This is a genomic window from Micromonospora reichwaldensis (assembly GCF_031845925.1).
Lineage (GTDB): Bacteria > Actinomycetota > Actinomycetes > Mycobacteriales > Micromonosporaceae > Micromonospora > Micromonospora reichwaldensis.
Map to the genome: position 1 here is coordinate 1 of NZ_JAVRFL010000036.1, position 56,906 is coordinate 56,906.

54 protein-coding genes (1 of these 54 running past the window's edge) are annotated in these 56,906 nt (G+C 72.4%); 23 read left to right on the forward strand and 31 right to left on the reverse strand.

Annotated elements, in window-relative coordinates; genetic code table 11:
* Positions 1-135: 135 nt before the first annotated feature.
* Both RM555_RS24810 and ppc read left to right on the forward strand, forming a co-directional pair.
* Complete coding sequence (locus RM555_RS24810; protein WP_311413995.1) at positions 136-1,173, forward strand: hypothetical protein; 1,038 nt, start codon at positions 136-138, stop codon at positions 1,171-1,173.
* A 128-nt stretch (positions 1,174-1,301) separates the two neighbouring features.
* Positions 1,302-4,088: a phosphoenolpyruvate carboxylase gene (gene ppc, locus RM555_RS24815; RefSeq protein WP_311413996.1), complete on the forward strand. Its 2,787-nt coding sequence runs from the start codon at positions 1,302-1,304 to the stop codon at positions 4,086-4,088.
* A 79-nt stretch (positions 4,089-4,167) separates the two neighbouring features.
* Here ppc and RM555_RS24820 read toward each other — a convergent pair whose 3' ends face one another.
* Both RM555_RS24820 and RM555_RS24825 read right to left on the reverse strand, forming a co-directional pair.
* The gene (locus tag RM555_RS24820) at positions 4,168-4,917 is read right to left on the reverse strand and encodes a hypothetical protein (RefSeq protein ID WP_311413997.1); all 750 of its coding nucleotides are present in this window, start codon (positions 4,915-4,917) and stop codon (positions 4,168-4,170) included.
* A 217-nt stretch (positions 4,918-5,134) separates the two neighbouring features.
* Positions 5,135-6,295 (reverse strand): hypothetical protein, encoded by a 1,161-nt coding sequence (locus tag RM555_RS24825; RefSeq protein WP_311413998.1) that lies wholly within the window; start codon positions 6,293-6,295, stop codon positions 5,135-5,137.
* 186 nt (positions 6,296-6,481) lie between these two features.
* On the opposite strand from RM555_RS24825, the gene RM555_RS24830 reads away from it, so the two are divergent.
* Together RM555_RS24830 and RM555_RS24835 are read left to right on the forward strand one after the other, a co-directional pair.
* Positions 6,482-7,660 (forward strand): DNA recombination protein RmuC, encoded by a 1,179-nt coding sequence (locus RM555_RS24830; RefSeq protein WP_311413999.1) that lies wholly within the window; start codon positions 6,482-6,484, stop codon positions 7,658-7,660.
* 162 nt (positions 7,661-7,822) lie between these two features.
* Positions 7,823-11,092, forward strand: a complete 3,270-nt coding sequence (locus RM555_RS24835) for a S8 family serine peptidase (protein ID WP_311414000.1) — start codon at positions 7,823-7,825, stop codon at positions 11,090-11,092.
* Positions 11,093-11,415: 323 nt separating this feature from the next.
* Here the strand turns inward: RM555_RS24835 and RM555_RS24840 are convergent, their stop codons facing one another.
* Both RM555_RS24840 and RM555_RS24845 read right to left on the reverse strand, forming a co-directional pair.
* Positions 11,416-11,871, reverse strand: coding sequence for a hypothetical protein (locus tag RM555_RS24840; protein WP_311414001.1), 456 nt, complete (start codon positions 11,869-11,871; stop codon positions 11,416-11,418).
* 42 nt (positions 11,872-11,913) lie between these two features.
* Positions 11,914-12,903, reverse strand: a complete 990-nt coding sequence (locus RM555_RS24845) for a 4-hydroxy-3-methylbut-2-enyl diphosphate reductase (RefSeq protein WP_132233380.1) — start codon at positions 12,901-12,903, stop codon at positions 11,914-11,916.
* A 186-nt stretch (positions 12,904-13,089) separates the two neighbouring features.
* On the opposite strand from RM555_RS24845, the gene xseA reads away from it, so the two are divergent.
* Positions 13,090-14,256 carry an exodeoxyribonuclease VII large subunit gene (gene xseA, locus RM555_RS24850; protein WP_311414055.1) on the forward strand — a complete coding sequence of 389 codons (1,167 nt, stop codon included), beginning with the start codon at positions 13,090-13,092 and terminating at the stop codon, positions 14,254-14,256.
* Positions 14,257-14,340: 84 nt separating this feature from the next.
* Complete coding sequence (locus tag RM555_RS24855) at positions 14,341-14,553, forward strand: exodeoxyribonuclease VII small subunit (RefSeq protein WP_132233964.1); 213 nt, start codon at positions 14,341-14,343, stop codon at positions 14,551-14,553.
* Positions 14,554-14,753: 200 nt separating this feature from the next.
* Here the strand turns inward: RM555_RS24855 and RM555_RS24860 are convergent, their stop codons facing one another.
* The 3 genes from RM555_RS24860 to RM555_RS24870 form a co-directional block, all read right to left on the reverse strand.
* On the reverse strand, positions 14,754-15,608 hold the full coding sequence (locus RM555_RS24860; RefSeq protein ID WP_311414002.1) for a hypothetical protein: 855 nt from the start codon (positions 15,606-15,608) through the stop codon (positions 14,754-14,756).
* 244 nt (positions 15,609-15,852) lie between these two features.
* Complete coding sequence (locus RM555_RS24865; protein WP_311414003.1) at positions 15,853-16,662, reverse strand: hypothetical protein; 810 nt, start codon at positions 16,660-16,662, stop codon at positions 15,853-15,855.
* A 117-nt stretch (positions 16,663-16,779) separates the two neighbouring features.
* Positions 16,780-17,493, reverse strand: coding sequence for a DUF4245 domain-containing protein (locus tag RM555_RS24870; protein WP_311414004.1), 714 nt, complete (start codon positions 17,491-17,493; stop codon positions 16,780-16,782).
* Between the two features lie 152 nt (positions 17,494-17,645).
* Here RM555_RS24870 and glpX point away from each other — a divergent pair, with 152 nt between their 5' ends.
* Together glpX and RM555_RS24880 are read left to right on the forward strand one after the other, a co-directional pair.
* Complete coding sequence (gene glpX, locus RM555_RS24875; protein ID WP_311414005.1) at positions 17,646-18,677, forward strand: class II fructose-bisphosphatase; 1,032 nt, start codon at positions 17,646-17,648, stop codon at positions 18,675-18,677.
* On the forward strand, positions 18,674-19,651 hold the full coding sequence (locus tag RM555_RS24880; RefSeq protein ID WP_311414006.1) for a DMT family transporter: 978 nt from the start codon (positions 18,674-18,676) through the stop codon (positions 19,649-19,651). Before glpX ends, RM555_RS24880 begins: the two co-directional genes overlap by 4 nt.
* Positions 19,652-19,802: 151 nt before the next feature.
* On the opposite strand, the gene RM555_RS24885 is transcribed toward RM555_RS24880, so the two are convergent.
* From RM555_RS24885 to RM555_RS24910, 6 genes are all read right to left on the reverse strand, one after another.
* Entirely contained in the window at positions 19,803-20,771 is a 969-nt protein-coding gene (locus RM555_RS24885) for an NAD(P)/FAD-dependent oxidoreductase (RefSeq protein ID WP_311414007.1), read from the reverse strand.
* A gap of 118 nt (positions 20,772-20,889) precedes the next feature.
* The gene (locus tag RM555_RS24890; protein WP_151455782.1) at positions 20,890-21,543 is read right to left on the reverse strand and encodes a rhomboid family intramembrane serine protease; all 654 of its coding nucleotides are present in this window, start codon (positions 21,541-21,543) and stop codon (positions 20,890-20,892) included.
* Between the two features lie 112 nt (positions 21,544-21,655).
* Positions 21,656-22,354, reverse strand: a complete 699-nt coding sequence (locus RM555_RS24895; RefSeq protein ID WP_311414008.1) for an aggregation-promoting factor C-terminal-like domain-containing protein — start codon at positions 22,352-22,354, stop codon at positions 21,656-21,658.
* Positions 22,355-22,631: 277 nt separating this feature from the next.
* Positions 22,632-24,047 (reverse strand): PhoH family protein, encoded by a 1,416-nt coding sequence (locus RM555_RS24900; RefSeq protein ID WP_311414009.1) that lies wholly within the window; start codon positions 24,045-24,047, stop codon positions 22,632-22,634.
* 381 nt (positions 24,048-24,428) lie between these two features.
* Positions 24,429-24,764, reverse strand: coding sequence for a hypothetical protein (locus RM555_RS24905; RefSeq protein ID WP_311414010.1), 336 nt, complete (start codon positions 24,762-24,764; stop codon positions 24,429-24,431).
* 31 nt (positions 24,765-24,795) lie between these two features.
* Entirely contained in the window at positions 24,796-25,140 is a 345-nt protein-coding gene (locus RM555_RS24910) for a hypothetical protein (protein WP_089003683.1), read from the reverse strand.
* 264 nt (positions 25,141-25,404) lie between these two features.
* On the opposite strand from RM555_RS24910, the gene RM555_RS24915 reads away from it, so the two are divergent.
* The 3 genes from RM555_RS24915 to otsB all read left to right on the forward strand — a co-directional run bounded on the left by RM555_RS24915 (position 25,405) and on the right by otsB (position 27,289).
* Positions 25,405-25,845 (forward strand): XRE family transcriptional regulator, encoded by a 441-nt coding sequence (locus tag RM555_RS24915; RefSeq protein ID WP_311414011.1) that lies wholly within the window; start codon positions 25,405-25,407, stop codon positions 25,843-25,845.
* Positions 25,846-26,007: 162 nt separating this feature from the next.
* Positions 26,008-26,361, forward strand: coding sequence for a hypothetical protein (locus tag RM555_RS24920; protein WP_311414012.1), 354 nt, complete (start codon positions 26,008-26,010; stop codon positions 26,359-26,361).
* A gap of 103 nt (positions 26,362-26,464) precedes the next feature.
* Complete coding sequence (gene otsB / locus RM555_RS24925) at positions 26,465-27,289, forward strand: trehalose-phosphatase (RefSeq protein WP_311414013.1); 825 nt, start codon at positions 26,465-26,467, stop codon at positions 27,287-27,289.
* A gap of 171 nt (positions 27,290-27,460) precedes the next feature.
* Here otsB and RM555_RS24930 read toward each other — a convergent pair whose 3' ends face one another.
* From RM555_RS24930 to RM555_RS24945, 4 genes are all read right to left on the reverse strand, one after another.
* Positions 27,461-28,231: an isoprenyl transferase gene (locus tag RM555_RS24930; RefSeq protein ID WP_311414014.1), complete on the reverse strand. Its 771-nt coding sequence runs from the start codon at positions 28,229-28,231 to the stop codon at positions 27,461-27,463.
* 31 nt (positions 28,232-28,262) lie between these two features.
* Positions 28,263-29,420: a geranylgeranyl reductase family protein gene (locus RM555_RS24935; RefSeq protein ID WP_311414015.1), complete on the reverse strand. Its 1,158-nt coding sequence runs from the start codon at positions 29,418-29,420 to the stop codon at positions 28,263-28,265.
* Positions 29,421-30,108: 688 nt separating this feature from the next.
* A complete protein-coding gene (locus tag RM555_RS24940) occupies positions 30,109-30,969 on the reverse strand; it encodes a hypothetical protein (RefSeq protein ID WP_311414016.1) in 861 nt (286 codons plus the stop codon).
* A 43-nt stretch (positions 30,970-31,012) separates the two neighbouring features.
* Positions 31,013-32,854: a phosphoenolpyruvate carboxykinase (GTP) gene (locus RM555_RS24945; RefSeq protein ID WP_311414017.1), complete on the reverse strand. Its 1,842-nt coding sequence runs from the start codon at positions 32,852-32,854 to the stop codon at positions 31,013-31,015.
* Between the two features lie 371 nt (positions 32,855-33,225).
* Here RM555_RS24945 and RM555_RS24950 point away from each other — a divergent pair, with 371 nt between their 5' ends.
* Positions 33,226-33,771, forward strand: coding sequence for a GtrA family protein (locus tag RM555_RS24950; RefSeq protein WP_311414018.1), 546 nt, complete (start codon positions 33,226-33,228; stop codon positions 33,769-33,771).
* A gap of 65 nt (positions 33,772-33,836) precedes the next feature.
* Positions 33,837-34,583 (forward strand): GtrA family protein, encoded by a 747-nt coding sequence (locus RM555_RS24955; protein WP_311414019.1) that lies wholly within the window; start codon positions 33,837-33,839, stop codon positions 34,581-34,583.
* A 101-nt stretch (positions 34,584-34,684) separates the two neighbouring features.
* Here the strand turns inward: RM555_RS24955 and RM555_RS24960 are convergent, their stop codons facing one another.
* Together RM555_RS24960 and RM555_RS24965 are read right to left on the reverse strand one after the other, a co-directional pair.
* A complete protein-coding gene (locus RM555_RS24960; RefSeq protein ID WP_311414020.1) occupies positions 34,685-35,257 on the reverse strand; it encodes a PH domain-containing protein in 573 nt (190 codons plus the stop codon).
* Positions 35,258-35,341: 84 nt separating this feature from the next.
* Entirely contained in the window at positions 35,342-36,217 is an 876-nt protein-coding gene (locus RM555_RS24965; protein ID WP_311414021.1) for a biotin--[acetyl-CoA-carboxylase] ligase, read from the reverse strand.
* 105 nt (positions 36,218-36,322) lie between these two features.
* On the opposite strand from RM555_RS24965, the gene RM555_RS24970 reads away from it, so the two are divergent.
* Entirely contained in the window at positions 36,323-37,906 is a 1,584-nt protein-coding gene (locus tag RM555_RS24970; protein WP_311414022.1) for an acyl-CoA carboxylase subunit beta, read from the forward strand.
* Between the two features lie 110 nt (positions 37,907-38,016).
* Here the strand turns inward: RM555_RS24970 and RM555_RS24975 are convergent, their stop codons facing one another.
* From RM555_RS24975 to RM555_RS24985, 3 genes are all read right to left on the reverse strand, one after another.
* Positions 38,017-38,877 carry a hypothetical protein gene (locus tag RM555_RS24975; RefSeq protein ID WP_311414023.1) on the reverse strand — a complete coding sequence of 287 codons (861 nt, stop codon included), beginning with the start codon at positions 38,875-38,877 and terminating at the stop codon, positions 38,017-38,019.
* Positions 38,870-39,370, reverse strand: a complete 501-nt coding sequence (locus RM555_RS24980) for a SigE family RNA polymerase sigma factor (protein ID WP_132233334.1) — start codon at positions 39,368-39,370, stop codon at positions 38,870-38,872. Before RM555_RS24980 ends, RM555_RS24975 begins: the two co-directional genes overlap by 8 nt.
* Before the next feature lie 69 nt (positions 39,371-39,439).
* Entirely contained in the window at positions 39,440-40,189 is a 750-nt protein-coding gene (locus RM555_RS24985; protein WP_311414024.1) for a M50 family metallopeptidase, read from the reverse strand.
* A 101-nt stretch (positions 40,190-40,290) separates the two neighbouring features.
* Here RM555_RS24985 and RM555_RS24990 point away from each other — a divergent pair, with 101 nt between their 5' ends.
* Together RM555_RS24990 and RM555_RS24995 are read left to right on the forward strand one after the other, a co-directional pair.
* Positions 40,291-40,836 carry a Uma2 family endonuclease gene (locus tag RM555_RS24990; RefSeq protein WP_311414025.1) on the forward strand — a complete coding sequence of 182 codons (546 nt, stop codon included), beginning with the start codon at positions 40,291-40,293 and terminating at the stop codon, positions 40,834-40,836.
* A gap of 164 nt (positions 40,837-41,000) precedes the next feature.
* Positions 41,001-41,753, forward strand: coding sequence for a GH25 family lysozyme (locus RM555_RS24995; RefSeq protein WP_311414026.1), 753 nt, complete (start codon positions 41,001-41,003; stop codon positions 41,751-41,753).
* Between the two features lie 98 nt (positions 41,754-41,851).
* Here RM555_RS24995 and RM555_RS25000 read toward each other — a convergent pair whose 3' ends face one another.
* Positions 41,852-42,082 carry a hypothetical protein gene (locus RM555_RS25000; protein ID WP_311414027.1) on the reverse strand — a complete coding sequence of 77 codons (231 nt, stop codon included), beginning with the start codon at positions 42,080-42,082 and terminating at the stop codon, positions 41,852-41,854.
* Between the two features lie 91 nt (positions 42,083-42,173).
* Complete coding sequence (locus RM555_RS25005; protein ID WP_311414028.1) at positions 42,174-44,108, reverse strand: serine/threonine-protein kinase; 1,935 nt, start codon at positions 44,106-44,108, stop codon at positions 42,174-42,176.
* A 92-nt stretch (positions 44,109-44,200) separates the two neighbouring features.
* Between RM555_RS25005 and RM555_RS25010 the strand changes: the two genes are divergently transcribed.
* From RM555_RS25010 to RM555_RS25020, 3 genes are all read left to right on the forward strand, one after another.
* Complete coding sequence (locus RM555_RS25010) at positions 44,201-44,410, forward strand: acyl-CoA carboxylase epsilon subunit (protein ID WP_311414029.1); 210 nt, start codon at positions 44,201-44,203, stop codon at positions 44,408-44,410.
* A gap of 143 nt (positions 44,411-44,553) precedes the next feature.
* A complete protein-coding gene (locus tag RM555_RS25015; RefSeq protein ID WP_311414030.1) occupies positions 44,554-45,033 on the forward strand; it encodes a hypothetical protein in 480 nt (159 codons plus the stop codon).
* Positions 45,030-46,430, forward strand: coding sequence for a hypothetical protein (locus RM555_RS25020; RefSeq protein ID WP_311414031.1), 1,401 nt, complete (start codon positions 45,030-45,032; stop codon positions 46,428-46,430). Before RM555_RS25015 ends, RM555_RS25020 begins: the two co-directional genes overlap by 4 nt.
* Positions 46,431-46,498: 68 nt before the next feature.
* Here RM555_RS25020 and RM555_RS25025 read toward each other — a convergent pair whose 3' ends face one another.
* On the reverse strand, positions 46,499-46,744 hold the full coding sequence (locus tag RM555_RS25025; protein WP_311414060.1) for a hypothetical protein: 246 nt from the start codon (positions 46,742-46,744) through the stop codon (positions 46,499-46,501).
* On the opposite strand from RM555_RS25025, the gene RM555_RS25030 reads away from it, so the two are divergent.
* Together RM555_RS25030 and RM555_RS25035 are read left to right on the forward strand one after the other, a co-directional pair.
* The gene (locus RM555_RS25030) at positions 46,634-47,605 is read left to right on the forward strand and encodes a S8 family serine peptidase (protein ID WP_311414056.1); all 972 of its coding nucleotides are present in this window, start codon (positions 46,634-46,636) and stop codon (positions 47,603-47,605) included. The two genes, RM555_RS25025 and RM555_RS25030, sit on opposite strands and share 111 nt — an antisense overlap.
* 88 nt (positions 47,606-47,693) lie before the next feature.
* Positions 47,694-48,350: a Maf family protein gene (locus RM555_RS25035; RefSeq protein WP_311414032.1), complete on the forward strand. Its 657-nt coding sequence runs from the start codon at positions 47,694-47,696 to the stop codon at positions 48,348-48,350.
* A 27-nt stretch (positions 48,351-48,377) separates the two neighbouring features.
* Here RM555_RS25035 and RM555_RS25040 read toward each other — a convergent pair whose 3' ends face one another.
* Positions 48,378-49,586 (reverse strand): RNA-guided endonuclease InsQ/TnpB family protein, encoded by a 1,209-nt coding sequence (locus tag RM555_RS25040; protein ID WP_311414033.1) that lies wholly within the window; start codon positions 49,584-49,586, stop codon positions 48,378-48,380.
* A gap of 154 nt (positions 49,587-49,740) precedes the next feature.
* Between RM555_RS25040 and RM555_RS25045 the strand changes: the two genes are divergently transcribed.
* Positions 49,741-50,394 carry an O-methyltransferase gene (locus RM555_RS25045; RefSeq protein ID WP_311414034.1) on the forward strand — a complete coding sequence of 218 codons (654 nt, stop codon included), beginning with the start codon at positions 49,741-49,743 and terminating at the stop codon, positions 50,392-50,394.
* Between the two features lie 204 nt (positions 50,395-50,598).
* On the opposite strand, the gene RM555_RS25050 is transcribed toward RM555_RS25045, so the two are convergent.
* The 4 genes from RM555_RS25050 to RM555_RS25065 all read right to left on the reverse strand — a co-directional run bounded on the left by RM555_RS25050 (position 50,599) and on the right by RM555_RS25065 (position 54,446).
* Positions 50,599-51,846, reverse strand: coding sequence for an MFS transporter (locus RM555_RS25050; protein ID WP_311414035.1), 1,248 nt, complete (start codon positions 51,844-51,846; stop codon positions 50,599-50,601).
* A 121-nt stretch (positions 51,847-51,967) separates the two neighbouring features.
* On the reverse strand, positions 51,968-52,723 hold the full coding sequence (locus tag RM555_RS25055; protein WP_132233312.1) for an ABC transporter permease: 756 nt from the start codon (positions 52,721-52,723) through the stop codon (positions 51,968-51,970).
* 20 nt (positions 52,724-52,743) lie between these two features.
* Positions 52,744-53,703, reverse strand: coding sequence for an ATP-binding cassette domain-containing protein (locus tag RM555_RS25060; protein ID WP_132233310.1), 960 nt, complete (start codon positions 53,701-53,703; stop codon positions 52,744-52,746).
* Between the two features lie 131 nt (positions 53,704-53,834).
* Positions 53,835-54,446 (reverse strand): PadR family transcriptional regulator, encoded by a 612-nt coding sequence (locus RM555_RS25065; protein WP_311414057.1) that lies wholly within the window; start codon positions 54,444-54,446, stop codon positions 53,835-53,837.
* Between the two features lie 146 nt (positions 54,447-54,592).
* Here RM555_RS25065 and RM555_RS25070 point away from each other — a divergent pair, with 146 nt between their 5' ends.
* Positions 54,593-56,344 carry an acetyl/propionyl/methylcrotonyl-CoA carboxylase subunit alpha gene (locus tag RM555_RS25070; protein ID WP_311414036.1) on the forward strand — a complete coding sequence of 584 codons (1,752 nt, stop codon included), beginning with the start codon at positions 54,593-54,595 and terminating at the stop codon, positions 56,342-56,344.
* 192 nt (positions 56,345-56,536) lie between these two features.
* Here RM555_RS25070 and RM555_RS25075 read toward each other — a convergent pair whose 3' ends face one another.
* Positions 56,537-56,906, reverse strand: the final stretch of a protein-coding gene (locus RM555_RS25075) for a LysR family transcriptional regulator ArgP (RefSeq protein WP_311414037.1). Its footprint extends 518 nt past the window's final position; the window shows 370 of its 888 coding nt (coding positions 519-888); the start codon falls outside the window, past its right edge — the gene reads right to left on this strand; it ends in the stop codon at positions 56,537-56,539.

Here is a 56,906-nt window from a genome sequence, read left to right on the forward strand (position 1 = left end):
TTCAACCGGCTCAAGCAGGGCCGCAGCGTCGCGACTCGTTACGACAAGACCGCCACGTCCTACCGGGCCACGGTCACCATCGCCGCGCTACTCCAATGGTTATGAACCTTTGAAGACACGGCCTAGGCTGGCGGCGTGGACCAGGAGATGCGCGACGGGCTGCCGCGTACCGCCGCGCTGCTGCTCGGCACCCTGGTGCTCGCCACCGCGTTCATCACCGCGTACGTCGGCGCGCTGCACCGTCCCACGCCCCGCGACGTGCCGGTCGGGGTGGTGCGCGGCGACCAGAAGGCACAGGCCGTCCTCGCCGCCGTACGCAACCAGAGCGACGCCCTCGACGCCGTCGAGTACGCCGACCCGCGGGCCGCCGACGACGGCCTGCTCACCCGCGAGGTGTACGGGGTGCTCGCCACCGGCGCCGAGGGCGGGCTGGTGCTGACCACCGCGAGCGCCGCCGCGCCGGCCGCTACCGACGTCGTCGTCCGGGTCCTCGACACCGCCGCCCGGCAGGCGGAGATGCCGCTGCGGGTCACCGACGAGGTGCCGGTGGCCGCGACCGATCCGCGTGGGCTCGTGCCGTTCTACCTGGCCGTCGGGTACGTGCTGGGGGGCTACCTCGCCGCCACCGTGCTCGGCCTGGGCAACGGCACCGCCCCGCGCAGCCTGCGCCGCGCCGGGCTGCGGATCGCCGCGCTGGCCGGCTACAGCCTGGTGCTCGGAACCGCCGGCGCGGTCGTGGTGGGACCCGTCCTGGACGTCTGGGACCACGACCTGGTCGGCGTCGCCGCGAGCGGGGCGCTGGCGGTCCTCGCGCCGGCGATGATCGCCTCGGCGGTGCAGGGCTGGCTGGGGCTGTTCGGCACCGGGCTGGTGATCCTGCTGCTGGTCGTGCTCGGCAACCCCGGCTCCGGCGGCATCTACGCCCCCGAGTTCCTGCCGACCTGGCTGCGCGGCATGCACCGCTGGAACGTGCCGGGGCTCGCCACCGACCTGCTCAAGTCCGTCGTCTACTTCGACCGCCGGTCGACCGGCTGGCCGATCGCCGGGCTCACCATCTGGACGTCGTCGGGCGTGGCGGGTGTGCTCAGCGCCACCCCCTTCCAGGCCCGCCGTCGCGCCGGCCGACGCCCCACACCCACCCCCACCAGCACAGATGCCCCCGCCGCCGGCTGAGATGTTAGGAAGGGCCCCTTCCTCTACCGCAGACGATTGCAAGGGTCCCCTCCTTCCCGGCGGGGGACGCGGATACGATCCAGGGAGTCGGACAGCGCTGTCCTTCGTACTCGCGTAAGGAGCGCATCGTGACCGACCAGCACGACCACGACGGCCCCGACGCCGCCCTGCGGGCCGACATCCGCCGCCTCGGCACCCTGCTCGGGCAGACCCTCGCCCGTCAGGAGGGCCGGCCGCTGCTCGACCTCGTCGAGGAGATCCGCGCCCAGGTGCGCACGGACGCGCCCACCGCCGCGCAGCGCCTCGCCGGCCTGGACGTCACCACCGGCACCAAGCTGGCCCGCGCCTTCTCCACCTACTTCCACCTGGCCAACATCACCGAGCAGGTGCACCGGGCCCGGGAGCTGCGGCGCCGCCGGGCGGTGCAGGGCGGCTGGCTGGACCAGGCGGCCAAGATGATCGCCGAGCGCGGGGTCCCCGCCGAGGAGATCGCCGCGGCGGCCCGGCGGCTGGCGGTACGGCCCGTCTTCACCGCCCACCCGACCGAGGCGGCCCGCCGGTCGATCCTGTCCAAGCTGCGCGCCATCGCCGACGAGCTGGACACCGAGACCGCGAACGCGATCCTCTACGGCGCCAGCGACGAGGGCCCGGCCAACCGCCGCCTCGCGGAACTGCTCGACCTGATGTGGCAGACCGACGAGCTGCGGCTGGACCGGCCGGACCCGACCGACGAGGCCCGTAACGCCATCTACTACCTGCGCGACCTCTACGCCGAGGCCGCCCCGCAGGTCCTCGACGACCTCGCCGACACGCTGCGCACCCTCGGTGTGGAGACCTCCCCGACCGCCCGGCCGTTGTCCTTCGGCACCTGGATCGGCGGCGACCGCGACGGCAACCCGTTCGTCACGCCGGCCGTGACCCGCGAGGTGCTGACCATCCAGCACGAGCACGGCATCGCGGCCACCGAGAAGGCGATGGACCACCTGATCGACGAGGTGTCGGTGTCCCGGCGGCTGCGCGGGGTGTCGCTCGACCTCTCCGCGAGCCTCGCCGCCGACCTGGACGCGCTGCCCGAGGTGGCGGCCCGGTTCCGCCGGGTCAACGCCGAGGAGCCCTACCGGCTCAAGGCCCGCTGCGTGAAGGCGAAGCTGGCCAACACCCGGCAGCGGCTGCGTCAGGGCACCGCGCACGTGCCCGGCCGGGACTACCGGGGCTCCGCCGAGCTGGTCGCCGACCTGGAGCTGCTGCGCGCCTCGCTGGCCCGCAACGCCGGCCAGCTCACCGCCGTGGGCCGGCTCGCCTCGACCATCCGTACGGTCTCCGCGTTCGGGCTGCACCTGGCGACCATGGACGTCCGGGAGCACGCCGAGGCGCACCACGCGGTGCTCGCCCAGCTCTACGCGGCCGTCGGCGAGGTCTCCGACTACCCGTCGCTGAGCCGGCAGGAGCGGACGAAGCTGCTCGCCGACGAGCTGACCGGGCGCCGGCCGCTCTCCACGGTGGACACGCCGCTGACCGAGGCGACCCGCAAGACGTTCGACGTGTTCGGCACCATCCGCGAGGCGCAGGACCGGTTCGGCAACGAGGTCATCGAGTCGTACATCGTCTCGATGACGCTCGGCGTGGACGACGTGCTCGCCGCCGTGGTGCTGGCGCGCGAGGCCGGCCTGATCGACGTGCACAGCGGCCGGTCCCGGATCGGCTTCGTGCCGCTGCTGGAGACCCCGGCCGAGCTGAACACGGGCGGCGAACTCCTCGACGAGCTGCTCTCGCTGCCGGCGTACCGGGCCCTGGTGGCGGCGCGCGGCGACGTGCAGGAGGTGATGCTGGGCTACTCCGACTCCAACAAGGAGGCCGGCATCACCACCAGCCAGTGGTCCATCCACCGGGCCCAGCGCGCGCTGCGCGACGTGGCGGCCCGGCACGGCGTACACCTGCGGCTCTTCCATGGTCGCGGCGGCACGGTGGGTCGCGGCGGCGGGCCCACGCACGAGGCCATCCTGGCCCAGCCGTACGGCACCCTGGACGGCGCGATCAAGGTCACCGAGCAGGGCGAGGTCATCTCCGACAAGTACTCGCTGCCGTCGCTGGCCCGGGAGAACCTGGAGCTGACCCTGGCCGCGGTGCTCCAGGCCACCCTGCTGCACACCGCGCCCCGGCAGCCCGCCGAGATGCTGGAACGCTGGGACGCCACCATGGAGCTGGTCTCCGACTCGGCCTTCCGGTCGTACCGGTCGCTGGTCGAGGACCCGGACCTGCCCGCGTACTTCTGGGCGTCGACGCCGACGGAGCTGCTCGGCGCGCTGAACATCGGCTCCCGGCCGGCGAAGCGGCCCAACACCGGGGCCGGGCTCTCCGGGCTGCGGGCGATCCCGTGGGTGTTCGGCTGGACCCAGACCCGGCAGATCGTGCCCGGTTGGTTCGGGGTCGGCTCCGGGCTGGCCGCGGCCCGCGAGGCGGGGCTGGACGACGTGCTGGCCGAGATGCACCGCAACTGGCACTTCTTCCGCACGTTCCTGTCGAACGTCGAGATGATGCTCACCAAGACCGACCTGAGCATCGCCCGCCGCTACGTCGAGACGCTGGTGCCGAAGAAGCTGCACCCGATCTTCCACAAGATCGAGCAGGAGTACGAGCTGACCAAGCAGGAGGTGCTGGCGGTGACCTCCTCGCCGGCCCTGCTGGAGAACTCCCCGGTGCTCCAGCGCACCCTGGCCGTCCGCGACACGTACCTGGAGCCGCTGCACCACCTCCAGGTCGCCCTGCTGCGCCAGTACCGGGAGTCCGGGGCGGCGGGCCGGGCGGTGGCCACGGCGCCGGGCGGCCGGCGTGCGCCGAGCGACGGTACGGCGCTGGAGCGGGCGTTGCTGACCACGGTCAACGGCATCGCCGCCGGCATGCGCAACACGGGCTGAGGTGTTAGGAAGGGCACCTTCCTATCGCTCTTTGCATAGGAAGGTGCCCTTCCTAACACCGTGACCGGCGGGCTCGGCCCTAGAAGTCGCCGCCGCCAAAGTCGCCGCCGCCGAAATCTCCGCCGCCGAAGTCCCCGCCGCCGCCGAAGTCACCGCCCTGCTCGCCGAATCCGGTGCCGTCGCCGAAGCCCTCCTGGTAGCCCGCCTCGTAGCCGTACCCGGGGTCGCCGAAGCCGGGCGAGAAGAGCGCGTCGGCGATCAGCACGCCGCCGAGGACACCCGCGCCGGCGCCCAGCGCGGTCTTCCACCACGGGGTGGAGTACCAGCCCGCCGGCACCGGCCGGCCCTGGTAGCGCCCGCCCGGGTAGTAGTAGGGGGTGTCGCGGCCGGGCTGCGGGCCGGCCTTGAAGGTCTGCCCCTGCACGTTGACCTGACGCTCCCGGGTGAGCTGCCCGGCGCCCTGCGCAGCGGCCAGCGGGGGCAGCTCGGGGCCGGGGTCGATGCCGAGCGCCACCCGGGCCGCCCGGGCGTAGGTCAGCCCCTCCAGCGCGGTCTCCCGGGCCAGGCGGTACTGCTCGACGCTGCGGGCCTGCTCCAGCTGGCTGCCGGCCGCGTTGTAACGCTCCCCGGCGTCGACCAGCGCCTGGCGCACGGCCGGATGGTCGCCGTGCAGGTTCATCACCTGGCCGCCGAGCCGCTCGTACCAGCGCTGGGCGTCGGCCCGCGCGTCGGCGAGGCGGCGCTCCGCCCGGGCGGCGCTCTCCCGACGCCACCAGACGGCCGCACCCACCAGCAGCACCACGAGGATGAGCAGCGGCAGATATCTCATGTCTGCGACGTTACCCAGGCCAGGCCAGCGCCACGCCTGCGATCGACGCAGCTCGGCGGCGCGGATCGGAGGCAGGGCCGAGCAGGTCCGAGCAGGCCCGGGCCAGGCCGAGCCGGGCCCAGCCGGGCGAGGGCAGAGGCGGGCCGGGCAGAGGCAGGGGCGGGCAGAGGCAGGGGCGGGCAGAGGCAGGGGCGGGCAGAGGCAGGGGCGGGCCGGACTAGTGTCGCCGGCCGAGGTTCCACACGACGGCGTGCACGTCGCCGCCGGTGGCGGCCAGCTGGCCGGCGACGAGCCCCCGGTCGTTGACGAAGCCCACCCGGCCGCCGGAGCGGCCGAGATCCAGCGGGCCGAGGTCGACGCTGCGGCCCCGCACCCAGGCCACCCCGTGCTTCGCGCCGCCGGCGACGGTCGCCTCGCCGACCACGGTGCCGGCGTCGTTGATCGCCATGGCCTGGCTGTACGAGCCGCCCAGGGTGCCCAGGTCGGTGACGACGCCGTGGTGCCACCGCACGGCGCGCAGGTCCGTCGGGGTCTGCGCGCTGCCGGCGACCTGCCCGCGCCCGTTGACGCCCACCGGGTAGCTGTCGGTGCCGCCGAGGGTGCCGAGGTCCGTGAAGACACCGTCGTACCACAGGAAGGCGTGCCAGCCGGAGCCGTCGACCCGCATGGTGCCGACCACCTGGCCCCGGTCGTTGATGCCGGTGGCCATGCTGGTCGCGCTGGCCGGCGGCGTCAGCCGGACCAGCCTGCCGTCGCGCCACAGCGCCGCCTCGGTGCTGGCCCCGTCCGCGCTGTTGGTGAAGCCGACGACGTCGCCGCGGTCGTTGATCGCCGCCGCGAGGGTGTCGCCACCACGACCGGGCAGGTCCGTGCTGATCCCGTTCCGCCAGCGGAACGCCTGGCCGTACTGGCCGCTGTCGTCGGTGTATCTCGCGCCGATCACCTCGCCGCGCTCGTTGACGCCGACGGCCGAGGACGGCCCGTGGACGGCGGAGAGGTCGGTCATGACCCCGTCGCGCCACCGGAACGGCCTGGTCCGCCCGTCGGCCAGGACGGTGGTGCCGACCACCATGCCCCGCTCGTTGACGGCGGCGCCGTGGCTGTCCGTGCCCAGCGTGCCGAGGTCGGTCGTGGTCCCGTCCCGCCAGACGAACGCGTGGATGCGGCCGTCGGCGGTCTGGCTGTCGCCGAGGACCAGCCCGGAGTCGGTGAGCCCGACGGGGACGCTCCAGTCGCCGCCCAGCGTCCCGAGGTCCTGCCAGCCGACGGCGCCGCCGGGCGGCACGGCGACCACCGCGCCCGGCGCGGCCAGGCCGGCGAGGAGAACTCCCGCCGCCGTCGCGACGAGTGTCCGTACGGGACGCAACCGACCAGCCATGCCGTCTCCCTCCGAGGCCCTGTCGTCACTCTGAGCCATGTCAGCGCCTCCTGTCTGCCCCGGAACGGCCCCACCCCGCCACGCCGCTCGGCACGATCGGCCACAACGTCCATCCGCGACAAAGGCGGCGGGTGCGACGAGAGCGGCACAGCGGCGCGCGGCGCGCCGGTCTGGCAAGCTCCGGGGGTGGACTTCTCGACGCTGGCCGTGGTGATCGTCTGCCTCGCCGCCGGGGGCGCGGCGGGCTGGTACGCCGCCCGGAACCGCTCGGCGACCGAGATCGCCCGGCTGGACGCCACGCTGCGGGCCACCCGGGAGGGCGAGGGGCGGCTCGAACAGTCCATGCGGGCGTTGAGCTACGAGGCCACCGCGCAGTCCCAGGAGGCGGTGGCCCGCGCCGTCGCACCGCTGCACGACACGCTGCGCCGCTACGAGCAGCGGGTCGCCGAGCTGGAGCACGACCGCGTCGACGCGTACGCCGAGCTGCGCGAGCAGGTCCGTGCGATGAGCACGGTCTCGGGCGAGCTGCGTACCGAGACGAAGCAGCTGGTGGCGGCCCTGCGGGCACCCCAGGTGCGGGGTCGCTGGGGCGAGCACCAGTTGCGCCGGATCGTCGAGGCGGCCGGCATGCTGGAGCACTGCGACTTCTCCGAGCAGGTCACCGCCGCCACCGACCACCAGGGGGTCCGTCCCGACCTGGTGGTCCGGCTGCACGGCGGCCGGTCGGTGGTGGTGGACGCCAAGGCGCCGTTCGACGCCTACCTGACGGCGATGGAGGCCCGCGACGAGCGGGGCCGCGACACCCACCTCGACGCGCACGCGAAGCACCTGCGCGCCCACGTCGACGCGCTGGCCGCCAAGACCTACTGGGCCGCGTTCGACAGCACGCCGGAGTTCGTGGTGCTCTTCGTGCCGGCCGACCCGTTCCTCGACGTCGCGCTGCAACGCGACCCGACGCTGCTGGAGCACGCGTTCGCCCGCAACGTGGTGCTGGCGACCCCGGCCACCCTGGTCGCGCTGCTGCGTACGGTCGCCTACTCGTGGCGGCAGGAGGCGCTGGCGCGCAACGCGGTCGCGGTGCACTCGCTGGCCCGGGAGCTCTACGGGCGACTGTCGACCCTGGGTGAGCACGTCGGCAAGCTCGGCTCGTCGCTCGGCGGCGCGGTGACCGCGTACAACCGGGCTGTGGGGTCGTTGGAGGCGCGCGTGCTGGTCAGCGCCCGCAAGCTCGCCGAGCTGGGGGTCTCCGACCAGGAGCTGGCCGCGCCGGCGCAGGTCGAGCTGGCACCCCGTCAGCCGCAGGCCCCGGAACTGCTCGGAAACGCCGAAGCCGGGGCGCCGACCGGTCGGTCGACACTGGACTGAAGGCCGATACCTATCATCGCCGATGTGACAATGGACGCCCACCCATGTCACGAAGTGGTCACAACGAACTCCACGGTAGTGACAGTGACCAGCGGCAGCGCGAAGGATTCGCCTCACGCGTGCCCTGCATCTGAGGGCCCTGTTCTCTGGAGGAAAGAGAACGTGAGCAAACCCCGAAACCTGAGCCGGCGGACCTCCGCCGCGCTCTTCGCGTCGGTCGTGGCGGCCAGCGCGGTGGCGGTGGCCGGTGGTGCCGCCACCGCGAGCGCCGCGCCGACCGCCGCACCCGACGCGTCCCAGGCCACCCCTGTGGAGGCGCTGGGCTCGCACGACGCCAAGCTCCTCGCCGAGGCGGAGGCGAAGAAGGCCCCGACCGTCACCCTGATCGTGGCCACCAAGAAGGGCGAGGCGAAGGACGTCGCCGCCGACCTCAAGAACCTGGGCGCGGCCGTCACCGAGCGGTACGACAGCATCGGCTACGTCCTGGCCAAGGTCCCCACCTCCAAGGTGGTCAAGGCGGCCACGCTGCCCGGCGTCTCCGCGGTCGACCTGGACGAGACCATCCAGCTGCCCGACCCGACGCCCGAGGTCGCCCCCTCCGGCAGGAAGGCGGCGAAGCAGGCCACGACGCTGACCGGCCCGGGGGCCGGCACCCCGGCCGCCAACCCCTACATGCCGACCAACGAGATCGGCGCGGTCGACTTCGTCGCCAAGAACCCCCAGTGGGACGGCCGTGGCGTCACGATCGGCATCATGGACTCCGGTGTGGACCTCGGTCACCCGGCGCTGCAGAAGACCACCACGGGCGAGCGGAAGATCGTCGACTGGGTGACCGCGACGGACCCGTTCGAGGACGCCACCTGGCGCCCGATGCTCACCGAGGTCACCGGTCCGACGTTCACCTCCGGTGGCGCGACCTGGAAGGCCCCGGCGGGCACCTACCGGTTCAACCGGTTCAGCGAGTCGATCACGGCCGCCAGCGACCCGGCGGGTGACGTCAACCGCGACGGCGACCGGACCGACACGTTCGGCATCCTCTACGACCCGGCCACCCACAACATCTGGGTGGACGTCAACCAGAACAACGACTTCACCGACGACGCCCTGATGCGGCCGTACAAGGAGAAGTTCGACGTCGGGCACTTCGGCACCGACAACCCGGCCACCCCGGTGGTCGAGCGGATCCCGTTCGTGGTCGAGTACCGCGAGGACGTGGACACCGCCCCCATCGGCGGTCCCGGCCTGGTGGACTACGTCAACATCGGCATCGTCGAGAGCACCCACGGCACCCACGTCGCCGGCATCACCGCCGCCAACGACATGCTCGGCAACGGCGCCTTCGACGGTGCCGCGCCCGGTGCCAAGCTGGTCTCCGCCCGGGCCTGCTCGTGGGGTGGTGGCTGCACCTACGCCGCCCTCACCACCGGCATGGCCGACCTGGTGATCAACCGCAAGGTCGACGTGGTCAACATGTCGATCGGCGGTCTGCCGGCGCTGAACGACGGCAACAACGCCCGCGCCGAGCTGTACAACAACCTGATCACCACCTACGGCGTGCAGATGTTCATCTCGGCCGGCAACTCCGGCCCGGGCCTGAACACCATCGGCGACCCGTCGGTGGCCGCCAACGTGGTCAGCGTCGCGGCGAGCATCAGCAAGGACACCTGGCTGGCCAACTACGGCTCCGCGGTGAAGACGAAGAACGCGCTGTTCAACTTCTCCTCCCGGGGCCCGCGTGAGGACGGCGGCATCAAGCCGAACATCGCCGCCCCCGGCTCGGCCATCTCCACCGCCCCGACCTGGCAGCCCGGCAACGCGGTCCCCGAGGCCGGCTACCCGCTGCCCCCGGGCTACGCGATGCTGAACGGCACCTCGATGGCCTCCCCGCAGGCCGCCGGCGCCGCCGCGCTGCTGCTGTCGGCCGCCAAGGCGACCGACAAGGGCGTCACCCCGGCCGCGCTGCGCCGGGCGATCTACAGCTCGGCCAAGCCGATCAAGGACGTCCCGACGTACGGCCAGGGCTACGGCATGTTCAACGTGCCGGGCGCGTGGAAGCTGCTGCGCAAGGGCGTGGAGACGCGCTCCTACACCTCCGAGGCCCCGGTCTGCACCGTCCTGTCCGGTCAGCTGGGCACCCCGAACCGGGGCACCGGCCTCTACAACCGTTGCGCCTCCACCGAGGGTGGGCAGCGGATCGGCCAGTCGAAGAGCTACCAGGTCAAGGTCACCCGTACCAGCGGGCCGGCCGGCACCGTGAAGCACAACGTGGGTCTGCGCGGCAACGACGGCACCTTCACGGCGCCGAAGACCGTCTCGCTCCCGCTGAACAAGACCGTCACCGTCCCGGTCACCGCCAAGCCCGCCACCGCCGGCGCGCACGGCGCGATCATGACGATCGACGACCCGGCCACCTCGGTGATCGACTTCGAGGTCTCCACCGTCGTCGTCGCCTCGAACGACGTGAAGAAGCCGAACTTCTCCTTCTCGGCCGAGGGCTCGGTCGACCGGAACGGCTTCACCTCGTACTTCGTGACGGTTCCGCCGGGCACGGGCGCCCTCCAGGTGAACCTGTCGGGCATCGCCACCGGTTCACAGACCCGGTTCATCGCGTTCAACCCGTACGGCGTCCCGGTGGAGAGCACCTCCAGCCTCGCCTGCTACACCAACTTCTCCGACGCCAACGCCTGCAAGCCGCAGGAGCGCGACTACCAGAACCCGATCGCCGGGGTCTGGGAGATCGAGGTGGAGTCCCGTCGGACCTCGCCGTCGCTGAACAACCCGTTCCAGCTCACGGCGCGGGTGCAGGGTGTCGCGGTCGAGCCGGCCGTGGTCGAGCTGCCGTCGGTCACCGCCGGTGCGGCGACCCCGGTAACCTGGTCGCTGACCAACACCTTCGGCCCGGTCGCGGTGACCGGTCAGGGCGGCCCGCTCTCCAGCGTCCACGCTGAGCGGCCCACCATCGCCGAGGGCACGTCGCAGGAGTACACCGTGGAGGTGCCGGCGGGCGCGACCCGCTTCACCGCCCGGATCGGCAACCCGGCCAGCGCCGCGGCCGACCTCGACCTCTACGTCTTCCGTGGCACCACGGAGGTCGGTCGGGCCGCCGACGGCGACTCCGAGGAGGCCGTGACCATCAACAACCCGCCGGCGGGCACCTACCGGGTGGTCGTCGAGGGTTACGCGGTGGACGGGGCCGGTGGCAGCACCGCCTACGACTACCGGGACTCGTTCTCCGCGGCGGCGCTGGGCAGCCTCTCGGCGCCCGCCACCCCGCTCAACCTGGCCCACGGCGCCACCGCCACCCTCACCGGTACGGTGACCGCCCAGTCCACCCCGGTCGCCGGTCGGGCGCTCTTCGGTGAGCTGTCCGTGGTGACCACCGAGGGCGCGGTCGTCGGCCGCGGTGCCGTCTCCATCGGCGCCGTGAACTGACCCGTCCCGCACCGGAACACCGGAGCCCGTCCCCACCCGGGGGCGGGCTCCGCCCGTTGCGGTGCCCTCCGCCGCGACGCAGGAGGCTCGGGCCCCCCGACGCGGCCACGGACGGACGCGCTCGCCCCTTCTGTCGCGACGCAGGGGGCTCCGGCCGCCCGACGCGGCCACGGGCCGACGTGCTCGCCCCTGGTGGGCAGGCGCACCCACGTGTGGCGGACGGCCGTCCGGTCAGCCCTGCGGATGGCATCGGTCAGCCCTCGCGGGGTTTACCGGTCAGCCCAGGCGGGCCGGTACCGGTCAGCCCTCGTGGGCGGTACCGGTCAGCCCCGGCGGGCGGTCTCGACCAGGAAGGGCGTGCCCTGCTGGCAGGTCGTGAGCAGGTCGCGCTGGACCCGGCCGGTGACCGTGACCTTGGCGCCCGGCTTCAGCAGGTCACGCGGGCCGCCGATCAGCAGGTAGTTGTCGAGCAGCAGGCAGTTGGGCTCCACCCCGGAGGTGACGGTCCCGGTCAGGGTGGTGCCGCCGGCCGGCGGCGTCTTCGTCGGCCCGCCGGTGGGCCTCGTGGGCGGGGGCAGGGCCGGCCCCGTCGGGTCCACCGGGTCGCCGGGGGTCGGCGGGACCGCGGGGCTGCTCGGATCAGGGCTGGGCGGGCTGGTCACCGGCTGCGCTCCCGTCGGGGTCGGGGTGGGGGTGTCGCCGGTACCGTCCTGCCCGCCGCAGGCGCTCAGCGCCACGCAGACGGCCAACGCGGAGACGGCGAGCCGAAGAGTCCTCATACCCTGGTCTGACGCAGCGGGACCGCCCACCGTTCCCGCCGGTCAGCCACGGGCCGCGGCGGCGGCCTTCATGTCCCGCTTGAGCTCCTGCGGCAGCGAGAAGGTCAACCGCTCGTTGGCGGTCACCACCTCATCGACGTCGGTGAAGCCACGCGCGGCGAGGTGGGCGAGGACCTCCTGGACGAGCTGGTCGGGAACGCTGGCGCCCGAGGTCAGGCCGACCGTACGCGCCCCCTCCAGCCACGCGTCGTCGATCTCGTGCGCGAAGTCGACGAGGTGACCGGCGCGCGCCCCGGCGTCCAGGGCGACCTCGACGAGGCGTACGGAGTTGGAGGAGTTGGCCGAACCGACGACGATCATCACGTCGCATTCGGGCGCGATCTCCTTGACCACGTGCTGCCGGTTGGAGGTGGCGTAGCAGATGTCGTCGCTGGGCGGCGACTGGAGCATCGGCAGCCGCTTCTTGAGCCGGGCCACCGTCTCCAGCGTCTCGTCGACCGAGAGGGTGGTCTGGGAGAGCCAGACGACCTTGTTCGGGTCGCGGACGGTGATCCGGTCGGCGTCCTCCGGACCGTCCACGAGCTGGATGTGCTCGGGGGCCTCGCCGGAGGTGCCGATGACCTCCTCGTGCCCCTCGTGGCCGATGAGCAGGATGTCGTAGTCCTCGGCGGCGAACCGCTTGGCCTCCTGGTGCACCTTGGTGACCAGCGGGCAGGTCGCGTCGATCGCCCGCAGCGAGCGGGTCCGGGCCTGCTCGTAGACCTCCGGGGCCACCCCGTGCGCGGAGAAGATGACGGTGGCGCCCTCCGGCACCTCCTCGTTCTCCTCCACGAAGATCGCGCCCTGGGCCTCCAGCGTCTGCACGACGTGCTTGTTGTGCACGATCTGCTTGCGTACGTAGATCGGGGCGCCGTAGAGCTTGAGTGCCTCCTCCACGGTCTGCACCGCGCGGTCCACGCCCGCGCAGTAGCCGCGGGGCTTGGCCAGGATCACGCGCTTGCCGGTCCGGGACGTCACTTCAGCCTGAGTCACCCGCCCATCGTACGTGCCGCCCCCGAGGGCGACACGGGCCGCGACCGCCACCACGGCACGATGCCGGCCACACGCCGCCGCGCCCCGGCCGAGCCGCGCGGGACTGTCCGGGGCGGGCCGTAGGGTGTGCGGGTGAGCACAGGCGAGGTGGGGCGGAGCACGTCCGAGGAGCCGTGGCCGGTCCGGGTGGTCAGCCAGAAGGTCGGCGCCTGGATCGCCCGGCTGGGCTGGGTGTGGGTGGACGGGCAGGTGGCGCAGATCAGCCGCCGGCCGGGCGCCAGCACCGTCTTCCTCACGCTGCGGGACCCGTCGGCCGACCTGAGCCTGACGGTCACCACCAACCGGGACGTCCTGGACGTCGGCGCCCCTGAGCTGCGCGAGGGCGCCCGGGTGGTGCTGCACGCCAAGCCGGAGTTCTACGCGGCCCGGGGCACGCTGAGCCTGCGCGCCGACGAGATCCGGCAGGTCGGCCTCGGCGAGCTGCTGGCCCGGCTGGAGAAGCTGAAGAAGCTGCTCGCGGCCGAAGGGCTGTTCGACCGGGCGCGCAAGCGCCGGCCGCCCTTCCTGCCCAACCGGGTGGGGTTGATCACGGGTCGCGCCTCGGCCGCCGAGCGGGACGTGCTGACCAACGCCCGCCGGCGCTGGCCGGCGGTGGAGTTCCGCACGGTCAACGTGGCCGTGCAGGGGCCGAGCGCGGTCCCGCAGATCGTCGACGCGCTCAAGGTGCTGGACGCCGACCCGACTGTCGACGTGATCGTCATCGCCCGGGGCGGGGGCGGCATCGAGGATCTGCTGCCCTTCTCCGACGAGGCGCTCTGCCGGGCCGTCTTCGCCTGCCGCACGCCGGTGGTCAGCGCGATCGGCCACGAGACCGACGCGCCGCTGGTCGACTACGTCGCCGACGTACGGGCCTCGACGCCGACCGACGCCGCCAAGCGCGTGGTTCCGGACCTCACCGAGGAGGTGCGCGTCATCCGGCAGGCCCGGCACCGCCTCGAACGCGCGGTGCGCAACCTCGTGGACCGCGAGTCGCACCGGCTCGACGGCCTGCGCTCCCGACCGGTGCTGGCCCGCCCGCAGGTGATGGTCGACCAGCGGCTCGCCGACCTGACCGGGCTGCGCCAGCGGGCGGGGCGCTGCCTGGACCACCGGCTCGCCGCCGCCGACGACGACCTGCGGCACACCCTGGCCCGGCTGCGCGCCCTCTCCCCCGCCGCCACCCTCGACCGGGGCTACGCGATCGTCCAGCGCGCCGACGGCCAGGTCCTGCGCGCCGCGTCCGAGGTCGGCAAGGGCGACCCGCTCCGGGTACGCCTCGCCGAGGGCGAGTTGGCGGCGACGGTCGACGGCTGAACGGAAGCGGAAACACGATGGCGGGCCGGCCGCGACGGTCGACGCTGAACGGCGACGGGATCACGATGTGGTGGGATGGCAGCGATGACTGACGAGAAGAAGGCCGAACAGCTCAGCTACGAGCAGGCCCGCGCCGAGCTGGCGTCGGTGGTCGAGCGGCTGGAGACCGGCGGCACCACGCTGGAGGAGTCACTGGCGCTCTGGGAGCGCGGCGAGAAGCTGGCCGAGACCTGCCAGCGCTGGCTGGACGGCGCCCGCGCCCGCATCGACGCCGCCCGCCAGGACCCCACCTCCTGACCTCCCCCGCCCGCCCGGACCGCCCGACCCGGCCCGGCCCGCCCGCCCGCCCGCCCGCCCGCCCGGCGATCATGGAGTTGTGGTGGGCGATACAGGGCGTTCTGCACCTTGTGTCACCCACCACAACTGCATGATCGACGCGGGCGGGGGCGCGGGCGGGGGCGGGGGCGCCCGAGGGAGGGCGCGAGGGAGGACCGGGGTTAGTTGAAGAGGTTGTAGAGCTCGGCGGGGGCCTCGACGACCTGGTCCGCCGGGGGCTTCTGGGCGGCGGTGGCGCTGCCGTAGTCCGAGTACGTGATCTTGATGTCCTGCGCCTTGGTCTGGCCGGCGGCCGGGATCTGGATGACCATCTCGCTGAGCCGGCCCTGCGGGTCGAGCTTCGCGGTGAACGGCACCGACTTCGCCTGCGCCCCGAGGGCCGTGATCACCGTCGGGTCCACCGAACCCGCCTCCGCCGCCTTCGACACGTCGATCGTGCCGGAGTACGCGCCGTCGCCGGTCTGGCGTACCTCCGTGATGCCCTGCGTCAGCACCTCGCTGCCGGCGGGGTCGACCTTGTCGAAGTCGAAGCCGAGGTTGCGGTTGCCCTTGATCCGGGTCTGGTCCAGGTGCTGGTACTTGCCGAGGTTGAGCTTCTGCACCCCCGGCACGCTGTTGGCGGTAGTGCCGCCGAGTTCGACCTTCACCCAGCTGTCCGGCTTGTAGTGGACGAGGTCGAGCTTCATGAACAGGTCGTCGGTCGGCTTGCCGATCGTCACCCGCATCTCGGCGCTCTGGGTGGGCTCGTGCACCCGTCCCTCGGCGGTCGAGCCGACGCCGGACATGGTGAACCGGAAGTTGCCGTTGCTGATCTCACGGGTGGAGGCCAGCAGCGCCTGCTTGGCGTCACCGGCCGCCGGGGCCGCGCTGCCGGAGGGCGCGGGCGTGCCGGAGGCCGAGACGGTCGGGGAGGCGGACGAGCCCGCCGTCGGGGTCCCGGAGGAGTTGCAGGCGGCCAGGCCGGGAGTGAAGAGGGCGGCGGCCACCAGGCCGGCGCTCAGGCGTCGAACAGTCATACGTGTCTCCCACATGGGTCACCCGACGCACCTGGCGGCGGCCGGAAACCGGGCGACGCACCACGTCGGCTGCGCCGCGCGAACCCCCTGAGGCCGGCTGCCGGGGCGACCGGTCCGGGTCCGCCCCACTCCTGTTCCCTGTCGCCGCGTCGCACAATCACCGGGATGTCCGGTTGCCCCGGACGGGTGACCCCGGAACGCGGAAACGGGGCGGCCGGAGCCGCCCCGTTTCCGTGTGTCGCCGTTACTTCTTGAACATCTCGTACGTCTCGGGGGACGCCTCGACCACCTTGTCCGCCGGCGGCTTCTGCGCGGCGGTGGCGTTGCCGTAGTCCGCGTACGTGACCTTGATGTCGTGCGCCTTGGTCTCACCGGCGGCCGGCACCGAGATCACCAGCTCGGTGAGCCGGCCCTCCCCGTCCAGCTTCGCGGTGAAGGGCAGCGTCTTGGCCTGCGCGCCGAGGGCCTTGACCAGGTCGGCGTCCAGGGTGGCGGCGTCGCCCGCGGCGGACACGTCGAGCTTGCCGGTGTAGCTGCCCTCAGCGGTCTTCTGCACCTCGGTGACGCTCTTGGTCAGCTTCGCGCTGCCGGCCGGGTCGACTTCCTCCATGTAGCGGCTGAGCTCGCCGGCGCCCTTGACCTTGGACTGGTCGAGGTGCTGGTACTTGCCCTTCCACTTCTCCGCGCCCGGGATCATGGCGCCCAGCTCGCCGAGGTCGAGCATCACCCAGCTGTCCGGCTCGATGTAGATCAGCTCCATGCCCATCGACATGCCGCCGGACTCGTCGTCGAACTTCATGCTGAACTGGGCGCTGTTGCTGGGCTTGTGCACCAGGCCCTTGCCGCTCAGCCCGGCACCGGCCAGCGTGAAGGTGAAGTTGCCCTTCTCGATCTCCTTGGTGGAGGCGAGCAGCGCCTCCTTGGGGTCGGCGGGCGCGGCCGACGCTGCCGAGCCCGCGGCGGTCGGCGCGGCATCGTCCGACTTGCAGGCAGTCAGGCCGGGAACGAGCAGGGTGGCGGCGAGCACGCCGACGCTCCACCGTCGAATGTTCACAGTCAGTTGTCTCTCTTCGTGAAACGGTAAGCACCTGGCGGACTTCATCCGCCGAGCAGTGAGCCGGGGCAGCGTAGCCGATCCGACCGACACCCGGGGGGCAGCTGTGGGAGCGGGCTACCGGATCGCCGAGGCCAGGTGCCGCAGTTCGTTGTCCCGGGCGTCGCCGACCACGATCACGGTCCGGTTCGGTTCGAGCAGGACCAGGGCCTGTTCGTTGCCGCGGGCGGTGTACCGCTGCCAGGAACGCCCGCCCAGGTCCGTCTGGCCCTGCGGTTGCCCCTCGGCGGTCAGCTCGGCGGGCAGCAGCCGCTCCGGAGGCACGCTGCTCTGCACCAACTGGGCGGCCCGCCCCTCCGGGGTGAGGTAGCCGAGGCGCAGGCTAGACCCGCCTTCGACGGTCTGGAAGTTCGCGCTGACCGTGCGCCAGCCGTCGCCCAGCCCCGCCGGCTCGCTGACCGGGAAGGCGTTGGCGGCCCGCGCCGATTCGAGGGCGGGCGCCGGGTCGACGGTCGTCGGCTGGTCGCCGCCGAGGAACCCCCGGTAGAAGGCGAGCAGCAGGGCGATCGGGATCAGCAGCACGAGCAGCGAGATCGCCATGTCCTTCGGCGAGCGCTCGGACTTGCGGGTGTCGACCGCGGGCGGCGGCGCAGGCCGCTCGCCCGTCTCCGCCCCGCCGTCGGGCGGGGCCGCCCCGGGGGCGCCGGCGGGTTCGACCAGCGCCGGTTCCCCTTCCGGTACGGCCCCGGCCCGGGTCGGGGCGACCGGCGGCTGGCCGTCCGGCGGCGTCGAGTCGGCGGGTACGCGATCGGCAGGCTGTGCGGCTTCCACCCCACCATCTTCGCAGCCTCCCGACCGGCCGTATCCGGGCCATCACCGCCCCGACCCCGCGCCGGGTGAGCGATCGTGTGAGGATCAGCGACAAACCCGGCAGCGGCGACGCCGCACCCTGCCGCCCCGCAACGTCGCGAGGAGGAGCCGTCATGACGAACACCAGGACGCGGATCCCACAGGATCTCGACCGCAACCTCGCCCTCGACCTGGTCCGGGTCACCGAGGCCGCGGCGATGGCCGCCGGTCGCTGGGTCGGCCGGGGCGACAAGGAGGGCGGCGACGGAGCCGCCGTCGACGCGATGCGCAAGCTGATCAACTCGATCCCCATGCGGGGCGTCGTGGTGATCGGCGAGGGTGAGAAGGACAACGCCCCGATGCTCTTCAACGGCGAGCACGTCGGCGACGGCACCGGCCCGGAGGTGGACGTCGCCGTCGACCCGGTCGACGGCACCACGCTGATGAGCAAGGGCATGCCGAACGCGGTGGCGGTTCTCGCCGTCTCCGAGCGGGGCGCGATGTTCGACCCGAGCGCGGTCTTCTACATGGAGAAGCTCGCCGTCGGCCCGGCGTACGCCGACGTGGTGGACATCAACGCGGGGGTGGCCGAGAACCTGCGCCGGATCGCCAGGGTCAAGGGCACCGACGTCTCCGAGGTCACGGTCTGCGTGCTGGACCGCAGCCGCCACGACGACCTGGTCACGCAGATCCGCCGGGCCGGGGCGGGCATCCGGTTCATCTCCGACGGCGACATCGCCGGCTCCATCGCGGCGGCCCGGGGCGAGTCCGACGTCGACGTGCTGATGGGCATCGGCGGCACCCCGGAGGGCATCATCTCCGCCTGCGCGTTGAAGTGCATGGGCGGGGCGATGCAGGCCAAGCTCTGGCCGCGCGACGCCGAGGAGCGGGAGAAGGCGCTCGCCGCCGGGCACGACCTGGACCGGGTGCTCACGACCGACGACCTCGTCACCGGGGACAACTGCTTCTTCGTGGCCACCGGCGTCACCTCCGGCGACCTGCTGCGGGGCGTCCGCTACCGGGCCGGTGGCGCGTACACGCAGTCGATCGTCATGCGCTCGAAGAGCGGCACGATCCGGGTGATCGACTCGTACCACCGGCTGGAGAAGCTCGCGCTCTACTCGGCCGTCGACTTCGACGGCCGGCCGCTGGCCGAGCAGGAGTGAGCGGCACCGGGACGCTGGCCACTCCAGCCACGTCGGCGGCCCGCCGGATCACCGGCGTGGGCCTCGCGACCGCCTCCGGGCTGGCCGTGGCCGTGCAGTCCCGGATCAACGGCGAGTTGGGCGTACGCCTGGCCGACGGGATCGCCGCCGCGGTCGTCTCGTTCGGGGTGGGCCTGCTGGTGCTGCTGGTGCTGGTCCCCGCCACCCCGGGTGGGCGGCGGGGGCTGGCCGCCCTGCGCGGCGCGCTCACCGACGGCACGTTGCGGCCGTGGCACTGCCTCGGCGGGGCGTGCGGCGCGCTCCTGGTGGCCGCCCAGGGGCTGACCATCGGCACCCTCGGCGTGGCGGTGTTCACCGTCGCGGTGGTCGCCGGCCAGTCCGGCAGCAGCCTGGCCGTCGACCGGGCCGGGGTCGGTCCGGGCGGTCGCCAGCCGGTCACCGGCCAGCGGCTGGCCGGCGCGGCGCTGACCGTGGTCGCGGTCCTGCTGGCCGTCGGCGACCGGCTCGGTGACCCGGGCACCCTCGTGCTGGCCCTGCTGCCGCTGCTCGCCGGGGTGGCCATCGCCTGGCAGCAGGCGGTCAACGGCCGGGTACGGATGGCCGCCGGCAGCGCGCTGACCGCCACGCTCGTCAACTTCTCCGTCGGCACGGTGGCCCTGCTGGTCGCCTTCGCCGTCGACGTCGCGCTCCGGGGCTGGCCGGCGGGCGGCGCGCCGGCCGAGCCGTGGCTCTACCTGGGCGGCCCGATCGGGATCGTGTTCATCGCGATCGCCGCGGCGATCGTCCGGTTCACCGGCGTGCTGCTGCTCGGCCTGTCCACCATCGCCGGGCAGATCGTCGGCGCCGTACTGCTGGACCTGCTGCTGCCCACGGCGGCCTCCCGCCCGGGGCCCGTCACCCTGCTCGGCGCGGCGCTGACCCTGGTCGCGGTCGGAGTCGCCGCCCTCGCCCCGCCGCCCCGCCCCGGCCGCTGACGCCGCCGCCGGCGGGCGTGCCGGACCGGGGCCCGCCCGTGCCGGACCCGCCCGTGCCGGACCCGCCCGTGCCCGGTGGCGTGCCGGCCCGGAGCCCGGCCGGTGCCGCCCACGCCGCGCGCCCGCGTCGTCGCGGCGTCGTAGCGGTGCGTCAGGTGCCGTCGGACGAGTGCCCGGGGAACAGGTGCGCGCTCGGGTCGATGGCCACCGCCGCGTTGTTGACCGCCGTGGCCGCCTCGCCGAAGCCGGTCGCGATCAGCCGGACCTTGCCCGGGTACTCCGTGATGTCACCCGCCGCGAAGACCCGGGGCAGGTTCGTCGCCATCGCGCTGTCGACGACGATGTGCCGGCGGTCCAGCCGCAGCCCCCACTCGGCCAGCGGGCCGAGGTCGGCGGTGAAGCCGAGGGCGGCCACCACCGTGTCCACCGGCAGCAGCTCCGCCGCGCCGCCGCGTACGGTGATCTCGGCGCCGGTGACCGTGCCGTCGCCGTGCAGCCTGGTCACCTCGGCGTTGACGATCACGCGCACCGGCAGCCCCAGCACCCGGGCGACGGTGGCCGCGTGCGCCCGGAACTTCTCCCGCCGGTGCACCACCGTCACCGAGCGGGCCAGCGGCTCAAGCGTCGACGCCCAGTCGAAGGCGGAGTCGCCGCCACCGACGATCAGCACGTCCCGGCCGGCCAGCTCCGCCGGCTGCGGTACGAAATAGACGATCCCGGCGCCGGCGAAGTGCTCCGCCACCGGCAGCGGGCGGGGCGTGAAGCTGCCCAGCCCACCGGTGACGATCACCGCCCCGCACCGCAGCTGACCGCCCCCGGCGAGGCCGAGCACCGGCCGCCCGTCGGCGTACGAGAGCTTCTCGGCGCGGGTGCCGAGCAGGTAGCACGGGTCGAAGGGAGCCGCCTGGGCGACGAGGTTGGCCACCAGGTCCCGCCCCTTGACCGCCGGGAAGCCGGCGACGTCGTGGATCAGCTTCTCCGGGTACATGGCGGTGATCTGGCCGCCGGGCTCGGGCAGCGCGTCGACGACCGCGACGGAGAGCCCCCGGAATCCGGCGTAGTACGCCGCGAACAGCCCGGCGGGGCCGGCCCCGATCACCGCGACATCGACCTCGCGCATGTGCGTACCGTCGCTTTCCGCTCACGGATCAACGCGTGCTGATCCCGACGGTAGGGCCGGCGGCGCGCCCGGGGCAAGCATGTCCCACCGGCGCCGCGCGGCACCGGCGCGTCGGCGCTCAGGGCATGGTGAGCGTGGACTCCGAGCGGTGGGGGCCGCCCAGGTCCCCCCGGCGGCGCCGGAAGATGATCGCGGCGACCACCCCGCCGAGCAGCCCGAACAGGTGCCCCTGCCAGGAGATCCGCTCGTCGGTGGGGAGGATGCCGACCAGCTGCCAGCCGTAGAGCAGGCCGACGAGCAGGAAGACCGCGAAGTTCCACCAGCTCCGTTCGACGATGCCCCGGGTCAGCAGGATGCCCAGGTAGCCGAAGATGACCCCGCTCGCGCCGACCACCACGGAGGTCGACGAGCCGGTGAACCACACCCCCAGCCCGCTGACCAGGATGATGACGAGCGTCGACCAGAGGAAGCGGCGGGCGCCGGCGGCGAGCACGAAGGTGCCGAGCAGGATCAGCGGGATGCTGTTGCTGTAGAGGTGGTCGAAGCCGTGGTGCAGGAACGGCGAGAAGAAGACCCCGTCGAGACCGTCGATGCGCTTCGGGATGATTCCGGCGGTGGCGTCGAGGCCGACCGCGAGCCCCTGGTCGAGGGCCTCGATGAGGAAGAGGAACGGCACCACCGCGCACATGGCGACGAAGGCCCGGCCGAGCGCGGCGTAGAACGCCTCGGTGCCGAACCGGTGCGGGTCGCCGCTTCCCGGGTGCAGGGTCACCCGTCAAGAGCTATCAGGTGTCGGGCGCAGCCGCCACTTCTGCGGCGATCCGTACCCGGAACGACGAGGGCGGGGTGTGTGGACGCCCACACACCCCGCCGTCGAAGGTCGATCAGTACCAGCCCACGTCCTGCGAGTGGGCCCAGGCCTTGCAGGGCGAACCGTAGCGGCCCTCGATGTAGCCGAGGCCCCACTTGATCTGGGTCGCCGGGTTGGTCTGCCAGTCGTCGGCGACCGAGCCCATCTTGCTGCCCGGCAGCGACTGCGGGATGCCGTACGCCCCGGACGAGGGGTTGCGGGCCTTGTGGTTCCAGCCGCTCTCCTTGTCCCAGAGCTTGTTCAGGCACGGGAACTGGTCCATCCCGAAGCCCGCCTTCACCATGAGCGCGCAGCCGACCTCGCGGTTGCCGCTGAACTCGGCGCAGGAGGCCGGGATGGGCCCGGTGTAGGGCTTGCTCTCGGCGGCCTTCTCGGCCGCGGCCTTGGCGGCGGCCTCGCGGGCCTTCTTCCGCGACGCGGCGGCGGCCTCGGCCTCGCGGGCGCGCTTGGCGGCCTCCTTGGCGGCCGCGGCGGCGCGCAGCTTCGCCTGGTACTCGGCGGTCCGCTGCTTCGCGGACTGCACCTGCTGGGCGGCCTGCCGCTCGCGCTGGTACTCGAACTCGGCCTGCTCGACAGCGACGCCGACCTGCGCGGTCAGGCCCTGCTGCTGGGTCTGTCGGTCTTCACCCAGGTAGACACCGCCGGCAACGCCCACGGAGAGCAGTGCGACAGCGGCCGTACGGGCGCCGAACCGGCTCCACAGCCGACTCACGAAGTGGTCCCTTCGTCGGGTGCAAGGACACGGCGCGGGGCGTCAACCCGGGTGGGTCGCGTCCGCGCGTCGCGAGCGCCCCGACCCGGTGCCGGTCGCAGCCGACGTACCCCGGTGACTGTTGGCGTGTCCTGTGACGAACGATCACCAACGATCTTCTCGGTACGTGGGCGCTCGTGGGACACCATCGCGCACGGTGAGGCTGATGGGAAACGAAGAGCGCCGATTGTGATCTGCGCCACAAAGAGAATGCGGACAAACCCCTACATAGCGACCGTCATTGCGGGATGTCCTCCAGAAGATCCGTCACCATCGCGGCGATCGGCGAGCGCTCCGAACGGCTGAGGGTGACGTGGGCGAAGAGCGGATGGCCCTTGAGCGCCTCGATCACGGCGGTCACCCCGTCGTGCCGGCCGACGCGGAGATTGTCCCGCTGGGCGACGTCGTGGGTGAGCACCACCCGGGAGCCCTGGCCGATGCGGGAGAGCACCGTCAGCAGCACGCCGCGCTCCAGCGACTGCGCCTCGTCCACGATCACGAAGGCGTCGTGCAGGCTGCGGCCCCGGATGTGCGTCAACGGCAGCACCTCCAGCAGGCCCCGCGAGGTGACCTCCTCCAGCACGTTCTCGTGCACCACCGCGCCGAGGGTGTCGAAGACCGCCTGCGCCCAGGGCGACATCTTCTCCGACTCCGAGCCGGGCAGGTAGCCCAGCTCCTGGCCGCCGACGGCGTAGAGCGGGCGGAAGACCACCACCTTCTTGTGCCGGCGGCGCTCCATCACCGCCTCCAGCCCGGCGCAGAGGGCCAGCGCGGACTTGCCGGTGCCGGCCCGCCCGCCCAGCGAGACGATCCCCACCGACTCGTCCAGCAGCAGGTCGAGCGCGATCCGCTGCTCCGCCGAGCGGCCGTGCAGCCCGAACGCCTCCCGGTCGCCACGGACCAGCCGTACGGTCTTGTCGGGCAGCATCCGGCCGAGCGCGGAGCCCCGGCCCGAGTGCAGCACCAGGCCGGTGTGGCAGGGCAGTCCGGCGGCGGCGTCCAGGTCCAGCGCCTCGCCGGCGTAGAGCCGGCCGATCTGCTCCTCGGCGAGTTCCAACTCGGCCATTCCGGTCCAGGTGGGGTCGCTGGCCTGGCCGTGCCGGTACTCGTCCGCCCGCAGGCCCACCGAGGCGGCCTTGACCCGCAGCGGCATGTCCTTGCTGACCAGGGTGACCTCCCGCCCCTCGGCGGCGAGGTTCAGCGCGACGGAGAGGATCCGGGTGTCGTTGGAGTCGGTGCGGAACCCCGGCGGCAGCACGCCGTCGTCGGAGTGGTTGAGCTCGACCCGCAGCGTGCCGCCGGAGTCGTTGGCGGGCACCGGGCGGTCCAGCCGCCCGTGCCGGACCCGCAGCTCGTCCAGCATGCGCAGGGACTGCCGGGCGAACCAGCCCAGCTCCGGATGGTGCCGCTTGCCCTCCAACTCCGAGATGACCACGAGGGGCAGGACCACCTCGTGCTCGGCGAATCGGTGGAAGGCCGCCGGGTCGGACAGGAGCACCGAGGTGTCCAGGACGAACGCCTGGCCCGCTGGTCGGGGCTCCTCGGTGTCCACCGGGGCGGCGGACGCGCCGCGGCGGCTCCGGGTGGCGCGGCGGGTCGTGGCAGTCGCGGCCGGGGTCTGGTCGGTCCCGGCGGGCGTACGGCGAGTCGTCACAGGCCTGCTCCGACGGATGGGCACCCGCCACCCGCGTTCCGCCTCCTCCGGTGCCCGGGGACACGGGGTCGGATGCGGAACCCCGTGCGCGAGGTCGCAGATCCGGGCGGACCGGCTGGCCCGGGAGAACCCCGTGCCATGCCTAGACGCTAGCCGCGTCGGACCCCGTCGGCTAGTGGTCGGCGGTGGATCTCCGGGGACCGGCGGGTGAACTCGGCCGGCGGCGGATCCGGCCGGGATGCATGCCCCCTGCGCGCATCCCGGCCGGCGGGAACCACCGTCACCGGTCTGACGTGGTCCCGACGGTGCGTGTCCGCCGCGGACGACGCACCGCGTCCTGGTTCCGGTCGGCGGGGCCTCGGGCTCCCCGCCGACCGGGGTTCAACCGGTCCGCCGCACCAGGGTGCCGGTCGGGTGCCGCCCGGCGACCGGGGCGACCGGCGTCGAGAACGACGAGCCGGTGTACGTGGTGCCGGGCCGCACCACCGTGCCGGTGACCCGGGTGGTGGCGGGCGACGGGCCGGCCAGGGCGGACGCGATGGCGGCCTGGGCGTCGCGGCGACGTCGGTTCCAGGCCCCCCGGTCGCCGTCGAAGTAGCCCTGCCGGTAGCCGAACCGGTAGCCGATGCGGTAGCTGAGCTGGCCGTGCAGCCGCCCGGCCGCGTAGCTCGTGGCGCCGAGGACGAGGACGAGGAAGACGGCGAGGAAGGGGCTCATCCGGCGGCTCCCGTGCGCCGCGGGTCCCGCTTCATCGTTCCTCCGGCTCGGTCGGCGTGGGCTCGGCGACCAGGAGCCGGTCCAGGTCGTCGGTGCTGACCTCCTCGACCAGCTCGACGCTGATCCGGCAGCCGTCCAGGACGACCTCGGCCACCGAGGAGCGGCGGATCTCCCCGCCGGCGTCGTAGACGCGGACGCTGACCTCGGGGCAGCCGAGGTGGGTACGCCAGGCGTCCCACTCGGTGCGGTCGCCGACGCTGAGTGACAGGTAACGGCAGCCCCGGGCGAGGTAGAGCCGCCATGGCGCGCTCAGGCCCGTGGCCACCCCCTCCGCGATCAGGCCGAAGGCCTGGGCACGGGTGGCTAGCTCGGTCACCACACCCCCCTCGCGCCGGGGGCGTGACGCATGTGAGCACTGATCGTCTCATGCACGTGACACACCGTAGATTGTCTCATGGGCGTGACAGTATCAGCTTTTCGTCCGTTTACGGCGACCTCTACGGGCATCTATTCTGCCCAGGTGACACCCCTCAGAAGCGGTGCCGGATCGTTTACCGGCGCCCCGAAGAACACGTCACGTCCGCGTGACAACAGCGTGCCAGGACACGCACCGGTTGCCGGATGGTCGTACCGTCACCGGGTGACCGAGACGGCCAACGCACGGAAGATCGCCTTCGCCACCTTCGTCCGGAGGGCGCTCGAAGAGGCCCGGGCCACCCGGGCGTGGAGCGGCACCGAGGTGTCCCGTCGCACCGGCGTCTCCCGGCAGACCATCAACCGCTGGGTCCGGGGCGACTGGGCGAGCGACCCGGAGGCCGAACGCGTGGTGGCGTTCTGCGAGGGCCTCGGCCTCAGCCCGGCGACCGCCTTCGCCGCGCTGGGCTGGGAACGCGCGACCGCCCCGCGCAGCTCCCCGGCCACGCCGCCGATGGACCCGGACGTGGAGGCGCTGCTGCGGCGGCTCGTGGACCCCGACGTCTCCGACGCGGAGAAGTTCCACATCCGGGAAACCATCAGATATCTCGCGTATCGCCCCACCCTCCCGGTCCATGTCCGAAAACGAGGTAAACAGGCCGGCTAGTTCCTCAGATGGCGAAAGAACGGCAGGTCAGACTCATTCGTTTCGCTCCGGGGCCGGAACGGGCGCGCTAGCGTCCGTACTCGTACTGCTTGGGCTCGTCGTCGGCGGGGGGACGGGACAAGGCCGAACCCAGCCCTGCGGGACAGAAGGAGGGGTCTGTCCATGACCCTGAAGTGGATGGCAGTCGTGATCGCCACCGTGTCGCTGACACTGGGCGTGACCGGAAACGTGGTGACCCTGGCGGTCAACGGCGGGCAGCTTCCCCTGCTCGTCAACCTCGTCGCGCTCACCTCCGCCGGCACCGCGGTGATCCTGGCCGTGGTCGCCGAGCTGCACCACCGGCTCGACGACCGGGTCAGTGCGCTGACCGAATTCCTGGTCAACAAGTTGCAGGAGATCGAGGACCGCACCGGCGACCGCAACAGCGGCTTCGTCGAGGGTTACCTGCTCAACCACGGCCAGGAGGCCGCCGTCGTGCCGTTCGGCCGGCGGGGACGGGGAGCCGCCGAACGCTGACCGTCGGGCCCGTCGCGACCCGACCGCGCGCCCCCGAGGCGCCGGCCGGAAGCCACCTCTCGGCCGGGGATTGAGCCGCCCCGCCCGGGGTACGCTGTCGCGCGTGCCGCCGTTGAATCTGGGCAACCAGCAGCCGAGGAACCCGTTGGACGCCGACCAGGCCTGGCGGACGACCGCCGGGAGGGCGGCCGGGACCGTGCTCTTCTTCGACTTCGACGGCACCCTGGCGCCGGTCGACGACGATCCCACCGCCGTGCGTCCCGCCCCGAAGGTGCTGGCGGCGATCGAGGCGCTCGCTCCGGTCGTACGGCGGATCGCGATCGTCTCCGCGCGTCCGGTCGACTTCCTCCGCGACCACCTCGGCGGGCTCACCGGCGTCGACCTGTACGGCCTCTACGGCCTGGAGCACAGCCACTCCGGCGGCGAGACCGTGACGGAGCCGGCGGCCCTGCCCTGGGTGCCCACCATGGCCGAGCTGGCCGACCTGGCCCGGGCCGAGCTGCCCGAGGGTGCGCTGGTGGAGTACAAGCGGCTCTCCGTGGCGCTGCACTGGCGCACCGCGCCGCAGCTCGGCGCGGCCGTGGAGCGGTGGGGCCAGGCCCAGGCCGAGCGACTCGGGCTCAAGGTCCAGGCCGGGCGGATGGTGCTGGAGCTCAAGCCCCCGGTCGACCGCGACAAGGGCATGGTGATCGACGAGATCGTCCGGGACGCCGAGGGCGCCTGGTACTTCGGCGACGACGTCTCCGACATCAAGGCGTTCGCCGCGCTGCGGGCCCGGGCCGCCGCCGATCCGGACTTCTTCGGCGTCTGCGTCGCGGTCGCCAACCCGGAGACGGGCCACGAGGTCGCGGAGGCCGCCGACCTGACCCTGGACTCCCCCGCCGCCCTCGGCGCGTTCCTCACCGACGCCACCCGACACCTCACCTGACGCCCTCGCGCCCGGCTGGGCCGGGCGACGCGCTCCCCTCGGCCGGGCCGGAGACGCGCTCGATGGCCGGCTGGGCCGGGGAAGCTCGCGGCCGGCCGGGGACGCGTTCTGCGTCAACCGTGCCGGAGACGCGCTCTGCGCCGGTTGGGCCGGCGAGGTGCTCCGGGTCGGTCAGGCGCCGTAGCGGCGCTGGCGGTTGGCGTACGAGCGCAGGGCGCGCAGGAAGTCGATGTGCCGGAATTCCGGCCAGTTGAGTTCGCAGAAGTAGAACTCCGAGTGCGCCGACTGCCACAGCATGAAGCCGGAGAGGCGCTGCTCGCCACTGGTGCGGATGACCAGGTCGGGATCGGGCTGGCCCCGGGTGTAGAGGTGCTCGGCGATGTGCTCGACGTCCAGCACCTCGGCCAGTTCCTCGAGGGTGCCGCCGTTGGCGGCGTACTCCAGCAGCAGCGACCGCACCGCGTCGGTGATCTCCCGCCGGCCGCCGTAGCCGACCGCGATGTTGACCTCGGTCCCGCCGCTGCGGTCCCGGGTGCGTTCCTCGGCGGCCTTCAGCGCGGCCGCCGTCGAGGCCGGGAGCAGGTCGAGCGCGCCGACCATCCGCAGCCGCCAGGGATTGCCCTCCTCGGCCAGCTCGACCACCAGGTCCTCGATGATCTGGAGCAGCGGGTCGAGTTCCTTGGCCGGCCGGCGCAGGTTGTCGGTGGCCAGGAGGTAGAGCGTCACGTGCTCGATGCCGGCCTGGTTGCACCAGCCCAGCATGTGCTTGATCTTGACGGCGCCCATCCGGTGACCGTCGTTCGGGTCGACGTAGCCCATCTCCCGGGCCCACCTGCGGTTGCCGTCGCACATCACGCCAACGTGCCGGGGCACCGGCTTGCCCGCGAGCTTCGCCGTGAGGCGACGCTCGTACACGGAATAGATCAGGTCCCGCAGAGTCATCACCTTGCAGCGTAGCGACCTGCGCGCCGCATCACCGCCTCGGAGTCCGCTCCCACGCCGACAGACCGATGCCGATCATGCCCAGCGTGCGGGCGTCGAGCCGCCCGTCGCCCAGCCCCAGCTCCACCACCGTCCGGTAGACGCGGTCGTCCCGACCCGCCGCGCGGACCGCGGCGTCGACCACCCGCCGGCGCCGGGCCAGCCACGCCGCGAGCGAGCTGTGCCGCAGGTGGGTGCCGAGGCGGCGGCGCAGCGTCGCCGCGTACCGCCGGGCGGCCTGCTCGGGCGCGCCGGCCGCCGCCGCGCCGGCGAGCGCGCCGGAGAGCAGCGCGTAGAAGATGCCCTCGCCGGTGAACGGGTTGATCAGGGAGAGCGCGTCGCCAGCGAGCAGCAGCCGGCCGCGCCCGGGGGCGGGACGGTGCGTCGACAGCGGCAGGTGGTGGGCCCGCAGGTCGGTGACCGTGGCCGGGTCCGTGCCGGGCAGCAACGCCCCGAGCCGGTCGACCAGGTGCGCCCGGGTCAGCGGCTCGCCCCGCAGCACCTCCCCGTACCCGACGTTCGCCCGGCCGTCCCCGATCGGGAACGACCAGGCGTACGCCGGCCAGCGCGGCGACGAGGTGACGATGAGCTGTTCGGGCGGGCCGGGCAGCGCCGGGGCGTACCCCCGGATGGCGAGCGCCAGGTGCCGGTCGGGATTCGGCGGGTGCCCGAGCGTCCGCCGGAGGACGGACCCGGCGCCGTCCGCCCCGACCACCGCCCGCCCCGCCAGCACGCCGTCGAGCACCACCCGGTCGCCCCGCACCTCGACGTGCCGCACCGCGTGCCGGCGCAGCCGCGCGCCGGCCCCGACCGCCGCCGCCACCAGGCGCGCGTCGAAGACCCTGCGGGGCACGGTGTACGCCGGCCGGGGCAGCGCCCGGGCCACGGCGCCGCCGCCCGGCCCGACCAGTCGCAGCGCCGGCAGTGGCGCGTACCCGGTCACCGCGTCGGGCACCCCCAGCTCGTCCAGCACGTCCAGCGCGTGCGCGGCGATGCCGTCCCCGCACGCCTTGTCGCGGGGAAAGTCGGACCGGTCCAGCAGCAGCACGCTCGCCCCCGCCCGCCGGGCCGCCAGCGCGGCGGCCGACCCGGCCGGACCGGCCCCCACCACCACCACGTCGAACTCGTCGCCCACGGATTCGTCGCCCACGCGTCGCCTCCCACCGCCGGTCCGGCTCCTGCGGCCATCCTGCCGCCGCGGACGCGCACCACGCCGAAACCCGCCCGGCACGTCAACGAGGACCACGAACTCACCGGCGTCCTCCCGGGGCCCTCCCGGCGGTCTCCCGAGGCCCTCCCGGGGCCCTCGCGGCGTTCTCCCGGGGCCCTCACGGCTTCCTCCCGGGGCCCTCGCTGCGCCCCACGAACCAGAAGCCGAGGTCCGGCCGGGGTCCCCCAAGCCATCCCCGGCAGCAACGGCGCCTCCCCCACGCACGGCGGGATGACGCGCGCGGGAGATCTTGGTAGTTACGTGCCCCTGGAGGGGCATGTTCCTACCAAGATCCGCGAAGGGCTAGGCGTGACGGCCCGCGGACGCTTCCGTGGGCGGGGACGAGGGCGGGGACGAGGGGCGGGGCGGGCCCTCGGGCGGTCTTATGGGCGGGGCAGGTCGACAGCGCGAATGGCACCGCTCCCCCGCCCCGCCGCCGAGGCGAGGTTGCGGCCGGGGGTGCGGGCCCAGTCCACCGCGCCAACCCCCAGGCTGGTGGGGAACGGGCCGGGGCGGGTCCGGGCGGGTCCGGGCCCTGCGGCAGATGGTGATCACGCTGGCTAGGTGCGGTGCCTGGAACACCTCTGCACCGTGTGCGCCCGGCCGGGGGTTCGGCGCGGGTCGCGCGCTACGCCGGGCGGGTGGCGCGTTCGGCACGGGTGGCGCGCCAGAGGCCGTAGATCGCCAGGGCGGCGGCGGCCACCAGCGGGCCGCCGTCGCGGACCAGCCCGTCCGGGCCGAGCAGCCACCAGCACAGCGGCAAATCGACGGCGAGCACGATCGCGGTGACGACCACCAGCAGCGTGCGCGCCCAGCCCTTGCCGCGCATCAGGAAGGCGGTGCAGAAGAGCACCGCGTAGCTGGTCACGATCCCGGCGGCGAACCAGAGCAGCACGGCGGGCACGGCGGCGAGCCGGTCGTCCAGCACCGCGCCGCCGGCGACCAGCGCCGGGACCAGCATGAGCGGGCTGTACGTGAACGCCGCGACCCGGCTGGTGAGCAGCCAACCGCTGACCTCCGGCCGGCGGGGCGGGGTCTCCCGCCAGGAGATCCCCTCCCGGTCGATGACCAGGCGGGGCCGGTGGCGGACCAGGTGCCCGGACACCGCGGACGAGCGGTAGAGCAGCCAGACCACGGCGGCGCAGAGCACGGTGAGCAGGGCGAACCCGAGCAGCCCCGGCAGCGGCGGCACCCCCTGCCGGGGCACGATCAGCCGGCCGACCGCGAAGACCGTGGTCACCGCCAGGATCAGCCCGAACGGCCGGGCCACCGTCCGGCCCCGACGGACGTGCCCGATCAGCAGCAGGAAGCCGAGCGAACGGAGCATCGCCCAGCCCGTCCGCACCGCCAGCCCGAAGCCCTGCTCCGGGGCGTACCACCAGTTGAGCAGCTCGACCACGACGGTGGCCGCCGCGGTCAGCGCGAGCAGTGCGGTCAGCGCCCGGACGGCGGACGGCCGCCGGACCTCGGTCGCGGCGGCCGTCCTCATGGGATCCGATGATGCCCTGTCGGGGCTTCGGTCACACCTGTCCTCAGCGCTGCGGCGCCGCGTCGAGCCGCGCACGCAGCGCGTCCAGCTCCGCCCAGAGCACGCCCGGCAGCTTGTCGCCGAACTTCTCGAACCACTCGGTGACCATCGGGAGCTCCTTGCGCCACTCCTCCGGGTCGACCTTCAGCGCGATCCGGACGTCCTCCGGGGTCATGTCGAGGCCTTCGACGTCGAGCGCGTCCTGGGCCGGGACCATGCCGATCGGCGTCTCCACCGCCTCGGCGCGCCCCTCGATCCGCTCGATGACCCACTTGAGCACGCGGGAGTTCTCGCCGAAGCCGGGCCAGAGGAAGTTGCCCTCCGGGTCCTTGCGGAACCAGTTGACGTAGTAGATCTTCGGCAGCTTGGACTCGTCGCCGTCGGTGCCCTTGCCCATCTCGATCCAGTGCCGGAAGTAGTCGCCGGCGTGGTAGCCGATGAACGGGAGCATCGCCATCGGGTCGCGCCGGACGACGCCGACCGCGCCGGAGGCGGCGGCGGTGGTCTCCGAGGAGAGCGTCGCGCCCATGTAGACCCCGTGCACCCAGTCGCGGGCCTCGGTCACCAGCGGGATGGTGTCCCGGCGGCGACCGCCGAAGAGGATCGCGTCGATCGGCACGCCGTTCGGGTCGAAGTAGTCCTCGGCGAGGATCGGGCACTGGGTGATCGGGGTGCAGAACCGGCTGTTCGCGTGCGAGGAGAGGCTGTCGCTCTCCGGCGTCCAGTCGTTGCCCTTCCAGTCGACCAGGTGCGCCGGCGGCTCGCCCATGCCCTCCCACCAGATGTCCCCGTCGTCGGTCAGGGCGACGTTGGTGAAGACGGAGTTGCCGCGGTCCAGCGTCCGCATCGCGTTGGCGTTGGTCTTCCAGTCGGTGCCGGGCGCGACGCCGAAGAGGCCGTACTCGGGGTTGACCGCGTAGAGGCGCCCGTCCGGGCCGAAGCGCATCCAGGCGATGTCGTCGCCGATGGTCTCGACCTTCCAGCCCGGGACGGTCGGCTCCAGCATGGCCAGGTTGGTCTTGCCGCAGGCCGACGGGAAGGCCCCGGCGACGTGGTAGACCTTGCCCTCCGGCGAGGTGATCTTGAGGATGAGCATGTGCTCGGCGAGCCAGCCCTCGTCGCGGCCCATCACGCTGGCGATCCGCAGCGAGTAGCACTTCTTGCCGAGCAGCGAGTTGCCGCCGTAGCCGGAGCCGAAGGACCAGATCTCCCGGGTCTCCGGGAAGTGCGAGATGTACTTGGTCTCGTTGCACGGCCACGCCACGTCCTGCTGGCCGGGGGCGAGCGGGGCGCCGATGGAGTGCAGCGCGTGGACGAAGTCCGCGTCGTCGCCCATGGCCTCCAGGACCTTGGCACCCATCCGGGTCATGATGCGCATCGACGCGACCACGTACGGGCTGTCGGTGATCTCGACGCCGAACATGGGGCTCTCGGCCTCGACCGGGCCCATGCAGAACGGAATGACGTACATGGTGCGCCCGCGCATGCAACCGCGGTAGAGCTCCGTCATCGTCCGCTTCATCTCGGCCGGCGCCATCCAGTTGTTGGTGGGGCCGGCGTCCGCCTCGTCGACGGAGCAGATGTAGGTGCGCTCCTCGACCCGGGCGACGTCCGTCGGGTCGGTGCGCGCGTAGAACGAGTTGGGCTTCTTCTCGGGGTTGAGCCGGATCAGGGTGCCGGCCTCGACCAGCTCGTCGGTGAGGCGCCGCCACTCCTCGTCGGACCCGTCCACCCAGACGACGCGGTCGGGGGTGGTCAGTTCAGCGACCTCACGGACCCAGGCGAGCAGTTTCGGGTGGGACGTCGGGGCCTGATCGATACCCCGAACGGTAGCCGGAGCAACCATGACACATCTCCTTGTGGTCGACGCTGACCGATCTATGGGATGCACGAGTCTTGACGGCGCTATGCGTCGTCTTCGTGGAAACCTGGGATTGGCCTCAGCGTAAACCGGGCGAGGTCACCAGTCAGTGGGACTGGTTGTGAAGAACTGCACAAGGTAGGGGCACGCTGCGGCATCACGAGCTAATACCCGCTTTCACGCGCAGTTTCACGCAAATCCTGTGGGGAACCGTCACCGGCCGGGCCGGCGGCGGAACCCGCGAACCGCCCCGCAGGCCGCCCGATCTCGTTACGCTCTGTCCACAGGCGCACACGCGGGTGAGCGGTCCGCCGTTGCTACCCGTGCGGGATGACCTCAGCCGGTAGGCTCGCGTCGTGGCCGCGACGACGACCGGGGAGCCCGGCTCTCCGCAGACCCGCCAGGGTCTGGTCCGCTCGCTGGTGGACCGCTTCGGCCACCTGGTCCGCGAGCTGAGCAAGTTCGCCACCGTGGGCGGGATCGCCTTCCTGATCGACTTCGCGCTCTTCAACTACCTGACGAGCGTGCGGGGCGTCGAGCAGGTCACCGCGAAGACCATCTCGACGGTGATCGCGGCCTCTGTCGCGTTCGTCGGCAACCGGTTCTGGACGTGGCGGCACCGCAAGCGCTCCAACCCGGCCCGCGAGTACGCGCTGTTCTTCTTCTTCAACGGCGTCGGCCTGGGGATCGCCGTGGCCTGCCTGGCGGTCAGCCGCTACGGCCTGGGCAGCATCTGGCCGGAGGTGTTCCAGACCCCGCTGGCCGACAACATCGCCAGCTTCATCGTCGGGACCGGGCTCGGGACGCTGTTCCGGTTCTGGTCCTACCGACGGTTCGTCTTCGTCGAAGCGGGAACCCCCTCCGTTCCGGAAGAGAAGCACGACCGAGACCACCGGGCGTGACCTGCCGCCCACCTTCGTCCCGGCCGGAGCCTGCCGGCCCCGCCCACTGCCCTAAGGTGTTCCGCATGCGTCTTGTCCGTCTGCTGCCTGAGCGCTGGCAGAAGTTCATCCACGAGGCGCTCAAGTTCGGAATCGTCGGCGGCGTCAACACCGTAATCAATTACGCCGTGTTCAATGTGCTCGCACTGACCGTTTTCGTGGACGGTCAACTGAAGGCGACGGTCATCGCGACCGTGGTGGCGACGATCACGTCTTATTTGATGAATCGTCACTGGACGTACCGGGATCGCCCCAAATCGGCCATGCGGCGCGAGTACGTCCTCTTCTTCCTCTTCAACGGGGCGGGCCTGCTCATCGAGCTGGGCGTCCTGGCCGCCGCCAAGTACGGGCTGGGCCTGACCAGCCTGCTGGCCCTCAACGTGGCCAAGACCGGTGGCGTGCTGCTCGCGACGCTGTTCCGCTTCTGGTCCTACCGCACGTTCGTCTTCCAACCGACGCCGGCCCACGCGGCCGAGACGTGGCACAGCATCCCTCGCGACGAGTGGGACACCATGGCCGAGATGGACCCGGTGGCCGAGTTGGCGGAGTCGATCTCCGAGCTGGAGGAGTCCGAGCCGCCGCCCGGCGCCGCGCGGCGCGTCCCACGCGGCGCGTCCGGCCCCGAACCCGCGTCGGCGGCGGGCCCGGGGGCCCCGCTCCAGGGGCGCCCCGTCCCGCTCGACGCCGGCCTCGGCGGCTCCCTCGACCGGGAGCTGGAAGCGGAACTGGCCGCCGAACTCCAGGCCACCACCCGCCGCCCGCCCCGCCGCTGACCCACGCGCCGTCCTGACCCACGCGCCGTCCTGACCCACGCGCCGTCCGGCCCGACCGGTTCCGGCCCGCTCCCGGGCCACACCGGTCGGGTCGCGCCGGTTCAGGCGGTCGGGTCGCGCAGCGGCTTGCCGTCGTGCAGGTCCGCCAGGATGTCGCGCATCTCGCCGTCGCCCAGGGAGTGCTTGTCGTGGTGGGCCTCCACCAGCTCGTAGAGCTTGGTCTGGACCCGGCCGACCCCCGGCACGTCGTGCAGGACGGACTGGCCGCGCTCGCCGGCGGACTCGATGGTCAGCGTCCCGCAGCCGAGCAGACGCTCCACGAACCGCTGGTTCATCGCGTGGTCGTTGATCCGGGTCAGCGGGATGTCCCGCCGGTCCCGCGAGAGCACCCCCTGCTGGAGCAGCACCCGCTCGTTCGTGAAGAGGTAGTGGGTGCTCCGCCAGACCAGGAACGGCCACAGGGTCAGCCACAGCACCGCCAGCAGGGCCAGGCCGCCGATGACGGCGAGCGCGATCGAGCCGCCCCCGCCGGACGGCAGCAGGACCAGGCCGGCCACCACCGCCGCGACGGCGAGCACGAGCACCGCGACCGGCCGGATCAGCGCCTTCCAGTGCGGGTGCAGGTGCAGCACGACGTGCTCGTCCTCGGTGAGCACGTCATCGGGGAACGCCACGGGAACCTCCTCGCAGAAACGGACGCGCTGACCGTAGCCGCTCCCCTCCCGTCGGGGGATCAGCCGCGCGGCGGGAGTCCGCGATCAGCGGAGATGCAGGACGTCGCCGGCCGCCAGGGCCCGGGTGCCGGCGGGGGTGGCGACCAGGAGCTGGCCGTCGGCGTCCACGCCGGTCGCGGTGCCGGTCACCTCGTCGCCGCCCGGCAGCAGCACGCGTACCTGCCGGTCGATCGTCGCGCAGCTCGCCAGGTAGGCGTCGCGCAGGCCGCTGGCGACCGCGTCCCCGCCGGTCGCGCGCCACTCGCCGTACCAGTCGGCGATCCCGCGTAGCAGCGCCCGGACCAGCGGGTCCCGGTCGGTGGCCGCCGCGCCGGCCAGTTGCAGGGAGGTCGCCGGCAGTCCCGTCGGATTCTCCGGCAGCTCGTCGGCGCGCAGCGTGACGTTGAGGCCGACACCGAGCACGATCGCGGGCGGCCGGGCCGGCGAGGGCCCCGGCACCGCCTCGGCGAGGATGCCGGCACACTTCGCGTCGCCGACGAGCAGGTCGTTCGGCCACTTCAGGCCCGCGTCCAGCTCGGCCAGCCGGGTCACCGTCTCGACCAGGGCGACGCCGGCGAGCAGCGGCAGCCAGCCGTACCCCGTCTGGGGCGCCGACGGCCAGCCACGGTCGGTGACGGCCTCCCCGGGGCGGAGCAGCACGCTGGTGGCGATGCCGGCCCGGGCCGGCGACTGCCAGGCCCGGCCGCGCCGGCCGCGCCCGGCGGTCTGCCGCTCCGCGACCACCACCAGGCCCTCGGGCTCGCCGGCCCGGGCCGCCTCGGCGACGTCCGCGTTGGTCGAGCCCGTCTCGACGCGCAACTCCAGGCGGGCCCAGGGCCCGTGCGGGGCGACCAGCGCCCGCCGCAGCCGCGCCGCCGACAGCGGCGGGCGGTCCAGATCGGTGTACGGCGAGCCCGGCATCCCGTCAGCCTACGGCCGCCCCCAGCCGGCCGACCGGGGACGTCGCGGCCCGGCTGAGGCGAACTGCACAGCGGCGGTGGCCTGAACCATCGTTATATTCCCAGGGTGACTACCGAGACCGGGATCAACATCCACAGCACCGCGGGCAAGCTGGCCGACCTGGATCGGCGGGTCGACGAGGCGGTGCACGCCGGGTCGGCGCGCGCGGTCGAGAAGCAGCACGCGAGGGGCAAGAAGACCGCCCGCGAGCGGATCGAGATGCTGCTCGACGAGGGTTCCTTCGTCGAGCTGGACGAGCTGGCCCGGCACCGGTCCACCAACTTCGGGCTGGCGAAGACCCGCCCGTACGGCGACGGCGTCATCACCGGCTACGGCACCATCGACGGCCGGCAGGTCTGCGTCTTCGCCCAGGACTTCACCGTCTTCGGCGGCTCCCTCGGCGAGGTCTTCGGCGAGAAGATCGTCAAGGTCATGGACCTGGCCATGAAGATCGGCTGCCCGGTCGTCGGGATCAACGACTCCGGGGGCGCCCGGATCCAGGAGGGCGTCGCCTCGCTCGGCCTCTACGGCGAGATCTTCTTCCGCAACGTACGGGCCAGCGGCGTCATCCCGCAGATCTCCCTGATCATGGGCCCGTGCGCCGGCGGCGCGGTCTACTCCCCGGCGGTCACGGACTTCACGGTGATGGTCGACCAGACCTCGCACATGTTCATCACCGGCCCGGACGTCATCAAGACGGTCACCGGCGAGGACGTGGGCATGGAGGAGCTGGGCGGCGCCCGTACGCACAACTCGCGCAGCGGCAACGCGCACTACCTCGCCGCGGACGAGCAGGACGCGATCGACTACGTCAAGGCGCTGCTGTCGTACCTGCCGTCGAACAACCTGGACGAGCCGGTGGTCTTCGACGCGCCCGCCGACCTCGACGTGACCGACGAGGATCGGGAGCTGGACACGCTGATCCCCGACTCGGCGAACCAGCCGTACGACATGCACCGGGTCATCGAGCACGTCCTCGACGACGGCGAGTTCCTGGAGGTCCAGCCGCTCTACGCGCAGAACATGGTGGTCGGCTACGGCCGGGTCGAGGGCCGGCCGGTGGGCGTGGTCGCCAACCAGCCGATGCACTTCGCCGGCACCCTGGACATCGCCGCCTCGGAGAAGGCCGCGCGGTTCGTGCGCACCTGCGACGCGTTCAACATCCCGGTGCTGACCTTCGTGGACGTCCCCGGTTTCCTGCCCGGCACCGGCCAGGAGTGGGACGGCATCATCCGCCGGGGCGCGAAGCTCATCTACGCGTACGCCGAGGCCACCGTCCCGAAGGTCACCGTCATCACCCGCAAGGCGTACGGCGGTGCGTACGACGTGATGGGCTCCAAGCACCTCGGCGCGGACCTGAACTTCGCCTGGCCGACCGCGCAGATCGCGGTGATGGGCGCGCAGGGCGCGGTGAACATCCTCTACCGCTCGGAACTGGCCGCCGCCGAGGACCCGGCCGCCGTGCGGGCCGAGAAGATCGCCGAGTACGAGGACACCCTCGCCAACCCGTACATCGCGGCGGAGCGCGGCTACGTGGACAGCGTCATCCCGCCGCACGAGACGCGGGCCCAGATCGTCCGCGCGCTGCGGGTGCTGCGCACCAAGCGCGAGACCCTGCCGCCGAAGAAGCACGGCAACATCCCGCTCTGACGCCCCTCCCCCGCGGGATCCGCGCGGTGTCCCCCGCCGACCGTGGCAGGCCACGGCTGCCCTGACATCGCGCGGACCCGGGGGCGGGGCGGCCGATCGGTGGGCGGCGGTCAGCAGGACGGGTTGGCGGCGGCGCACATGCGCCGCGCGGCCAGCCCGGCGAGGCGGACCAGGTCGGCTTCGGCGGTCGGTTCCAGGATCAGCACGCTCACCAGGTCGCCGACCCGCACCACCACGGTCGCGTCCGGCGTGGACGGGCGGCCGGGCGCCTTTGCGTCGGCCGGGTCGAGGGTCGCGGCGACGGAGTGGCGCAGCAGCAGGGACTCGTCACCGGCGAAGTCGCGGCGCGGCACGTCCCAGCGGTGCACGTCCTCGACGGTGACGGACTCGCCGCCCCACTCGATCGACCGCACCTCCCGCCACTCCCGGCAGACGGTGAGTTGCCGGCGCAGTCCGTCGAAGAACCGGGCGGCCCCGTCGTCCCGCATCCGGTGCAGGTCCTGGACGACCAGGACGTCGCCGAGCCGCCCCCCGCCGGTCGCCGGTCGCAGCACCGTCTGGGACCGGCTCACCCAGGTCTCCTGCGCCGGCACACCGCTGTCGTGCCTCGTGGCGCACCGGCGGAGGGCCATGCCCACGTCGACGCTCCCGCCCAGGCCGGCCTCGCTGAGCTGCAGACCGCTGCGCGCCGTCAGGTCGTCCTGTTGCAGCAGGGCCGCCGGGGGGATCTCGACCTTCCCCGGCGCCGCCGGTCGCGAGGGGGACGCCGCCGGGGCCAGCCCCCGCCGCCCGGACCGGTCCCCGACCGCCACGGCCGAGGCGGAGACGACGACGAGCACCGCGACCGCCGCCAGCACCGCCGTACGCCTGCTGCGCCTGCGGGCCCGGGCGCGGATCTCCGCCGGCTCCGGCCAGCGGACCTCGCGCAGGTCCCGGTGCAGTTGCTCGACGAACGTCGTCTCGTCACGCATCGGCGGCCTCCTCCAGGTCAGAGACGGCGAGCAGCCCGGCGAGCGCGGCGCGCCCCCGGAAGAGTCGGGCCTTGACGGTGCCCACCGGGGCGGCCGTCTGCCGGGCCACCTCGGCGACCGGCATGCCGACCAGGTAGTAGAGGGCGATCGCGGTGCGCTGCTCCTCGGGGAGCCGGCGCAGCGCGGTGACCACCTCGACGGTGGCGGTGTCCGGGCCGGGCACGCTCTCGCCGGGGCCGTGGCGCAGGTAGGCGCGGGCCCGGCTGCGCAGGCTGCGCCACCGGCTGACCGCGATCCGGCTCGCCACCACCCGCACCCACGCCTCCGGCTCCTCGTACGCGCTCACCGTCGACCAGCGCTGCCAGGCCCGGATGTACGCCTCCTGCACGGCGTCCTGCGCCTCGGCGAGGTCGCCCGTGAGCGCGTAGACGTAGCCGAGCAGCCGTTGGCGGCTGCCCCGGTAGAACTCGTCGAATCCGTCGACGTCCGGCACCTGCTACCTCCCCGTGACGGTCGCAGGGGACACGCGTCGGACGGTGCCGCCGGTTGCCCGGTCGGCCGGTCATTTTCCGGGCGTCAGGCCGGCCTCGGTGAGGATCGGGCCGGCCAGCAGCAGCGCGCCGGCGCCGAGGGCGGCCAGGTTGACCAGGGCGAAGGCGGTGACCCAGAAGAGGGCCGGCAACGGGGTGAGGCCGGCGAGCTGGTCGGCGTCGGAGGCGGGCATCCGACCCCGCGAGCGCAGCCGTTGCAGCTCCACCACCGGCCGCACCCCGCCGAGCAGCAGGAACCACACCCCGGCGTACGCGAACGCCGCCTGCACCTGCGGTTCGGCGTACCAGGAGACGGCGAGCACCACCCCGCCGGTGACCAGCAGCGAGAGCACGCCGAAGACGTTGCGGATCATGATCAGCATGGCCAGCAGCAGCGCCACGGCGACCCAGAGCAGCAGGGTGATCCGGTTGCCGCCGAGCAGCCACGCGCCGGCCAGCCCGACCAGCGGCGGGGCGACGTAGCCGGCGAGCAGGGTGAGGATCATCCCCGGGCCGGTGGGCCGGCCGGCGGAGAGGGTCAGCCCCGAGGTGTCCGAGTGCAGCCGGATGCCGTGCAGCCGGCGGCCGGTGAGCAGGGCGACCAGCGCGTGCCCGCCCTCGTGGGCGATGGTGATGGCGTTGCGGGCGATCCGCCAGGGCAGCCGGGTGGAGACGACCACCAGGGCGACGGCGGCGGTCAGCAGCACCAGTAGGGGCGGTGGGTCCGGCTGCGCCGCGAACAGCTTGTCCCAGAGACCGCCGAGCCCGTCGATCGACACCATGGGGCGCGAGCCTACCGGCCCCGACCTGTGTCGCTGCGTCCTCTCCGGCCCGTATCGTGGAAGGCTGATCCGGTGGCGACAGGAGCGGGAGGTGGACGCCGGTGACTGCGGCACCCCTGGAACCCCACGTCGGCCTGTGGACCGAGGCCGAATACCTCGCCATGAGCGAGACGTCGAACCGGATCGAGTTGCTCGACGGGAGCCTGATCGTGAGCCCTGCCCCGAGCAAGCGACACCAGCGGGTGTCGCGGCTGCTGGCCAACAGCCTGGACGGCGCTGCGGGGGCCCTCGCGGTCTTCGAGGCGGTGAACGTCCGGCTCGGTGTCGACCGCATCGTCATCCCCGACGTGGTGGTGGCCGACACCGACGACGAGGGGACCGTGGTCGAGGCGGGCGAGGTCGTCCTCGTCTGCGAGATCGTCTCGCCGGGGAACGCGGCCGCCGACCGGTTGGTCAAGATGCAGCTCTACGCGATCGCCGGGATCCCGTGGTACCTGCTGGTCGAGCAGGACGGCGCCGGCCACTCGCTGCGGCTGCACCGGCTCGACGGCGCGCACTACGTCGAGGACCAGGTGGCGAAGCCGGGCGAGGAGTTCCGCCTGGCCGAGCCGATCCGCTGGCGCGTCGACCCGGCCACGTTGCGCTGAGGCGGAGAGCGCCTCACCCGGTCCGCTCGCCGGCTGCGGTGCCACCCGCCGCCGGGATGGCCGGCTTCCGCCGTTCCTGAAGATTTCCTTAGCCCCCCTTGCCATTCGGGGCACTTATCTCCAAAGATGAACGTCTATTCAGTCCGGCGTCCTTGGAGGCATCCATGACCCGTACCGGAACATCCCTGCGGCGGCTGCTGGCCGCCACCCTGGCGGCCCTCGCCACTGCGGCGGCGGGGCTCGTCGCGACCGCGACCCCCGCGGCGGCCGCCACCACGCCCGGCATCGACGTGTCCCACTACCAGGGCGCCATCAACTGGACCAGCGTCCGCAACGCGGGCATCCAGTTCGCCTTCATCAAGGCGACCGAGGGCACCAGCTACAAGGACCCGAGGTTCAACACGAACTACGTGGCCGCCTACAACGCCGGCGTCATCCGGGGCGCGTACCACTTCGCCCGGCCCAACATCTCCTCCGGCGCGGTGCAGGCGAACTACCTGGCCTCCAACGGTGGCGCCTGGTCGGCCGACAGCCGCACCCTCCCGGCCGCGCTGGACCTCGAAGCCAACCCGTACGCGGGCGGCTACTGCTACGGCCTGAGCACCACGGGCATGCGGAACTGGGTCCAGGACTTCCTCAACACCTACCGCGCCCGCACCGGCCGCTACGCCGTCATCTACACGACCACGAGCTGGTGGAACCAGTGCACCGGCAGCTGGAGCGCCCCGTGGGCGAACCACCCGCTCTGGGTCGCCCGTTGGTCGAGCACGGTCGGCGCGCTGCCGGCCGGGGCGCCGTTCTGGAGCTTCTGGCAGTACACCGACCGGGGCAGCGTGGCGGGCATCAGCGGCGCCGTCGACCGCAACCACTGGAACGGTGACCGGAGCCGGCTGATCGCCCTGGCCAACAACACCTGAGCCTGAATCGCCTGGGGAGGCGGTTGGCGGCAGCGGGATCGGTTGTCACCGTACGGTCGACAACTGGTCCGGCTGCCGCCACGCCGCTCTCGCGGGCGTCAGACCTGCCGTCGGGCCGCCACGGGCACGGTCGCCGCGTTCTCGCGGACGAGCGCGTTGCGCCGGGCGAAGCGCCGGACGCCCACCCCGGCGAGGGTGACGGTGACGACGCTGAGCAGCGCGAACAGCAGCGGCAGGCCGGCGGCGGCGAGCAGCAGGACGATGTCGCCGAGGGCCACGAGCATCCACAGTGCCACTCGGGGCCGGGCGTCCCTCCGTCGGTAACCCATGTCGTACCCTCCCTTCCGTCGTGAAGGTCAGATACCCCGTACGGCGGAAGGTCATGCGAGTCGATCTCGCAACGGGCGCGAATCCCGCGGGTCAGTCCTTGCGGTCGGGCACGAAGCCCTTGGCGATCCGGTCGAAGTTGGCCAGGTTGGCCTGCCAGTCCTTCGCGGCGACCTCCCAGCGCAGGGCATAGCCCCGGTTCTTGGCCGTGACGAAGCCCCGGTTGCGGACGTGGATCCGCGTGCCGTCGCGGGTCTCCAGCCACTCCCAGTCCGCGCAGGTCTTCCAGTAGTCGCAGCGCTTGATGCTCAGATACTGGTAGTTGTTCACGTAGTTCTTGCGGGCCGGTTCGGCCCCCTTCCAGTCGGCGTAGGCGTCCGACTTCGGGCTGGACGTCCACTGCACCAGCAGTTCGCCCGGCCCGCCGGGCTCGTCGAAGACGACGGTGTTCGCTCCGGCGTTGCGGCGCACCCAGTTCGCGGGGATCGGCACCGTGAAGCCGCCCGGGTCCTTGTGCAGCTTCCAGCCCGCCGGCAGCGCGTCCGGCGTCGGCGACGGGGTGGCCGACGGCGTCGGGCTCGGCGCGGCGCTTGTGGGCGGGGCCGGCGCGGAGGACTGCGGCGGCTGCCCCTGCGAGGTCGCCGCGCCGGTCGGGTCGGCCTGCGGGCTGCCGCCGCCGTCCCCACCGTCGCCGCTGGTCAGCATCGGCACGACCACCACCAGGCCGATCAGCAGCAGCGCCACCAGCACGCCGATCAGCACGTTGCGCCGGGTGTTGTTCGGCTTCGTACCGCTGGACGCCACGACCGTCGCCCGGCCGGACGGCGGGCTGACCGGCGCGGGCATCACCGAGGTGGGATTCGCCGGCCTGCCGGGCGCCGGGACCACCGGCTCGGCCTTCGTGTCGTCGAGCGCGGGCTTCGGCGGGTCGACCTTCGCCGTCGGGGCCGTGTCCGAGGTGGAGGATCCGACCTTGGCGGTCGGCACGGAGTCCGAGGAGACCGCCGCTGTCGCGTCCTCGGCGGTGGACGCCGCGGCGGCACCGGCGGCGGCCGCCGCCAGCGGCGCGCGCGGCGCCGGCGGGCTGACCGGCTTGTCGGGCCCACCCTCGGCCGGTCGCGGCGCCGGCACCAGCGGCGGGCGCGGCTCACGCGGACCGTTCGGCCCCGGCCGGCGTACGCCGTCGAGCAGCGGGATCGTGCGGGTGCGCTTGCCGCCGGCGCGGCGCAGCAACTTCTCCGCCACCTCGGCGGTGATCCGCTCGTTCGGGTCCTTGCGCAGCAGGCCGTTGAGCACCGGCTTGAGCGGCCCGGCGTTCTTCGGCGGCGGCATCGGCTCGGTGGCGAGCGCCGCCAGGGTGGCGATGGCCGACGGTCGCGCGTACGGCGACTTGCCCTCGACCGCCGCGTAGAGGGTGGCGCCCAGCGACCAGAGGTCGGCCTCCGGACCGGCGGTGCCCTCGCGGGCCCGCTCCGGCGAGATGTACGCGGGCGACCCGAGCACCATGCCCGTGCGGGTCACGTTGGGGTCGCCGGGAATCGTGGCGAGGCCGAAATCGGTCAGCACCACCCGGCCGTCGTCGCCGAGCAGCACGTTGCCGGGCTTGACGTCGCGGTGCATCACGCCGGCCTTGTGCGCCGACTTCAGCGCGGCCAGCACGCCCAGGCCGATCTCCACGGCACGCGCCGGCGTCACCGGGCCGTCCTCGGCGAGCGTGTCCTGCAACGACTTCGACGGCACGTACTCCATGACGATCCACGGGTCGCCGTCGGTGCGCAGCACGTCGAAGATGCGGACCACGTTGATGTGGTTGAGCCGGGCGATGGCCCGGGCCTCACGCAGCGAGCGTTCCCGCATCTCGCGGCGCTCCTCGTCGGTGAGGCTGGGCGGCGGGACGAGCTCCTTGATCGCCACGTCCCGGTGCAGCACCTCGTCGCGCGCCTTCCACACCCGACCCATGCCGCCCTGACCGAGCGGCGAGAGAAGCCGGTATCGGTCAGCGACGAGTTGGGGCAGCGCGTTCGACATCGCCCAGACGGTACCCGGAGCCGACGACGCTCACACCGCCGGCACGCCACTGTGCGGTTCAGCTCAACCTCTCCGACGCGTACGCTGACGCCATGTCTGCCGAAGAGCCGCTGTTCCGGGTCGTCCGTGGGGTCCCCACCGCCGAGGAACTGGCCGCGCTGGTGGGCGCGATCGTCGTACGGTCCCGCCCGGCCGCCGCGCCCCCTCCGGTCGCCGCGTCCGCCTGGGCGCGCTCCGGCCGGCCCGTCGCCGCGGCGGTCGCCGGCCCCGGCGCCTGGCGGGCGTCCGGCCTGCCCCGCTGACCTTTTCCGCACGGATCACCGCAGCTCGGCGCCCCTGCACACCCGCGGGGCAGCCGGTGTGTGCCGGGGCGGGGCTGCCGACACCCCCGGGGACCTATTAACCTCACTCAGGGAAACGACGCAGTGACGGGCAGGGAGGGCCGATGATCCCCGAGGAGGACGGTCCAGCGTCCTGGCTCCGCGGCTACGGCGGCATCGAGGCCGACATCCGCCAGCTCCGCGAGTTCGCCGACAAGCTCCAGGCCGAGGTGGAACGCAACTACGCCCCCCACCTGTCGTACATCGCCGCGGACCTCACAGCCCCGGTGCCCAACCCGGCCGACGCGTTCATCGAGCTGGTCGACTTCCTGCGCGCGCACCACGAGACCCAGCAGGCCACCGCCGACATGGTCTGGGGCGTCCGCGACGTCACCGGCCACCTGGCCGTCGCCGCCGGCACCGTCGCCACCCGCTACACCGGGTCCGACGCCTTCGCCGCCGCGCGCGTGACCGACATCGAGCGGGCCCTCGCCCACCCGGCCCCCACGGCGCCTCGGGGCGCGCCGCCGATGCTGCCCGATCCCACCGGGCCGGCACCCGCGCCGGATCAGGGACAGGGACAGGGCCGGGTGGTGCTGCCATGATCGAACGGGGCACCGGTGGCCGCACGTCCGCCCTCACCGACTGGCGGCTGATGGACGTCGCCAGCATGTGGGCCTGCCTCCAGGACCACGACACCACCAACCACTGGAAGCAGGTCGCCGGCTGGCGCAAGATCTGCGACCTCGCCCGGATGCACCTGAGCCGGCTCCAGGAATACCGCAAGGGGCTCGCCGAGGCATGGCCCCCGGAGACCAACGAGGCGGCCCGGGCCTACGTCCGCGAACTGGACGGGCTCATCGACAAGGTGCAGCGCACGCACGACGCCGCCAGCGCCAACTACACCGCGCTCTCCGCCGCCACGCAGGCCATCAGCGCCACCCGCACCGAACTGAAGAAGATCTACGAGACGTACGCCGTCAAGGTCCAGGAGAAGCAGACGTACGACGCGACGCTCGCCGACCCGAAGGCGGCCATGGGCAGCCGGGTCCCCGACCGCCCGGTGACGGACGCCGATCTCGAACGCCTCAACGTCCAGGCGCGCGGCATCATGTACGGCCTCAGCGGCGAACTCCAACACGCCCGAGTAATGCTCCGCCAACCACCACCTAGGCCTAAGCCTTCACCTGGCATAGACCAGCACAACCCCGACATCTACGGAGGCGCCAGCTCTGCCGCTCCGGTAATTCCTCCCGTCGTTCCCGTGCCGTTGTCAAGTTCGAGTACTTCGTCCGTTGCCCGGCCGACCACGAACACGCGACAGATCTCCGCACCAACCACCCGTAACGTCGGGCCTGTCCTCGGCGGGGTCAAACCCGGTCTAGCGCCTTCTCCGATCAATCCCGCGATGCCAGGTGCAACTCCACCCGGCCTCCCCACCGGCTCCGGCAGTGGACCAATGCCTGCGATGCCGCCAGGCGTGCGGCCTGGACACGGGATCTCTGGATTGCCGATCGGTCAGCCTGGCCCTAGCGGCCGGCCGGTCAACGGAGCCATTCCGGGGCTCCCGCCTGCCACGCCACCGGCATCGCCCCGGCCCATGCCACCAGGTGGTCTGATCGGCGGAACCCCCGGAATGGGATTTGGCCCATCGAGCGGCAGCGGTGCACAACAACGTCGGGTTAACCCGATTGGTGGAGTGATCGGTGGCGGGGGCGCAGGCACCGCTCCGACCGGGGGCGCAGGCTCCCGCCCTGGGGCTGGCCGCAACTTCAGCGCGGTGCAGGGTATACCGCCAATCGGTGGAGCACCCGGCATGGGCACTGCCCGCGCAGGCGGGATGCCGGGCCGGTCGGGGCGATACGACGGCAGCGACAAGGAGACGCGACGCTGGGATCCGGACCACCCATGGGAAGTGGACCAAGGCGTAAGCCCGGTAGTCCGCCCTCCGGACGAAGATGGCCCCATCGACCCAGGTCCGGCTATTGGCTTTAACCGTTGAAAACTAGGGCCATTCAAGCCATCTTGGCGCTGGTTAGTCTTACGGCAGCGCTCCCGCCATCGACCATCTCACATGCTTGGTCCATCCGCACCGCTCCAGATCTGCACGGCCGCGACCGAATCCGGGGGGATCAGTGGCATCTGAGCTTCCTCAAAATTGCCGAAGCGCACCGGATCAATCAAGGCGAAGGCGTAACCGTCGCGGTGCCAGACACCGGTGTTTACCCGCATCCCGATCTTGCCAGTAATCTGCGGCGAGGCACAGATTTCGTTGCTGGAGGTAGCGGCGACGGCACGCAAGACCAAGACAGCCATGGAACGGGCATGGCAGGACTAATCGCTGCCCATGGAAACACCGGCAGCAAGGGCGCCCTCGGCATCGCACCAAGGGCAAAGATCCTGCCCATACGGGTAAAAATAAACAACCAGGAGGGCACCAGCCATCAATTGGCAGATGCGATCAACTTCGCAATTACTAAGAATGTCGAGGTAATCAGCATCTCAGCAGCAGGAGCGGCAGATAGCCGGTTATTTTCGGCAGTCGAAGCCGCGCTCCGTGCGGACATTGTTGTTGTCGCCGGAGCAGGCAACAAGCCACTTAGCGAACGAGTCGGCTTCCCCGCCTCTCACCCCGGCGTAATTGCAGTGGGCGGGATCGACCGAACCGGCCGCCTTGCCGCTGTCTCGGTTGCTGGCCCCGAGGTGGATTTGGTAGCACCTGCTGTTGACATATACAGCACGAGTGTGGACGGCAAATACCGGAAAGGGACAGGAACCTCGGACTCCACTGCCATCGTTGCGGGAGCGGCAGCACTGATCAGATCCAAGTACCCGTACCTGCCCGCCTCCGAGGTGGCGCACAGGCTCACCGCCACAGCGATCGACAAGGGCCCGCCGGGACGGGACGACGAGTACGGCCACGGGATCATCGACCTGGTGGCGGCGTTGACGGCTGACGTACCGCCGCTGGGTTTCGGATCGGCGACGGCGAGCGTGCCGGCCCACACCCCCTCGACCACGACGGCGGTAGCGGAGCCGGCGGGCGACGGGAACGGTGCGGCGACGGCCCGTGGCCTGGTCACCCTCGGCGTGATCGTGGCGGCCGGCGGCGCGTGGACGTTCATCGCCCGTCGGCGTCGTCGGGGCGACGACCCGCCGCCCCGCATCAGTCGCTGAGCAACCCGGAAGTCGGAGACGGGCGAGGAAGGGCCGACACGTCCCACCCGAGACGTCGTCGTCCCGGTCAGCCGGTAACGTCGGCGACGTGTCCAAGTCCTTGCCGCTCCGCCTCGTGCTCGCCTCCGCCAGCCCTGCCCGCCGCAAGATTCTCCAGGCCGCCGGGATCGAAACGGACGTGCTGGTCAGCGGCGTCGACGAGTCCCTCGTGGTCACGGAGCGGGCCGAGGATCTCTGCCTGGAACTGGCCCGGATGAAGGCGCAGGCGGTACTCACCCGGCTGCGGCCGGCCGACGACCAGCGGACGTTGGTGATCGGGTGCGACTCGGTGCTGGCCTTCGACGGGGAGATCTTCGGCAAGCCGACCGACGCGGCCGACGCCACCCGGCGCTGGGAGCGGATGCGCGGGCGCAGCGGCGTGCTGCACAGCGGGCACTGCCTGATCGACGTCGAGGCCGGGCGGCGGGCCGAGGCGGTCGCCTCCACCGTCGTGCACTTCGCCGACATAGACGACGACGAGATCGCCACGTACGTGGGTACGGGCGAGCCGCTGGCCGTGGCGGGTGCCTTCACGATCGACGGCCTGGGCGGGCCCTTCGTGGAGCGGATCGAGGGTGATCCGAGCACGGTGATCGGGCTCAGCCTGCCGATGCTGCGCCGCCTTCTCGCCGAGTTGGACCTGCGGCTCACAGATTTGTGGACGAAGGTCGCGCCCGGCAACCAGACGGTCGAGCCGCTCGGTTAGCGTCCGTTCTTGACTTCCTTCCCACGCCTAGAGGCGGGGGATTCCAGCGGTCGCCCGCTGGGTTTCCTGCTTCACCGACGGCCGCCCCGTCCGGACGTTCGTCCGTTGGGGTCTTACACCGCCTCCACAGGCAATCACGGAGAGCCCCTCCGCGAGAATGTTGCGGGCCGCGTTGACGTCGCGGTCGTGGGTCTGCCCGCATCGGCAGGTCCACGACCGCATGTTCAGCGGCATCCGCTGCGCGAGCGCACCGCACACCGAGCACAGTTTGGACGACGGGAACCAGCGGTCCACAACAACGAGGTTGCGGCCGTGCCAGTCGGCCTTGTATTCGAGCAGGGTGCGGAACTGCCGCCAAGCCGCGTCGCTGACGGCGCGAGCCAGGCTGTGGTTTGTGACCATGTTGCGCACGGTCAGGTCCTCGACGACGATCGTTTGGTTCTCACGAACAAGCCGAGTGGTCAACTTGTGCAGATGGTCCCGCCTGCGGTCGGCGATCCGAGCGTGCACGCGGGCGACCTTGAGCCGGGCCTTGGCCCGGTTCGCGGAGCCCTTCTCCTTCTTGGACAGGTTCCGCTGCGCCTTGGCGAGTGCGGCTCGGTCGCGGCGTTCGTGCTTCGGGTTGACGACTTTCTCGCCGGTGGACAGCGTGAGCAGGCTGTCCAGGCCGGCATCGACCCCGACGGCCGGGCTCGGCGCCGGAGCCTGCTCGATCCGGTCGTCGCACAGCAGCGACACGAACCAGCGACCGGCCGCGTCCTGCGACACGGTCACCGTGGACGGCGCCGCGCCCTCGGGAAGCGGCCGGGACCACACGATATCCAGCGGCTCGGCCATCTTCGCCAGCGTCAACTGGCCGTCGCGGTAGCGGAACCCGCTGGTGGTGTACTCCGCCGACCGGCGCGACTTCTTCTTGCTCTTGAAGCTCGGGTACCGGGCGCGCTTGGCGAAGAAGTTCGTGAACGCGACTTGCAGGTGCCGCAGCGTCTGCTGCAACGGCACGGACGACACCTCGTTGAGGAACGCCAGGTCGTCGGTTTTCTTCCACGCGGTCAACATCGCCGACGTGGTGTTGTAGTTGACCCGTTCCTGGCGCAGCGTCCACGCCTCAGTGCGGGCCTGCAATGCCATGTTGTAGACCAGCCGGACACAGCCGAACGTGCGGGCAAGCTCGCAAGCCTGCTCGGAGCTCGGGTAGAAGCGGAACCTGAACGCCCGCTTCACAGCCCTGGCCATGGCTCACAGCCTAGCAAGATAGCCAGTAAGCTTTACGGTGACATGCGGGTGGACACCCATCCTCCTTGGCCGCGGATCGGCCTTTCCTGTCCCGCTCTGCAAGAGTTCCGTTCCCTCCCCACGGCTAAAGCCAGGGGTTCCACGGAGGTTTTCGATGACCACCAAGTCGATCCCGCTCACGTCGGAACTGCACGCGTACCTGGTCGAGCACGGTGCGCCGCCGGACGAGATCATGCGGGACCTGGCCGAGGAGACCCGCGCGGCTCTGCCGAACGACGCGCAGATGCAGGTCGCACCGGAGCAGGCCGCCTTCCTGACCTTCCTCACCCGGCTGCTCGGAGTGCGGCAGGCCGTCGAGGTGGGCACGTTCACCGGCCTCTCGTCGCTGGCGATCGCCCGTGGGCTGTCCGAGGGCGGGCGGCTGACCTGCTTCGACATTTCTGAGAAGTTCACCGGGATCGCCCGGCGGTACTGGGCCCGCGCCGGCGTGGACGACCGGATCGAGCTGCGCATCGGCCCGGCCGGCGACACGCTGCGCGAGCTGCCTCACGAGCGCCACCTGGACTTCGCGTTCATCGACGCCGACAAGACCGGCTACCCGGTCTACTGGGCGGAGCTGGTGCCCCGGATGCGTCCTGGCGGGGTGATCGCGGTCGACAACGTGCTGCGCGGTGGCCGGGTGATCGCCCCGCAGAACGCCGACGACCGGGCCATCGCGGCGTTCAACGACGAGGTGCTCGCCGACGTCCGCGTCGACGCGGTGATGCTCCCGATCGCCGATGGCCTCACCCTGGCCCGAGTGCACTGACGCCCCACCTCATCGCGATCTTGGTAGGAAACCGCCCCTCCAGGGGCCGTTTCCTACCAAGATCCAGCGGGACCCAAGCTCCACCGGAACCCAAGGTCCACCGGGACGCAATATCCACCGGAACCCAAGATCCACGGGAGATGCAAGAACCGCCGGAGGACGCAAGATCCGCCGGAGATCCAAGATCCGCGAGGGGCGCTGGCGTCAGACGGGGGTCGGGGATCGGAGGTCGACGGGGGCCGGGCGCAGGGCGCGGCCCAGGCGGGCGGCGAGCAGCGCAGCCGCCGCGATGAAGGCCGGCAGCAGCAGGAAGGCCAGGTGCGGTCCGACGCCGTCGGCCACCCAGCCGAGCGCGACCGGCGCGATCCCGAAGCCCACCCCCATCGAGTACGACGCATAGCCGGCCGCCCGGTCCGCGGCCGGCCCGGCGACGGCGAGCGCGATCGAGATCGCCAGCGGGTAGTGCAGGGCGTTACCGAGGCCGAGGACGACCAGGCCGGTGACGGCGAGCCAGCCGACCGGCGCGATCCAGAAGAGCGCGAACCCGGCCAGCGACACGCCCAGCGCGACCAGCAGCAGCGGCACGGGCCGGTACCGCAGGGCGAGACGCCCCCCGGCGAGTCGGCCCACGAACATGCCGCAGACGATCGCGGCGACGGCGGCCGAGGCGCCGCCGGCCGCCATCCCGGCGTGCGAGCGGAGCACGTCGGCCGTCCAGAGCGACAGGCAGACCTCGATCGAGCCGGTGACCGCCATCAACACCCAGGCGATCCAGTACGCCACCGGCAGGCGTCGACCGGCCCCGTGGGCGCCGGCCACCGAGGCGACCCCGCCGGAAGCCGAAGACCCGGGAGCCGGAGAGCCGGGAGCCGCGGCAGCGGGAGCAGGCTGCGGCAGGCGTACGCGAAAGGTCACGGCGGCGAGCGCGACCAGCGCGATCAGGCCGACCTCGACGGCCATCGCCGGTCGCCAGCCCCATCCTGCGTCGACGCTGGCACCGATGACCAGCGGGGCGAGGATGCCGGCGCCGGCGCAGACGGCATTGGCCTCGGTCAGCGCCGCTGGCGCGCCGGCGCCGTGCCGGTCGGTGAGCACCACGGACACGCCGCTGATCACCAGCATGCCGAAGGTGGCGATCACGGCTACGGCGGTGATCGTGGCGGGCAGGGCGCGGACGACGCCCAGGGCGGCGACGCCGGCCGCCACGCCGGCCAGCCCGATCCAGATCGCCCGGCCCCGGCCGAGGCGGCGGGCCAGGGGTGCGAAGAGCGCCCCGCCGGCCAGCGCGCCGACGGCGATGCCGGTGCTGTGCAGGCTGGCGACGGCGGCCGAGGTGCCCTGTTCGTCGCGGAGCAGCGGCACGACCGGCCCGAAGCCGTAGAGGAAGAAGCCCCACAGCCCCAGCTGGGCGTAGGTCAGCCAGGTGAGCCGGTCACGGGTCAGGCGGGGCACCGGCCTCACGCTACAAGCGTCGGGCCGGCGCTCCGCCCGTGGTGAGAGGCAACTCTCCCCCGGCGTTAGGAAGGGCACCTTCCTCTACCGCAGGCGTTAGGAAGGTGCCCTTCCTTACACCTCAGCGGACGCTGCGGGCGAACTGGCGGGCGGCCCAGACGACGCCGGCGGCGGCGAGGAGCGCGATGATGCCGAGGCCCTGCCAGACCTTGTCGTCGCCGAGCTGGCCGGCGAAGAGGGCCCGGGTGCCGTCGACCGCCCAGGAGAACGGGTTCCACTCGGCGATGCCCTGGAGCCAGCCGGGGGCGAAGGTCAGCGGCAGCAGGATGCCGGAGAGCAGCAGCACGGGCTGGGCCACGGTGTTCATCAGGGGGGCCAACGCGTCCTCGCTCTTGACCTTGAGCGCGATGCCGTAGGAGACGGCCGAGGTCATCAGCGCGATCAGGGCGAGCATGAGGTACGCCAGCAGCAGGTCGACGAGGGAGACGCGCAGGTCGAACAGGAGCGCGAGCAGGGTGATGATGACCGCCTGCACGATGAGCGACACCACGTCGCGCAGCGAGCGGCCGAGCAGCAGGGCGAGGCGGCTGACCGGGGTGACCCGGGAGCGTTCGATGACCCCGGCGCGCAGCTCGGCGATCAACCCGAAGCCCTGGAACAGGCCGCCGAAGATGGCCAGCAGCACCAGCAGGCCGGGTACGAAGATCTTGTAGGCCTCCGCCTGGGTGGGCGCGTTCAGCGCCGGCTTGAGCAGCGGGGCGAAGAGCAGCAGGTACATCACCGGCTGGAAGACGCCGACGAAGACCCAGACGGGGTTGCGCAGCAGCAGCTGGAGCTGGCGCTGGAAGATCAGCCAGGTGTCACGGGCGAGTTTCATTGGGATCTCTCCGGTCGGGATCAGGACTCGCGCAGCGAGCGGCCGGTCTTGGTGAGGAAGACGTCGTCGAGGCTGGGCCGGTGCAGCTCGATGGACCTGAGCCCGAGGCCGGCGGTGTCGACGCGGCGCAGGATCTGCGGGATGGCGGTGGCGCCCTCGTCGACGTAGAGCCGTAGCCCGCCCTCCTCGGCGGTCTCCAGCTTGTTGACGTACGGCTCGCCGTCGAGCAGTTGCGCGGCCTGCGGGGTGGCCGCCGCGTCGAGCCCGACCAGCACGACGTCGCCGGAGATCTCGCGCTTCAGCTCCGTCGGGGTGCCCTCCGCGACCACCTCGCCGTGATCCATGATCGCGATCCGGTCGCAGAGCGCGTCGGCCTCCTCCAGGTAGTGGGTGGTGATGAAGACGGTCATGCCGTCGCCCCGCAGCCGGCGGATCTCGTCCCACATGTGCGCCCGGCTCTGCGGGTCGAGACCGGTCGTCGGCTCGTCCAGGAAGACGATGCTCGGCTCGTGGATGATGCCGAGGGCGATCTCCACCCGCCGGCGCTGACCGCCGGAGTAGGTCTTGCACTTGCGGTCGGCGTACTCGGTGAGCTGGAAGGCGTCGAGGGCGCGGGCGGCCCGCCGGTGCGCGTCGGCCTTGCCGATGCCGTACATCCGGGCGTGCAGGACGAGTTCCTCCCGGGCGGTGGACTCGTCCCAGGTGCTGCCGCCCTGGGCGACGTAGCCGATGCGGCGGCGCACCTCGGCCGGGTCCTTGCGCAGGTCGGCCCCGGCGACGGTCGCCTCGCCGCCGTCCGGCTCGATGAGCGTGGCCAGCATCCGCAGGGTGGTGGTCTTGCCGGCGCCGTTGGGGCCGAGGAAACCGAAGATCTCCCCCTCGGTGACCTTCAGGTCGACGCCGCGCACCGCGTCGACGGTCTTCGTCTGGCGACCCTCTCGGGAGCGGAACGACTTCCGCAACCCTCTGGTCTCGATCATGTCTGCTCCTGGTCGTCCGGGCCGGTGCCACCGGCCACCTGTCTGTCCCTCGGAGACGACGCCGGACGGCATGCTTCCCCCGTGGCGCCCCGGGCAGGCTAACGCGATATAGCTCTTTTGGTCAACGTTGATTATTCGCCCTCCGTCGGCCGGGGCGGCAACTGCTCCTCCCAGCCCTCCCAGCCCTGCGCCCGCTCCAGCCCCTCGGGCAGGTACGACACCCCCGACTCGATCCGTTCCGCGATCTGCTCGCACCAGGAGATCTCCGCCTCGGAGCGGGCGGTCCAGAGTTCGAACATCCACCCCACGTGCACCGGCTTGGTCGAACGCATCCAGCCAGAACTCAACGACGTACGCATCCACTCGACACCGGCCCGCAGCAGGTTCGCCCGGTTGCGCAGGGCGGCCGCCGCCTCCTCGCGCGGCATCGCGGGCAGGAAGGAGAACGCCGCCGCGAACGGATCCGGCGGCTCGTGCAGCTGCCACCACAGGCCGCGCAGCAGCGACTCGAACTCCTCCTCGCCCTTCGGCGTCACCTCGTACGTGGTGCGGGCCGGACGGGCGCCCACCTGTTCGGTGGCCACCTCGCGCAACAGCCCTTCCTGGGTCAGCTTGCGCAGGGCGTGGTAGATCGATCCGGGCTGCACGTTCGCCCACCTGTCGGCGCTCCAACTGAGCAGCTCGCGGCGCACGTCGTAGCCGTGCACGGGCTGCATCCAGCGCACCAGGCCGAGGATCATCATTCGCGTGGCAGACACCGGATGAGCGTAATAAGCAAATTTGACTAGGGCGCGGTGAACAGTGCGGCATCCCACACTGAGCGATCGTTAGGGCCGCCTCGGTGGCCGATACACTCCCGGTCAGTGACCCTCCGGGAGGAGCCAGCAAGGTGCGCAAGGTACTCATCGCCAACCGCGGCGAGATCGCCGTCCGCGTCATCCGTGCCTGTCGCGACGCCGGCCTCGGCAGCGTCGCCGTCTACGCGGACTCCGACCGGGACGCCCTGCACGCCACGCTGGCCGACGAGGCGTACGCGCTCGGCGGGGACACCGCCACCGACACGTACCTGCGGATCGACAAGCTGCTGGAGATCGCCGCGAAGGCCGACGCCGACGCGGTCCACCCCGGCTACGGCTTCCTCTCCGAGAACGCCGACTTCGCCCAGGCCGTCATCGACGCCGGGCTGACCTGGATCGGCCCCACCCCGCAGGCGATCCGGGACCTCGGCGACAAGGTCACGGCCCGGCACATCGCCCAGCGCGCCGGCGCTCCCCTGGTGCCCGGCACCCCCGACCCGGTCGGCGGCCCCGACGAGGTGTTGGCGTTCGCCGTCGACCACGGCCTGCCGGTCGCCATCAAGGCCGCCTTCGGCGGCGGCGGGCGCGGGCTCAAGGTGGCCCGCACCATGGAGGAGATCCCGCACCTGTTCGAGTCGGCCACCCGCGAGGCGGTCGCCGCGTTCGGCCGGGGCGAGTGCTTCGTCGAGCGCTACCTGGACAAGCCTCGCCACGTCGAGGCGCAGGTGCTGGCCGACCGGCACGGCAATGTGATCGTGGTCGGCACCCGGGACTGCTCGCTCCAGCGCCGCCACCAGAAGCTGGTCGAGGAGGCACCCGCGCCGTTCCTCACCGACGCGCAGCGCGCCCAGATCCACGACAGCGCCAAGGCCATCTGCCGCGAGGCGGGCTACCACGGCGCCGGCACGGTGGAATACCTGGTCGGCGCCGACGGCACCATCTCCTTCCTGGAGGTCAACACCCGACTCCAGGTCGAGCACCCGGTCACCGAGGAGACCGCCGGCATCGACCTGGTCCGCGAGCAGTTCCGGATCGCCGACGGCGAGAAGCTGCGGTTCACCGAGGACCCGACGCCGCGCGGGCACTCGATCGAGTTCCGGATCAACGGCGAGGACCCGGGCCGCAACTTCCTGCCCGCCCCCGGCACGGTCACCGCGCTGCGGCTGCCCACCGGCCCCGGCGTCCGGGTCGACACCGGCATCTCCGCCGGCGACGTGATCGGCGGCAACTTCGACTCGCTGCTGGCCAAGGTGATCATCACGGGCGAGACGCGTACCGAGGCGCTGGAGCGCGCCCGCCGCGCCCTCGACGAGATGGTCGTCGAGGGCATGGCCACCGCGCTGCCGTTCCACCGGCTGGTGGTCCGGGACGAGGCGTTCACCGCCGAGCCCTTCACCGTGCACACCCGGTGGATCGAGACCGAGTTCGACAACACCGTCACGCCGTTCACCGCCGCCGCCGGCCCCGCCGAGGCGCCGGCCGAGCGCGAGACCGTCGTGGTGGAGGTCGGGGGCAAGCGGCTGGAGGTCAGCCTCCCCGCCGGCCTCGGCGGGGGTACGGCCACCGCCGCGCCCGCCGCGCGCAAGCCGGCCCGCCGGGGCGGCGGGGCCAAGGCCGGCGTCGCGGTCAGCGGCGACGCGCTCACCTCCCCGATGCAGGGCACCATCGTCAAGATCGCGGTCGCCGACGGCGACACCGTGGCCGAGGGTGACCTTGTCGTGGTGCTGGAGGCGATGAAGATGGAGCAGCCGCTGCACGCCCACAAGGCGGGCACCGTCAGCGGCCTCGCGGCCGAGGTCGGCGCCGTCATCACCGCCGGCGCGGCGATCTGCACCATCGCCTGAGGTGTAAGGAAGGGCACCTTCCTAACGTTTCCGGTATAGGAAGGTGCCCTTCCTAACGGCGCAGCACGGCTCGGCGCGGCACGGCACAGCTCGGCTCGGCACGGCGTAGCGCGGCGCGGCGCGGCAGGACGGACACGCCCCCGGTGTGGCAGCAGCCCGCCGGACAGGGCGTGGCGCCGGCCCGCCGGGCGGTCAGCGCAGTTCGGCGCCGGCCACCGCCCGGACGGCGGCCGTCAGCGCGTCCAGGGTGGCGGAGTCCACCCGCCAGTGCTGCCAGTACAACGGGCGGTCAAGGTGGCGTCCGGCGCCGAGGTCGACGCAGCGTCCGGCGGCGATGTCGGCGCGGGCGATCCGCTCCGGGACCATCCCCCAGCCGAGCCCGAGCCGCACCGCCTCGTTGAAGCCGTCGAAGGACGGGACGTAGTGGACCGGCGGGTCGAGTCGCCGCCGGGTGACGGTGCGGGCGAACCGCTGCTGGAGCTGGTCCTTGCGGTCGAACGCCATCATCGGCGCCGACGCCAGGGCGGACTCGGTGAGACCGTCGGGGAAGTGGCGGGCGGCG

Coding starts and splice junctions, on each gene's coding strand:
- RM555_RS25060 (WP_132233310.1), bottom strand. CDS start 53,703: ATGATCGAGACCAGAGGGTTGCGGAAGTCGTTCCGCTCCCGAGAGGGT.
- RM555_RS25040 (WP_311414033.1), bottom strand. CDS start 49,586: ATGGCCAGGGCTGTGAAGCGGGCGTTCAGGTTCCGCTTCTACCCGAGC.
- RM555_RS25020 (WP_311414031.1), top strand. CDS start 45,030: ATGATCGAACGGGGCACCGGTGGCCGCACGTCCGCCCTCACCGACTGG.
- RM555_RS24965 (WP_311414021.1), bottom strand. CDS start 36,217: ATGCCGGGCTCGCCGTACACCGATCTGGACCGCCCGCCGCTGTCGGCG.
- RM555_RS24940 (WP_311414016.1), bottom strand. CDS start 30,969: ATGAGGACGGCCGCCGCGACCGAGGTCCGGCGGCCGTCCGCCGTCCGG.
- RM555_RS25065 (WP_311414057.1), bottom strand. CDS start 54,446: ATGATGATCCTCGGCCTGGTGCGCTGGATGCAGCCCGTGCACGGCTAC.
- RM555_RS25055 (WP_132233312.1), bottom strand. CDS start 52,723: ATGAAACTCGCCCGTGACACCTGGCTGATCTTCCAGCGCCAGCTCCAG.
- RM555_RS24820 (WP_311413997.1), bottom strand. CDS start 4,917: ATGAGATATCTGCCGCTGCTCATCCTCGTGGTGCTGCTGGTGGGTGCG.
- RM555_RS25000 (WP_311414027.1), bottom strand. CDS start 42,082: ATGGGTTACCGACGGAGGGACGCCCGGCCCCGAGTGGCACTGTGGATG.
- RM555_RS24975 (WP_311414023.1), bottom strand. CDS start 38,877: ATGCGTGACGAGACGACGTTCGTCGAGCAACTGCACCGGGACCTGCGC.
- RM555_RS24920 (WP_311414012.1), top strand. CDS start 26,008: ATGACCCTGAAGTGGATGGCAGTCGTGATCGCCACCGTGTCGCTGACA.
- RM555_RS24855 (WP_132233964.1), top strand. CDS start 14,341: ATGACTGACGAGAAGAAGGCCGAACAGCTCAGCTACGAGCAGGCCCGC.
- RM555_RS24995 (WP_311414026.1), top strand. CDS start 41,001: ATGACCCGTACCGGAACATCCCTGCGGCGGCTGCTGGCCGCCACCCTG.
- RM555_RS24930 (WP_311414014.1), bottom strand. CDS start 28,231: ATGACTCTGCGGGACCTGATCTATTCCGTGTACGAGCGTCGCCTCACG.
- RM555_RS25045 (WP_311414034.1), top strand. CDS start 49,741: ATGACCACCAAGTCGATCCCGCTCACGTCGGAACTGCACGCGTACCTG.
- RM555_RS24840 (WP_311414001.1), bottom strand. CDS start 11,871: ATGAGGACTCTTCGGCTCGCCGTCTCCGCGTTGGCCGTCTGCGTGGCG.
- RM555_RS24885 (WP_311414007.1), bottom strand. CDS start 20,771: ATGCGCGAGGTCGATGTCGCGGTGATCGGGGCCGGCCCCGCCGGGCTG.
- RM555_RS24905 (WP_311414010.1), bottom strand. CDS start 24,764: ATGAGCCCCTTCCTCGCCGTCTTCCTCGTCCTCGTCCTCGGCGCCACG.
- RM555_RS24955 (WP_311414019.1), top strand. CDS start 33,837: ATGCGTCTTGTCCGTCTGCTGCCTGAGCGCTGGCAGAAGTTCATCCAC.
- RM555_RS24945 (WP_311414017.1), bottom strand. CDS start 32,854: ATGGTTGCTCCGGCTACCGTTCGGGGTATCGATCAGGCCCCGACGTCC.
- RM555_RS25015 (WP_311414030.1), top strand. CDS start 44,554: ATGATCCCCGAGGAGGACGGTCCAGCGTCCTGGCTCCGCGGCTACGGC.
- RM555_RS24985 (WP_311414024.1), bottom strand. CDS start 40,189: ATGGTGTCGATCGACGGGCTCGGCGGTCTCTGGGACAAGCTGTTCGCG.
- RM555_RS25010 (WP_311414029.1), top strand. CDS start 44,201: ATGTCTGCCGAAGAGCCGCTGTTCCGGGTCGTCCGTGGGGTCCCCACC.
- RM555_RS25005 (WP_311414028.1), bottom strand. CDS start 44,108: ATGTCGAACGCGCTGCCCCAACTCGTCGCTGACCGATACCGGCTTCTC.
- glpX (WP_311414005.1), top strand. CDS start 17,646: ATGACGAACACCAGGACGCGGATCCCACAGGATCTCGACCGCAACCTC.
- RM555_RS24825 (WP_311413998.1), bottom strand. CDS start 6,295: ATGGCTGGTCGGTTGCGTCCCGTACGGACACTCGTCGCGACGGCGGCG.
- RM555_RS25025 (WP_311414060.1), bottom strand. CDS start 46,744: ATGGCTGTCTTGGTCTTGCGTGCCGTCGCCGCTACCTCCAGCAACGAA.
- RM555_RS24860 (WP_311414002.1), bottom strand. CDS start 15,608: ATGACTGTTCGACGCCTGAGCGCCGGCCTGGTGGCCGCCGCCCTCTTC.